This window comes from Pseudomonas sp. UBA3153 (assembly GCF_002364635.1).
GTDB classification, from domain to species: Bacteria; Pseudomonadota; Gammaproteobacteria; order Pseudomonadales; family Pseudomonadaceae; genus Pseudomonas_O; species Pseudomonas_O kuykendallii.
Genome location: NZ_DEYR01000063.1, coordinates 1 through 57,308, shown reverse-complemented (window position 1 = coordinate 57,308; position 57,308 = coordinate 1). Strand labels below are relative to the sequence as shown.

Genomic DNA, 57,308 nt, shown 5'->3' with positions numbered 1-57,308 from the left:
ACCTCGACGCCCAGACGCTGCAGTTCGATGGCGACTTCCTTGCCGAGCTCGCCGGAGCCACAGAGCAGGACGCGGGTGGCGCTCGGCGAGAGCGGGGTTCCGAGACGGGGCATGTCGATTTCCTTGCAGGCAGGCGCCAGCGGCGCGTGGAGTGAAAAAAAGGAGGCGGATTTTACGAGATCAGCAGGCCTTTGGCTCGTGCGCGTTCGACGGTGCGAGCGAGCACCTGGCGGCGCTCGTCGTTGTCCATCCGCGACCAGCGGGTGATTTCCGCCGCCGAGCGCTGGCAGCCGCTGCAGAGGTCGTCTTCGTCGAGCGCGCAGATGTTCACGCAGGGCGACTTCAGCGGGCGCTCCTGCATCAGTCGTCCTGCTCGATCAGGTCGCGCGCGTAGCGCTGGGCGTTGTGCACGTAGTGCGCGGCGCTGGCTTCGAGCATCTTCATCTGCTGCTCGCTGAGCTCGCGCACCACCTTGCCGGGCGAGCCCATGACCAGCGAACCGTCGGGGATTTCCTTGCCCTCGGGGATCAGCGCGTTGGCGCCGATGATGCAGTGACGGCCGATCCTGGCGCCGTTGAGCAGCACCGCGTTGATGCCGATCAGGCTGAAATCGCCGACCGTGCAGCCGTGCAGCATGGCGTTGTGGCCGATGGTGACGCCCTTGCCGATGTTCAGCGGCACGCCGGCGTCGGTGTGCATCACGGTGCCGTCCTGCACGTTGCTGTTCTCGCCAATGTGGATCAGCTCGTTGTCGCCGCGCAGCACGGCGCCGAACCAGACGCTGGCGCCGGCATCCAGGCGGACCTTGCCGATCAGCGTGGCGTTCGGCGCGACCCAGCTTTGCGGGTGAGCGTCGACGCGGGAATCTCCCAGGCGGTACTTCATCATTGTTCTCCAGGCTCAGCGCAAGGTGAGGAAGGTGTCCGGCGGCTCGTGAAGGTCGATACCAGCGTCGTACAGAAGGTTCATCAGCTCGACGATCATGATCGCGGTGAGCCCCCAGATGCGGAACTCGCCGAAGCGATAACTGGGCACGTACCAGCTCTGCCCGAGGTAGTCGATGCGGTGGGTGAACTCGCGCGGGTCTTCGCGGAAAAAGCTCAGCGGCACGCTGAACACCGCGGCGATCTCGCCGTCGTTGGCGACATACTCGACGTAATCCGGAACCACCGCGACGTATGGCGTGACCTTGATGCGGTGGCGCGAGACCAGCGTGCTCAGCGGGCCGACGACCTCCACCAGGCCAGGCGGCAGGCCGATTTCCTCCTCGGCCTCGCGCAGCGCGGTGGCGACCAGGTCCTGGTCCTCGGGGTCGCGACGACCGCCGGGAAAGGCGACTTCGCCGCCGTGGGTGGACAACCCGCTGGCGCGCAAGGTGAGCACCAGTTCGGGCTCGTCGCTGCGGGTGATCGGCAGCAATACCGCCGCTTCGGGGAAATTCTGCTCAGGGGGCAGAATAAGCGGGGTATAGCTCCTTACCTTCTGGAGCAGTTCGTCCTGCATGGGCGCTCTCGGTTTTTTCGTTTGACGGCATCATGGCACGAACTGTCGCATCGGCCCAAGACCCGGGCGACGCCACGCCGGGCGGGCGTTGCTTTTTCCCTCCGGGCCTGATGCCATGCATCACCACAACAACACGCCGGAGACCGGATGAAATTCTGCAACCAGTGCGGCGGTACGGTCAGCGAGCGGATTCCCGCCGGCGACAACCGCCCACGTTTCGTCTGTGACCAATGCCAGCTCGTGCATTACCAGAACCCGCGAATAGTCGCCGGCTGCCTGCCGGTGTGGGGCGAACAGGTGCTCCTCTGCCGTCGCGCGATCGAGCCGCGCCGTGGCTTCTGGACATTGCCGGCAGGCTTCATGGAGAACGGCGAAACCACTGAACAGGCGGCGTCCCGGGAAACCCTGGAGGAAGCCTGCGCGCGGGTCAGCGGCCTGCAGCTCTATACCGTGTTCGACCTGCCGCACATCAGCCAGGTGTACATGCTGTTCCGCGCGGAACTGGTCGATCTGGATTTTGCCGCCGGCGACGAAAGCCTCGAGGTCAAACTCTTCCACGAAGCGGAAATCCCCTGGTCGGAGCTGGCTTTTCCGACCATCGGGCGTACCTTAGAATGGTTCTTCGCGGACCGCCCGAACGCCCTGTTTCCGGTACGTAACGAGCCGCTGGAACCCTTGCTGGCGCGCTTCCGAAAAGCTTGAATACCCCTTTCTCTAGGTCTCGTCGTTGATGCGCTGGTTGCTCACCTTTGTCTGTCTGTCCTTCGCCACCCTCGCCCTGGGCAACGTCACCTCGACGCTGGACGGCAAGCAGGTAGACAAGGTGCTGGTGCTCAAGTCCGAACACCGGCTGCACCTGATCAGCAAGGGCGAGACCCTCAAGTCCTATCGCATCTCGCTGGGCAAGAAACCCACCGGCCCGAAGATCCAGGAAGGCGACAAGCGCACCCCGGAAGGCTTCTACTGGATCGACTGGCGCAAACCCAGCGGCCGCTACAACCTGGCGATGCACATCTCCTACCCCAACGCCCGCGACAAGGACCGCGCTTCCGAGCTCAAGGTCAAACCCGGCGGCATGATCATGCTGCACGGAACGCCGATCGACGAGGAATACCCCGAGTGGTACTTCAACAGCCTCGACTGGACCGAGGGCTGCATCGCCCTGACCAACGATGACATGCGCGAGATCTGGACGCTGGTCAAGGACGGCACGCTGATCGAAATCCGCCCCTGAGCCACGCTTCGCTCAGGCCTCCTTGCACGGGCGCTGCCTGAGCGCCCCGGCCACCTCACCCACCACCCTCACCACCATCGCCCGCTCGTTTTCGTTCAACCCCTGCAGCAGCTCTACGATCTTATGCGCCTGATCCAGCGCATCCGGCGAGCCGGGGCGGAACAGGTCCGCCAGCGTACAGCCGAGCACGTCGGCAATCTGCCGAAGGCGCGCCAGGCTCGGGGAAATCACCCCGGTTTCGATGCGACTGACCGTCTCCTTCTCCACGTTGATCGACTCGGCGACCTGCGCCTGCGTCAGGCGCTGCTGCTTGCGCAGCGCCGCGATGGCCGCGCCCACTTCCGATGCGATTCCCTTGTCTTTCAAATTTGCTACCTCGACGCATCAGTCCCTATTAACCGGACATTTTCAAGGCGCCAGGGGTTCAAGCGAATGACGTGGAAGGCATTAAGAAATGACGCATTACGTTATTAAAGATTGACTTTTCTCGATAGCGATTTAAAGAATAGCCGTATGGCGGCAGCAATTGGATGCCAACTAAATGGCACATTCAGGGAGGAATCGCATGCTGAAGAATCTGAAGGTCCGCACGGGCATGCTGCTGGTACTCGCGGCCCTGCTGACCGCACTGCTGGTTTCCACCGCCACAGCCTGGAACGATGCGCACAACAGCAGCCGGCAGATCCAGGAGCTGGAGGATGTCGGCATCCGCCAGCTCGGTCTGATCGACGCGACCTACGTTGGTTTCCTGCGCACTCGCCTGGCGATGGCGGGCGCCTTCCTGGAAATGCAGGCGGGCGAAACCGACAGGGCGAAACAGAGCCTGGAACTGACCAAAAGCCTGTCGGCCAAGGCGCGCGAAGCCTTCGGCCAATTCATCGGCATGGAAAAGAGCCCGAAAGGCGAGCAACTGGCCAGGGCCATCGAGCAGAGCTTCAGCACCTACAGCGCGGCACTGGATGAGCAGCTCGAGGCGCTCAGCGGCGGCTCGGCGACGCGCTACGTCGAGGTCAACCTCAAGGCCCGCGAGGCGAACGGCGCGTTCGACAAGGCGATCTCCACCTTCAGCGAGCACGTCGGCAAACGCACCGCGGCCATCATGCAGACCGCCAGCGGGCGCTACGAAGTCGCGCGCATCCAGGCCGTCGTGCTGATCGGCCTGGGCCTGCTGCTCGCCATCGGCTGCTGGCTGTTCATCGCCCGGCAGATTCTCCAGCCGCTGCGCGAAGCCAGCCGGCATTTCGAGCACATCGCCTACGGTGACCTGACCACCCACATCGCCACCGGCTCGAATAACGAGATCGGTGTGCTGTTCCGCTCGCTGCAACACATGCAGCACAGCCAGCGTGAAACCATCGGCCAGATCACCAGTTCGGCCAACCAGTTGGCCTCGGCGGCGGAAGAGCTCAGCGCGGTGACCGAGGAAAGCAATCGCGGCCTGCACCAGCAGCATCAGGAGCTGGAGCAGGCGGCCACCGCGGTCAACCAGATGACCACCGCGGTGGAGGAAGTCGCGCGCAACGCGGTCGCCACCTCGGAGGCGACGAATGCCTCGAACCAGTTGGCCCGGCATAGCCGCGACCAGGTGCAGTGCACCATCGACGAGATCAACGGCATGTCGCAGGACGTGCAGGCGACTTCGCAGCTGATCCGCGAGCTGTCCGAACAGACCCGACACATCGGCAAGGTGCTCGAGGTGATCCGCGCGATTTCCGAGCAGACCAACCTGCTGGCGCTCAACGCCGCCATCGAGGCCGCCCGCGCCGGCGAGGCCGGGCGCGGTTTCGCGGTGGTAGCCGACGAGGTGCGCGGCCTCGCCCACCGCACCCAGCAGTCGACCCGCGAGATCGAGGAGATGATCGGCGGCATCCAGGCGAACACCGATACCGCGGTGAATTCGATGGAGCAGAACAGCAGGCGCGCCCATTCGACCCTGCACAACACCCAGGCGACCAGGCGCACGCTGGAGGAGATCTTCGCCGCGGTGAACCAGATCACCGAGCGCAACCTGGTGATCGCCAGCGCCGCCGAGCAGCAGGCGCAGGTCGCCCGTGAAGTCGACCGCAATCTGGTGAACATCCGCGACCTCTCCACCCAGGCCTCGGCCGGCGCCAACCAGACCGCGGCGGCGAGCCACGAACTGTCGCGCCTGGCCGTAGAACTCAATGGGATGGTCCTGCACTTCAAAACCTGACCGGCAGGCCGTCGCCGTCTATCCTTGCTAATCCTGCGTGGAAGCCTGGGAAAACGCCCGCCTTAGGGGCACGCCATGACCGAGGTTCCGCCCGACGACGAGAGCCGTGATGACTGACCGGCACCTTGCGGAAATTCGCACCCAGACCCTCGAACGCGGTCCCGACGCGGTGCTCACCATCGACCCCGAAGGGTGCATCGTGATGTTCAACGCTGCCGCCGAGCAGCTCTGGGGCCGGCCGCGCGAGACGGTGCTCGGGCGGCCGGTGAGCGGCCTGCTGCCGCACCTGTTGCAACGCCGCGCGGAGGGTTCCGCGCCACTTACCCAGGACGTACTGATCGAACGCCACGACGGCAGCCGGCGCTGGGGATCGATGAACTGCGCCCGCCTCGAGATCGCCGAGAACGTGTTCTACACCGCCTTCATCAGGGACATCACCGAACAGCGCCGCGAGGTCGAGCGCACCCACCTGCTTTCGCTCGCCGCCGACCGCACCGACAGCGCGGTGATCATCACCGACGGCCAGTGGCGCATCCTTTACGTGAACAACGGCTTCAGCACCCTGTTCGGCTATTCGCAGGCGGAAAGCCTCGGCCGCACGCCGGCACCGCTGATCGCTACGCACCAGTTGCAGACGATGATCGAGGCATTGCGCGAGCGCCTTTCCAGCGGGTTGTCCTATCACGCCGAGGAGTTGGTGCACGACCGCCACGGCCAGCGCATCTGGTGCAGCGTGACCAGCAACCCGGTGTTCGATGAGAACGGCCGGCTGATCAACAGCGTGAGCCTGCTGACCGACATCACCGACTCGAAGATCCATCAGGTGCTGCAGCATCAGGTGCTCGAGGCGATGGTCCGCGAGATGCCGCTGGGCGAGCTGATGGCGCTGGTCTGCCGCGAGGTGGAGCACATCGCGCCGCAGGTGGTCGCCTCGATCCAGCAGGTCGACGAGCACGGCAAACTGCACCCGCTGGCCGCGCCGAGCCTGCCCGCCGCCTACTCGCAGGCGCTGGAAGGCGCCGCCATAGGGCCGTTCGCCGGGTCCTGCGGCACCGCAGCGTTCCGCCGCCAGCCCGTGCTGGTGAGGGACATCGGCAGCGATCCGTTGTGGGCCGACTACCGGCATATGGTGCCAGCGGGGCTGCACGCCTGCTGGTCGACGCCGATCATGTCCAGCGACGACCGGGTGATCGGCACCTTCGCCTTCTACTACCGCGAATCCCGCGAGCCGAGCGCGCTGCACCGGCGCCTGGTAGAGGTCAGCACGCACCTCTGCGCGCTGGCCCTGGAGCGCGAGGAAACCCGCTCGCGAATCCGCCAGATCACCTCCTACGACAGCCTCACCGGCCTGCCGAATCGCAGCCTGCTGCAAGCCAAGGCCGAACACGCCATCGATGGCGTTGCGCAGGCACGTGGGTCGCTGGCGGTGCTGTTCATCGACCTGGATCGCTTCAAGCAGATCAACGACAGCCTCGGCCATCCCTGCGGCGACGAGCTGCTGCGGATCATCGCCGAGCGCTTGAAGCAGGAGCGCCGCAGCGGCGACATCGTCGGTCGCCTGTCCGGCGACGAATTCGTCCTGGTCTGCCCCTTCCACGACCTCGCGCAGGCCACCGACCTGGCCGAGGACCTGCAGCAACGCCTCGCCGAGCCCTGCCTGGTCGGCGGCGGCAGCCTGACCCCCTCGGCGAGCATCGGCATCGCCCTGTATCCCGAGGACGGCCGCGACATGGAGCAGTTGCTGCAGCATGCCGACCTCGCCATGGGCCACGCGAAAGCGGCCGGGCGCGGCTGTTTCAGCTTCTTCAGCCACGAGATGAACCGCCTCGCCCAGGAACGCATGGCGCTGGAAGCGGCGCTGAAGGCCGCGCTGCTGGCCGGCGAGCTACACCTGCACTATCAGCCGCAGGTGAGCTTCGCCGATGGCAACCTGCATGGCGTCGAAGCCCTGGCACGCTGGTGCCATCCGCAGCTCGGCGAGGTATCGCCGGCGCACTTCATTCCGCTGGCCGAAGAATGCGGGCTGATCGATGCGCTGGGCGACTGGGCGCTGAACGAGGCCTGCCGCCAGCTGGCCGACTGGCGCGGCAAGGGACTGTCGATTCCGTCGATCGCAGTGAATCTGTCGCCGACCAATTTCCACAACCTGACCCTGCCGCAGACCATCGCCGATGCGCTGCGCCGGCACGGGCTGGTGCCGCGCGACCTCACCGTGGAGATCACCGAGGGCGTGCTGGTGGACGTGAACCCGGGCATTCTGCAGACCCTCGACGACATCTACAGCCTCGGCGTGCGCCTGGCGATGGACGACTTCGGCACCGGCTATTCCAGCCTGAGCTACCTGCGCCGGCTGCCGATCAGCGAATTGAAGCTGGACAAGAGCTTCGTCGACGACCTCGACAACGACGCGTCCAGTCGCGCCCTCAGCGATGCAGTGATCAACATCGGCCAGAGTCTGGAGCTTACGGTGGTCGCCGAGGGCATCGAGAGCGTCAGCCAGTTCGAGATTCTCAGGCAGCAGGGCTACCACGTCGCCCAGGGCTATCTGTTCTCCTGCCCGCTGCCCGCCGCGCAGCTGGAAATCTGGCTGGCCGAACGCCGGGCTTAGTCGTCGCCTGTGCAGGCGACGATGCACACGCGGTTGCGTCCGCCCTCCTTCGCCGCGTAGAGCGCGCGGTCGGCGGCATCGGTGAGCGTCGCCGCGGGCCACTCCCCACCTGCCGGCAGGCAGGCGCCGCCGAGGCTCACGGTGACTCGGCCGAGCGGTGCGTAGGCGTGCTCCAGCTCGGCCTGCTCGACCCGCTCACGCAAGCGCTCGGCGACCCGCCGCGCCTCCTCGGCCAAGGTGCCCGGCAGGATCACGCTGAATTCCTCGCCGCCGTACCGGCAGACCAGATCGCCCGGACGCACCACCTGACGAAACAGCTCGGCCAGCCGGCGCAGGCATTCGTCCCCGGCAGGATGGCCGTAGTGATCGTTGAACGGCTTGAACAGGTCGACATCGAGCATCAGCAGCGACAACGGCAGGCCGGCGCGGCGCGCGCGGGCGATCTCCTGCGTCAGCGCCTCGTCGAAGCGACGGCGGTTGGGCAGGCCGGTGAGGTAATCCTTCTCGGCGACCTCGCTCAGCCGCGCGTTGGCCGCCGCCAGTTGCTCGCGCATCCGGTACTGCTCGGTGACGTCGGTGAGCGCCAGGGTTAGGCCGATTACCTGCCCCGCCGGGTCGCGCACGCCCTGCAGGCCGACCTGATGATGACGCTCGCGCCAGTCCAGCTCGAGGTCCGCCAGCGTCTCGCCGGCATCCAGGCGAACGAAGCAGCGCGCGACATCCAGTTGATCCTCCGGGAGGAAATCGGCGATCGGCCGGCCCACCAGCCGATTCAGCGAATCGCCCAGCAGCGCGGCCAGCGCACGGTTGGCGATCACCACATGGGCTTGCCGGTCGATCAGGCCGAGCGCGACCGGAGCCGCGGCATACAGCGCCTCCAGCTGCACGCTGCGCTGGCCGAGCAGGCCGATGCCCTGGGTGATGTCGCGGTCGATGCCACGGTAGCCACGGAATTCACCGTGCTCGTCGAACAGCGGAATGCCGCTGGTTTCCAGCACCACCAGGCTGCCATCGGCGCACAGGTTGCGGTTCACCAGGCCGGAGAACGGCCGCCGCTCGGCAACGATTTCGAGGAACACCTGGCCGACCCGCGCCGCTTCGTCGGCCGGCATGAAATCGAAGGGCGTGCGCCCGAGCATCTGCTCCGGCGTGTAGCCGAGCAGCGTGCGGCAATGTTCGGAGCTGAACGTGTAGCGACCCTGGGCGTCGACTTCCCAGAGCCAGTCCGTGTTGTGGGCGATCATCTCGCGCAGACGGCGGATCTCGGCGCGAGCTTCGCTGGGGCTGAGCAGTTGGGGCATCGTAACTACCGACACGCGAATGCTGAGATGGCCATTATGCCACCACGGCATGCAGGTCCGACGTCAGGGCGTCTAATCCAGGGTTTCCAGGCGCCAGACATCGAACGCCGGCGTTTCGTAGGGATGCGCCCTTTTCAGCGCGTCGACCACGGCGCGGATCGAGGCATCGGTCACCACCAGTTCGACCTTCCATTCGGGGAGCCGCTGGAGCCGGTCGACCTCGCCGATGAACGGCGCGCTGCCCGGCAAGGCACGGAACTGCCCCTCGCCCAGCACCTGCCAGCAGCACTGGTCGTAATCGCCGATACGTCCACCGCCGGCCTGGAAAACCGCCTGCTTGACGCTCTCCAGGTGAGTGTCTGGAACGTAAAAGCACAGCTTGTACATGCCGGATACCGTCGTCGCCGTGGTGGAACGGAAGGAGTACGCGGTACTCCCCCTGCCAGTGTCAGTCGACCCAGACCCGCGCGTTGCGGAACAGGCGCAGCCAGCCGCCGTCTTCCTGCCAGTCGTCTGGGCGCCAGGAGTTCTGCACGGCACGGAAAACCCGCTCCGGGTGCGGCATGAGGATGGTGACGCGGCCGTCGCGGCTGGTCAGGCCGGTGATCCCGCGCGGCGAGCCGTTCGGGTTGGCCGGATAGCGCTCGGTGACCTTGCCGTGGTTGTCGACGAAACGCATCGACACGCACCCGGACAGGTCGGCCTCGAGCAGCGCTTCCTCGCTCTCGAACTCCGCATGACCTTCGCCGTGGGCGATGGCGATGGGCATCCGCGAACCGGCCATGCCGCGTAGCAGGATCGACGCCGACTCCTGGATCTGCACCATCGCCACACGCGCCTCGAACTGCTCAGAGCGGTTGCGCACGAAGTGCGGCCAGAACTCGGTTCCGGGGATCAGCTCATGCAGGTTCGACATCATCTGGCAGCCGTTGCAGACGCCCAGGGCGAAGCTGTCCTTGCGCTCGAAGAAGCCCTGGAAGGCGTCGCGCGCGCGGTTGTTGAACAGCACCGACTTGGCCCAGCCCTCGCCGGCGCCGAGGACGTCGCCGTAGGAGAAGCCGCCGCAGGCCACCAAGCCTTTGAACTCCTCGAGGTCAACGCGACCGGCGAGGATGTCGCTCATGTGCACGTCGAGGGCGGCGAAGCCGGCACGGTCGAACGCCGCGGCCATTTCCACCTGGCCGTTGACCCCCTGCTCGCGCAGCACCGCCACCTTTGGCCGCACGCCCTTCTTGATGTAGGGCGCGGCGATGTCGTCGTTGACGTCGAAGGCGAGCTTTACCGTGAGGCCGGGGTTCTCCTCCTCGAGCAGGCTGTCGAACTCCTGCTCGGCGCAGTCGGCGTTGTCGCGCAGGCGCTGGATGCGGTAGCTGGTCTCGCTCCACGCGCGCTGCAGCAGGCGACGGTCGCCGCTGTAGACCGGCTCGCCGTCGTAGGTGAAGGTCACGTCGCTGCTGCCGTTGACCGGCTGGCCGATCACCGCCACGCAGTCGCCCAGGCCAGCCGCGCTGAACTGCGCCAGCACGTCCGGAGTGGCGTCCTGGCGAACCTGGATCAGGGCTCCGAGTTCTTCGTTGAAGAGCACGGCAGCGAGGCCATCGGCGCTGTCGGCGAGGGCATCGAGGGTAAGTTGCAGGCCGCAGTGGCCGGCGAAGGCCATCTCCAGCGCGGTGGCCAGCAGGCCGCCGTCGGAGCGGTCGTGGTAGGCCAGCAGGTGGCCATCGGCGTTGAGGCCCTGGATCACCGCGAAGAACGCCTTGAGGTCCTCGGCGTCGTCGACGTCGGGCGCCTGGCGGCCGATCTTGCCGTAGACCTGGGCGAGAATGGAGGCGCCCATACGGTTCTGGCCGCGGCCGAGGTCGATCAGGATCAGGTCGGTCTCGCCCTTGTCCAGGCGCAGTTGCGGGGTCAGGGTCTGGCGAATGTCGGTGACCGGGGCGAAGCCGGTGACGATCAGCGACAGCGGCGAGGTCACGCTCTTCTCGGCGCCCTCATCCTGCCACCTGGTCTTCATCGACATGGAGTCCTTGCCCACCGGAATGGTGATACCGAGGGCCGGGCACAGCTCCATGCCCACCGCTTTCACGGTGTCGTACAGACGCGCGTCCTCGCCGGGATGACCGGCGGCGGCCATCCAGTTGGCGGACAGCTTGATGTCGGAAATCTTCTCGATGCGCGAGGCGGCGATGTTGGTCAGCGTCTCGCCGATCGCCATGCGCCCGGAGGCGGCGGCGTCGAGCAGCGCCAGCGGGGTGCGCTCGCCCATCGCCATGGCTTCGCCGGTATAGACGTCGAAACTGGTAGCGGTCACGGCGACGTCGGCCACCGGCACCTGCCACGGGCCGACCATCTGGTCGCGGGCGACGAGGCCGGTGATGCTGCGGTCGCCGATGGTGATCAGGAAGCTCTTGCTGGCCACCGCAGGGTGGTGCAGCACACGGCTGACGGCGTCCTCGAGGGCGACGCTGGCGGCGGAGAAGTCATCGCCCAGCTCGGCTTCACGGGTGACCGAACGGTGCATGCGCGGCGGCTTGCCGAGCAGCACTTCCAGCGGCATGTCCACCGGGGTGTTGCCGAAATGGCGGTCGGTGACGGTCAGGTGCGGCGCCTCGGTGGCCTCGCCGACCACCGCGAACGGGCAGCGCTCGCGCTCGCAGATGGCCTGGAAGCGTTCGAAGTTCTCGGCGCTGACGGCCAGCACGTAACGCTCCTGGGACTCGTTGCTCCAGATTTCGTGCGGCGCCATGCCCGGCTCGTCGTTGGGCACGTTGCGCAGTTCGAAACGGCCACCGCGGCCGCCATCGTTGACCAGTTCCGGGAAGGCGTTGGAGATACCGCCGGCGCCGACGTCATGGATGAAGGCGATCGGGTTGGCGTCGCCCAGTTGCCAGCAGCGGTCGATGACCTCCTGGCAGCGGCGTTCCATCTCCGGGTTCTCGCGCTGCACCGAGGCGAAATCCAGGTCCGCCGAGCTGGCGCCGGTGGCGACCGACGAGGCAGCGCCGCCGCCCAGGCCGATCAGCATGGCCGGGCCGCCGAGCACGATCAGCTTGGCGCCGACGGTGATCTCGCCCTTCTGCACGTGGTCTTCGCGGATGTTGCCCATGCCGCCGGCGAGCATGATCGGCTTGTGGTAGCCGCGAACTTCGTCGCCGTGGGGCGTAGTAATCGACTGCTCGAAGGTACGGAAGTAGCCGGTCAGCGCCGGACGGCCGAACTCGTTGTTGAACGCGGCGCCGCCCAGCGGGCCTTCGATCATGATGTCCAGCGGCGTGACGATGCGCTCGGGCTTGCCGTAGGGCACTTCCCAGGGCTGCTCGAAACCCGGGATGTTCAGGTTGGAAACGGTGAAGCCGGTCAGGCCGGCCTTCGGCTTGGCGCCGCGACCGGTGGCGCCCTCGTCGCGAATCTCGCCACCGGAACCGGTGGACGCGCCGGAGAACGGCGAAATGGCGGTCGGGTGGTTGTGGGTTTCCACCTTCATCAGGATGTGCACCGGCTCCTGCACCGCGCTGTACTGGCGGGTTTCAGGGTTCGGGAAGAAGCGCCCGGCAGTGTGGCCGACGATCACCGAGGCGTTGTCCTTGTAGGCCGACAGCACGTTCTCGCGGTGCATCTGGTAGGTGTTCTTGATCATGCCGAACAGCGACTTTTCCTGGCTCTCGCCGTCGATGTCCCAGCTGGCATTGAAGATCTTGTGGCGGCAGTGCTCGGAGTTGGCCTGGGCGAACATCATCAGTTCTATGTCGTGCGGGTTGCGCGCAAGGTTCTGGAAGGCGTTGACCAGGTAATCGATCTCGTCCTCGGCCAGGGCCAGGCCCAGCTCGACGTTGGCCTTCTCCAGCGCCGCGCGGCCGCCCCCGAGGATGTCCACGGCGGTCAGCGGCTTGGGTTCGGCGTGGCTGAACAGGTTGCTGGCGTCTTCCATGCGGCCCAGCACCAACTGGGTCATGCGGTCGTGCAGCAGCGCGGCGACCTGCTCGATCTCGGCCTCGCCAAGCTCGCCGGTGACGTAGTAGGCGATGCCGCGCTCGAGGCGCTCGATCTTCACCAGGCCGCAGTTGCGGGCGATGTCGCTGGCCTTGCTCGACCAGGGCGAAATGGTGCCGAAGCGCGGTACGCAGAGGAACAGCCGCCCGCTGGGCTCCTGCACCGGCACGCTCGGCCCGTACTTGAGCAGGCGCGCCAGAACCTGCTCCTCGTCCGCGGTCAATGCGCCGGACACTTCGGCGAAATGCGCGAATTCGGCATACAACCCGGTCACGGCGGGGACCCTGGAGGTCAGTTGCTCGAGCAATTTGCCGTGGCGAAAGGCAGAAAGGGCGGGAGCGCCGCGCAGAATCAACATCGTCGGGACAGCCTCGGAAGGGGGAGCGTTGGGAGGCGCGCATTCTACCCTATACCAGCCGCATGAGGCCAAAGCCGGCGCTCGCAAAGCCGCCGGCGACCGGCACTTGCGCCTAGCAGAGCGCCTGCTGCCTGTCCAGATATGGCGGCGCTACGCCATTGCGTATACTGCGCCGATGTTTTCATTCCTGGCGTTGCGCACACGCTGTCTCATCGGGCTCCTGGCGGCGGGTATCGTCCTGTCGCTGACGGGCTGCAGCGACGACGACACGCCGGCTCCCAGGCCGTCGACGCTCGAGCGTATAAAGGATGAAGGCGTGCTGCGGGTGGTCACCCGCAACAGCCCGGCCACCTACTTCGAAGACCGCAACGGCGAGACCGGCTTCGAGTACGAGCTGGTCAAGCGCTTCGCCGAGGACCTCGGCGTCAAGCTGCAGATCGAGACCGCCGACAACCTCGACGACCTGTTCATCCGCCTGAACAACCCCGCCGGCCCCGAGCTGGCCGCCGCCGGCCTGGTCGCCACCGAGGGCCGCCGGGGCCAGGCCAGCTTTTCCGTGCCCTACCTCGCCGTCACCCCGCAGGTCATCTACCGCAACGGCCAGCAACGCCCTACCCGCCCCGAGGACCTGATCGGCAAACGGATCCTGGTGCTCAAGGGCAGCAGCCACGCCGAGCAGCTCGGCGAGCTGAAGCTGCAGTATCCGGAGCTGAACTACGAGGTCTCCGACGCGGTGGAGGTGGTCGACCTGCTGCGGATGGTCGACGAGGGGCAGATCGACCTGACCCTGGTCGATTCCAACGAGCTGGCGATGAACCAGGTGTATTTCTCCAACGTGCGCGTGGCCTTCGACCTCGGCGATGCGCGCAGCCTGGCCTGGGCGGTGGCCGGCGGCGGCGACCGTAGCCTGCTCGACGAGGTGGACCAGTTCATCGGCCGGGTAGAGAAGAACGGCACCCTACAACGCCTGAAGGAGCGCTACTACGGCCATGTCGACGTGCTCGGCTACGTCGGCGCCTACACCTTCGCCACGCACCTGCAGCAGCGCCTGCCGCGCTACGAGCAGCATTTTCGCAAGGCGGCGCAGACGGAAAAGGTCGACTGGCGATTGCTGGCGGCGATTGGTTACCAGGAGTCGCTGTGGCAGCCCGATGCCACCTCCAAGACCGGCGTGCGTGGCCTGATGATGCTGACCCTCGGCACCGCCCAGGCGATGGGCGTCGCCAACCGCCTGGACCCGCGGCAGAGCATCATCGGCGGCAGCAAGTACTTCGCGCAGATCCACGAGGGCCTCGCCGACGACCTTACCGAACCCGACCGTACCTGGTTCGCGCTCGCCGCGTACAACGTCGGCATCGCCCACCTGTCCGACGCGCGCAAGCTCGCCGAGGCCGAGGGGCTGGACCCGAACAAGTGGCTGGACGTGAAGAAGATGCTGCCGCGCCTGGCGCAGAAGCAGTGGTACAGCAAGACCCGCTACGGCTACGCCCGCGGCGGCGAGGCGGTGCAGTTCGTCGCCAACATCCGCCGCTACTACGACATCCTCACCTGGGTGACCCAGCCGCAGATGGAATCCAACCAGATCGTCGAAAGCGGCCTGCACGTGCCGGGCATAGCCGAGGATCAGCCCGCTCAGCAGGAAAAGGCGCCGCTCTAAAGGTCCCATCCAGCCACAGTATCCGCGTGTCAGCGAACGCTCCTGATCACTTCGATAAACGCACGCAGCGCCGCAGAAACGTGGCAGTGACTGGGGTAATACAGCCGCAATCCACCCACCGGCGGTGACCAGTCCTCCAGGACCGCGACCAGCTTGCCCTCCTCCAGCCAGCGCTGCGCCGCCATGTCCGGCACATAGACGATGCCCATCCCGGCCACGGCCGCCTCGATCATCAATTGCGTATGGTTGAGGGTCATGCTGCCCGGCACATCGACGGTGACTTCCTGCCCGCGCTGCTCGAATTCCCAGCGGTAGAGTTTGCCGCTGGGCAGGCGCTGGCGGATGCAGCGATGGGCTCGCAGATCCTCCGGCATGACGGGCCGTCCAGCGTGGGCCAGGTACTCGGGCGATGCCACGGCTAGAAAACGGAAATCCCCGCTCAGAGCCACGGCGATCATGTCCTGGGGCACGGCTTCGGCCAGCCGGATGCCGGCATCGAAACCGTCGGCCACGATATCCACCAGATGGCCGTCACTGACCAGGTCCAGCGAAACCTGCGGGTGGCGCTCCAGAAAGGCCGGCACCACGCGCCTGAGCAACACACGCATGGCCTCCTCGCCACCATTGATGCGCAGGGTCCCGGTGGGATGGCCGCCCTCTTCGGTCAACGCATCGATAGCCTGATCGAGGCCCTGCAGCACCGGCGCCAGGCGCAGCAAGAAGTGCTCGCCGGCCTCGGTCGGCGCCACGCTGCGCGTGGTGCGGTGGAGCAGGCGCACACCCAGCTGGCGCTCCAGCGCGGCGATCGCGTGGCTAAGTGCGGAGCGGGACATCCCCAGCTCATCCGCAGCTTTTCTAAAGCTGCGGTGCTGCGCCACCGCCATCAGGGCACTGAGATCGCTTAACGTTGGCCTGCCCATTGTTCATCTCCATTCACCAGCTCATGCGAATTAAAGCCGATTATCACAACAAAAAATCTGATTAGAGTGAATGCCTCAAGCAATGATCGAGGAGCACAGCATGAACAAGACCTGGCTTATCACGGGGGCATCGTCCGGGCTCGGCAAGATCATGACGGCCCGATTGCTGGAGCGCGGTGATCGGGTGATCGCCACGGCACGCCGCCAGGAAACACTGCGGGAACTGGCACACCAATATGGCGACCGCCTGCAGGTGCTCGCTTTGGACGTCACCGAAACCGCGCAGATAGGCCGCGTGATCGACCATGCCTTCGAGCACTTCGGCCGCATCGACGTGATCGTCAGCAACGCCGGCTACGGCCTGGTCGGCCCTGCCGAGGAGGTAAGCGACGCGCAGATCGAGCGGGTGCTGGCCACCAACCTGACGGGCTCGATCCAGCTGATCCGCCGCAGCCTGGCCCACCTGCGTGCCCAGGGCGGCGGGCGCATCGTTCAGGTGTCTTCCGAGGGTGGGCAGATCGTCTACCCCGGCTTCAGCCTCTACCACGCCAGCAAATGGGGGATCGAAGGCTTCGTCGAAGCCGTGGCCCAGGAGGTCGCGCCCTTCGGAATCGACTTCATCCTCGCCGAGCCGGGCCCGACCCGTACCAACTTCGCCGCCGCTATCGACCTGGCGCCACCTTCCGGCGCTTACCGAGACACGCCGGCCGGCCAGGTTCACGCGATGATCGCCAGCGGCGAATTCGAGATTCGCGGCGACGCTGCCAACACGGTCGGGGCGATCATCCAGGCGGCCGACATGCCTCACCCACCGCTACGTTTGCCCCTGGGCAGCACCGCCTATGAAAACATCCACGCCGCCCTGAACCAGCGACTCGAATCGCTCGAAGCACAGCGTGATGTGGCCTTCTCGGCCGACGGGAGCTGACATGAGCCCGCCCTCGATACGCCTGGCCGCCGCGGCGCTGCTGCTGGGCGCGGCGAGCAGCCTGGCAGCCGGGGTGCCGAACAAGGTGGCCGGCACCTGGAACCTGATCGCCGCCACGGTGGAGAACGACGGCGTGACGTCCTATCCCTACGGCCCCGAACCGCAGGGCCGGTTGGTATTTACGCCGGATCTGTACTTTGTGGAGTTTCTGCACGACCCGCGCATCCCACGCTTTCAATCCAATGAGCGGGGCGGCGGTACCGACGCGGAGAACCGCGCCGTGATGGCCGGTAGCCTCGCGCTGTACGGACGCTACACCGTCGATGCCCTGGGCAACTTCAGTGGCAACACCGTGGAAGGCTCCTCCTTCCCGAACTGGACCGGCGACGTGCGCACCACCCGGGAACTGCGCATGGAGGTAGAAGGCGAGCGCATGATCGAACGCTTCCAGCGCCCTGGTGGCGCCAAAGTCAGCCTGGTTTTCCAGCGCGCTCGCTGACAAACGACTCAACGGGCGACGGTCTGGTTGCCCATGGCGCAGAAGCTCTGCACCTGTTGCTCGGCAGGTAGGGCGCGCAGTTGCGTGGAGCATTGCGCCTGGCTCGGAGAGCGGCTGACGCTCAGCACCGAATCATCATCGATGCTGATCAGATAGGGCTGGTTGTAACGCATCTTGTCGTACCAGCCACTGATCTGCAGATCGCTGTAAACGCAGCGGTAACGCATATGGCCGGTGAAGCCCTTGAACACATCGCGCCGGAAGATATGGTGATACTGCTGCCAGTCGCGCTCGCGCTGCCCCTTGCGCACGGCATCGAGACAGCCCTGCAACTCGGTGATCTGCGGCTCATGCAGGAAAATGCTCTGCGCCAGACTGGAGCCGTCCAGTTGCGCCGTGGCCACCAGGTAAATCTGGCGCTCCGCCGCCTGAGCGGACGCGCTCAGCAGTGCTCCTACCGCAAACATCCCTGTTTTTATCAATGGCATGACTGCTGAGCCTGTACTGGCTGACCTGTAAAACGCGGATTCGCTTGTCCCCTGGGGCGAGCCATCCGAAGTATCCGCCTGCTACTTGCGCCGCGCCTTGAAAAACGCCTTCAGCACCTCGCCACACTCCTCGGCCAGCACCCCGCCCTCGACCAGCACACGGTGGTTGAGGAAGGCCTGGTCGAAGAACTGGCCGCGGCTCACTACCATGCCTGCGCGGGGTTCGCTGGCGCCGAACACCACGCGCTGGATGCGGGCGTGCACGATCAAACCGGCGCACATGCTGCACGGCTCCAGCGTCACATACAGCGTGCTGCCGGGCAGCCGGTAGTTCTGCGCGGCCTCGGCGGCGGCGCGGATGGCCACCATCTCGGCGTGGGCGCTGGGGTCGTGACGGGAAATCGGGCAATTGAAACCGCTGCCGATCACCTCGCCGTCCCGCACCAGCAGCGCGCCCACCGGCACCTCGCCGAGGGCCGCGCCCTGTGCGGCGAGCGCCAGGGCCTCGCCCATGAAGCGTTGGTCCTGGCTGCGGTCGACGATGATCGGGTTCTTCATGGGCGGCTCACACCACGGCGATGGCGGCCATCAGGCCGGTTTCCATGTGATCGATGACATGGCAATGGAACATCCAGGTTCCCGGATTATCGGCCACCAGCGCCACGCGCGCCGTCTCGTTCTTGCCCAGCAGGAAGGTGTCGGTGAAGTACGGGATGATCTTGCGCCGGTTCGACGAGATCACCTTGAAGGCCATGCCGTGCAGGTGGATCGGGTGCTGGTACTGGGCCATGTTGCGCAGCTCGAAGATGTAGTGCCCGTCCTTTTTCAACGTGGCGATCGGCCGGTCGGTGCAGGTCTTGTCGCTGATGTCCCAGGCCTGGCCGTTGATCTGCCAGTACTTCGCTGGGCCCTTGTCGTTGGGCTTGGCCAGCGTCGCCGACCACTCGAAGTTGAAGCCGATGGTCTCGGCCTTTTCCAGGTCCGGCTCCGGAACCGGGTTGGCCGGCAGCGCCGCGGGCCATTCGCCGGCCGGCTGCTCGCTGGCCAGCCCCTTGAAGGTGGCGAGGCGCAGTGGGCCGTTGCGCAGCGGCAACTCGACGCCGGCCTCCGGCACCTTCAGTGCCAGGTCGATACGCATGCCAGGCCCGAGCCAGTATTCTTTGCCCAGCGGGCGCGGCTCGACCGGGTGGCCGTCCAGCGCATAGATACGCACGTCGGCCTCCGGCATGTTCAGCCGGTAGGTGACGGTATTGTCGAGGTTCAGCAGACGCAGGCGCACCACCTGGCCGGAAGGCAGCTCGAGGGTCGGCGCCGGCTTGCCGTTGATCGTCGTCAGGCGTCCGCGGGTGCCCTCGCGGGCCGCCTCGCGCGGCACGCTGAAGGCGGTGAACGCGCCCTCCTCGTCGATGTGCCAGGTTTTCAGCACCAGGGTGTGGTCGTGCTGGAAACCGCTCGGCTCGCGCTCCTCGACGATCAGCGGGCCGACGAGCCCGCGGCCGAGCTGCTCGCTGCTGCTGGTGTGCGGGTGATACCAGTAGCTGCCGGCGTCCTTGACCAGGAAGCGGTAGTCGAAGTACTCGCCCTTCTTCACCGGCAGCTGCGACAGGTAGGGCACGCCGTCCATCTCCAGCGGGATTCTCATGCCATGCCAGTGAATGGTGGTGTCCTGCTCCAGCTGGTTGATGAAGCGCACCCGCAGCCAGTCGCCCTGGCGCACGCGCAGCTCCATGCCCGGCGCCTGGCCGTTGTAGCCCCAGGCAGGTGTGGTGTGCCCGGCGACCAGCTCGAGGTCGACCGGCGCGGCGATCAGCTCGTAATCGTGGGTGTCGGCGAACATCGGCTTGCCCAGCCAGTAGCGCACGCCACCGGCGCCGAGACCGACCACACCAAGGCCGACGAGGCCGCCAAGAATCTGTCTACGGGTGAAGGACATGTTCGAAACTCCAGTCAGAAGGACGTCGCTGACACACCGGGCATGCAGCAGTCGCGGGAGCGATTGCCGTGGCCGCCACTCTGACGGAGGCGTGGATGCAGGCGACCCGCCGCGGCGTCCGGGCAGGCTTCGCAGGCCGGCGCCAAGTGGCGATCGGCGGAAAAACGGGGATCGACAGCGAACGCCGACTCAGCGCGCATCGCTGCTCCGCCCGCGATAGGCGCGGGTGGTCATCAGATAGACCGGCAGGCCCGAGCAGAGCACGATCAGCGCCGCGTAAGGCGCCGCCGCCGCGTACTCGAGGTTGCCGGTGTGCGACCAGACGGCCGTCGCCAGCGTGTCCAGCCCGGTGGGGCCGAGCACCAGCGTGGCGGTCAGCTCCTTCATGGTATCGAGGAAGACCAGCACGAAGCCGGCAGCGATGGCCGGGAAGATGATCGGCAGGGTCACCTTGAGGAAGGCCAGCAATTGCGTGTAGCCGAGCGTACGTGCGGCCTCTTCCAGCTGCGGCGAGGCTTTCTCCAGCGCCACCCGGATCGGCGACTGCGCCATCGGCATGAACAGCAGCGCGTAGGCGATCAGCAGCAGGCTAGTGGTCTGGTACAGCGCCGGCAGGTAGCGCAGCGAGAAGAACACCAGCGACAGCGCGATGACCAGGCCGGGCAGCGCGTGCAGCAGCACCGGCAGGCGCTCGCCGAGCGTCGCCAGGCGGCCGCGATAACGCACCACCAGCAGGCCGATCGGCACCGCCAGCAGCACGCTGATCAGCGCCCCACCGAAAGCCAGCGAGAGCGACGAGCCGAGCGTTTCGAGAATTTTCATGAGCGGGAAACTGGCCGAGCTGCCCTCGATGATCCAGAAACCCAGCATCACCAGCGGCGTTCCACAACCGATCACCACCAGCCCCAGCATCATCGCCTGCACCGGCAGGCCCCAACGACCCAGGCGCACCGGCGTCGAACGCCGCGCCACGCCCTGCCCGGTCCGCGCGTAGCCGCGACCGCGCAGGCGAAACTCCAGCCACAGCAGCACCATGCACAACGCCAGCAGCAACGCCGAAAGCATCGCCGCGTTGGTGTTGCTGAACTCCAGCTCGAACTGCTGATAGATCGCCGTGGTGAAGGTCTGGTAGCGCATGATTGACGGCGCGCCGAACTCCACCAGCATGTGCAGGGCCACCAGCAGGCTGGTGCCGAACAGGGTCGGCCGCAGCAGTGGCAGGGTTACTTTCCAGAACACCTGGGCGCGGCTGTAGCCGAGCATCCGCGCCGATTCTTCCAGCGCCGGATCGAGGCTGCGCAGGGTCGCCGCCACCGGCAGGTAGATCAGCGGGTACTTCGACAGGATCATCACCAGTACGGTGCCGCCCAGGCCCTCGAACATCGGGCTGATGGAAATCCAGGTGAAACCGCTGACGAAGGCGGGAATGGCGAACGGCAGGCACAGCAGCACGTTCCACTGGCGGCTGCCGCGCAGGTCGCTGCGCTCGATGCACCAGGCCAGCAGCAAACCGAGCAGCGCACAGCCGACGGTGACCAACACCATCAGTTTCAGGGTGTTGGCCAGCAGACCGAAGACGAAGGGTCGCCAGAGCAGTTGCCAGGCGGCGTGCCAGCCGGACTCCCAGCTTTTGACCGCGACGTAGAACAGCGGCAGCGCCGCCACCAGCACCAGTAGCAGCACCGGCACCTGCAGCCAGAACGGCGGCGCCCGATGGCGCGACACCGCGCGGACGCTCACGGGAGTCGCCAGGCCATCCGCCGCTTCGACCTGCATGTTCAGTTCAGCCCGACTTCGCGTTCGAGTTCGAGGGCGTCCTCGGCCAGGCCGATGTCGGACGCGGTCAGTTTCGGCGGGCGCAGTTCGCTATACGGCTTGAGCAGCGGATCGGCCGGCACGTTGCTGTTCATCGGGTACTCGGCCGACTTGCTGAGGATGGCCTTCTGGCCTTCCTCGCTGACCATGAATTCGAGGAACTGCTGGGCCTCCTTCGGATGCTTGCTGGCTTTCACCACGGCCGCGCCGGACACGCTGACCAGCCCGCCCGCATCGCCGTTGTCGAAGTAGTAGAGCTTGGTGTTGAGCTCGCCCTTTTCCTTCTTCAGCGCCGCCCAGTAATAACTGTTGATCAGCGCCGCGGAGATTTCGCCGTTCTCCACCGCCTTCATCGCCACCACGTTGTTGGTGTAGGTGGCGCCGAACGCCTTGAGGCCGGTCAACCAGTCCTCGGCGGCTTCGCGGCCGTTGAGCTTGATGATCGCCGCGACCTGACCGAGGAACTCGCCGCTGCTCGGCACGAAGCCGATCTTGCCGCTCCACTCGGGGCCGGCGACGTCCAGCAAGCTGGCGGGCAGGTCCTGCTCGCTGATTTCCTTGGGGTTGTAAGCCATGACGCGGACGCGGGCGGTGATGCCCAGCCAGTTGCCATTCTTGTCGGAGAATTGCGGGTCGATCTGCGCCAGGGTGGCGTCGTCGACTTTCGCCAGCAGCCCCTGATTGGCCAGCTTGATCAGCGGCGGCGCTTCCTCGGTGTAGATGAGGTCGGCGGGCGAGCGGGAACCCTCTTCCGCGATCTGGTTGGCCAACTGGCCACCGCCACCCTTGCGAATCTGAACCTTGATTCCGGTCTTCTTCTCGAAGGCCTCGGCGACGGCGACGCCGGTCGCTTCATGCTGGCCGTTATAGAGCGTCAGCGTGACCGGATCGTCGGCCCAGGCGCCCGTGGCGGCGGACAGGCCGATGCTCAGGACGCTTGCGCTGCAAAGCCGTGTCAGTGCCGTGGAAAACCGTACCGTCATCTAGCCGTTCCTCTCGTCGTCGAAGATTCGCGGCAGAATTATACGGGCATGCCACTGGCAACTGCACTTGATTCGCAACAAGAGTTACGGTTTTTTTGTCCATTGCGCGCGGCCGTACGCAAGACCTCATCTGCGCCAAACGCGGGGCCCGCGGCGGTCGGCAGGACGTCTGGCCGCTCGGGCTCGGGGCGCCGGTCCTATTGGCAGACGCCCTCTGCGCGCCGATGCCGCATGTCGGCCTACGCTACTGCCACCGCTCTAGGGTGCTGCAGGTGTCGGGCGTTCCGCGCCGTAGGTCTTGCTCAGGTAATCCACCATGGCGGCGGTGTCCTGCTCGGGAAAGGGGGCCCCGAAGACCTTGCTCATCTTGCCGACGGTGGCCTCCCAGTAGCTGCGTGGCAACGTTCGCGGCTGCGTCAGGACGTACTGCGCCGAATGACAGATCAGGCAGTTCTGTTGCACCAGTTGATAGCCCGGCAAATCGCTGGCCACGTACCTGGCGGTTTCCGCCGGCAGCTCGACCTGTAACGCGGTAGCGGTCAGCGGCGTGCAGGCGGATACGAATGCCAGCGCGACGAGGAATCGTGATCTCATGGCGGTACTCCTCATGCGGCCACCACCCGGGTGGTTTCCACCACGTTGCGCAGGTAGCCGGCGGGGTTCCACTGCGCTTCCAGCGGCTGCTGCTGGCCTATCCGGTTGAGCGCGCGCACTTTCAGCGCATAGTCGCCCTGCCTGGGCGGCGTGAAGCTAGCCGTCCATTCGCGGAACGAATAGCGACCGAGGTCCTTGCCCAGCCGGGCTTTCTGCCAGGACGCGCCGCCGTCGGCGGAAAACGCCACCTCGGTGATGCCATAGCCGCCGTCGAAGGCGATGCCGCGAACCTCGGTCGCGCGTCCGACCGGCACCCTCTCTCCGTCCTGAAGGCTGGTGATGAACGAGCGGATGGAGAAGCGATTGATCGGAATGGTCTTTTCCGGCGCGGTGCCGGGCGGCACGCAACCACAGTCATTGTCGGGAATACGATAGGCCTTGCTCATCCAGAACCCATCGAACACCCCGTCGATCACCTGGATATCGTCGAGGTGCTTCACCCAGTAGGTGCCGTAATAGCCGGGCACCACCAAGCGCAGCGGGTAACCGTTGAGCAGTGGCAAATCCTCCCCGTTCATCGCCCAGGCGAGCATCACCTCGCCGTCCAGCGCGTGGTCCAGGTCCAGCGCCTTGATGAAGTCCGGCCCGTTGCCCAGCGGCGGCTTGTCCATGCCGTTGAACGCCACCTGCCGCGCGCCGGCCTGTACGCCCGCCTTGTCCAGCAGCGCCTTGAGCGGCACGCCAGTCCAGCGCGCGTTGCCCATCGCGCCATTGGACAGCTGGCCGCCATTCACCCGTGGCTGGAAGTGCCCGCGGCTGTTGCCCGAGCACTGGTTCACCGCCACCACCTCGACCGGATCGGCCAGCTTCTTTATCTCGTCCAGGGACAGCTCGAGCGGCGTCTCGACCTTGCCGCCGACCTTCAGCCGGTAGGCCTGCGGGTCGATGGATGTCGGCAGCGCGGCCCAGTGGTAGCGGACGAAGAAGGCGTCGTTGGGCGTGATCAGCCCCTGATTGAACACCGAGAACGGTGTTTCCAGTTGCGGCGGCCGGCTGGTCAGCACAATCAGCGGACGCTTCTGCGGAAAGCTGAGCAGATCGCGCTCTCCGTTATCGAAGGGCAGCGTCACCTTGGCGCCGGCGGCCAGCGCAGACAATGCCGGGGCTCCGGCCAGCGCGCCGGCGCCCGCCACTCCGAGGACTTTCAGCAGGCGTCGACGCGAGGCGTCCGGGGCCGGTGCGGCCTGGTCATGTTCCATCTGTTTCTCCTTGTTCGGGTTATCGGGAAACGCCCGGCGCCGGCACGCTCGCCGACGCCGGGCGAGAATCAGGCGGGCGCCTGCTGCGGCTCCTCGGCCATCGGTCGCGGATCGATCCCCAGCGACACCATGGCGCCAATGAACAGCAGCGTGGCGGACACCGCGAACGGAATCGTCCAGCTGCTGGTGAGATCGAGCATGAAACCGAAGAGCATCGGCGAGAGGATTCCGGCGATGCCGAAGCCGGTGTTCATCAGCCCGCCGCCGACCCCGGAATGACGTGGTGCGATATCCATAGGTATGGCCCAGAGCACCGCGTTGGTCAGTTCCAGGAAGAAGAACGACAGCGACAGGCAGATCGCCGCGACCCACAGGTCGTGGATGAACAGCACCGGCATGATGAACACCAGCGAACCGAGCAGGCCGACTACCAGGTTGGTGCGGCGCGCGAGCTTGAGGTTGTTGGTGCGGCGCAGGAGGCTGTCGGAGAGCATGCCGCCGAGGGTGTCGCCGACCACTCCGGCGCACAGCACCAGGGTGGTGAACAGCGCGAAATTCTTCAGGTCCAGCCCGTAGCTCTTCTCGAAGAACGACGGAATCCAGGTGAGGAACACCCACAGCGACCAGCCGTAGCAGAAGTCGACGAAGGTCACCGGCAGAATGCGTTTGAGCAGCATCCGCCAGGGCACGCGCTTGTGTTCGTGCTTCCACTGCTCCCGCGGCAGTTCATCCAGCTCCGCCTGGGTCATCTTGGGGTGGTCCGAGGGCGAATCGCGGAATTCGCGGTTCCAGAAGAACACCCAGATCAGGCTGATGGCGCCGAACAGCCAAAAGCTCAGGCGCCAGTCGTAGAGCGCGATGCAGCCGGCGACCAGCAGCGGCGTGACGGCGTTACCCAGGCGCGACGCGGCGTGGGTGATGCCCTGGGCGAAGCCGCGACGATCCGGCGGCATCCATTTCGCCATGGCGTGGGTGGCGGTCGGGAAGGTCGCTCCCTCGCCGAAGCCCAGCGCCAGGCGCGCGGCGAACAGCGAGGCGAGGCCGATCGAGAAGCCGGTGGCGGCGGTGGCGATCGCCCAGATGATGCCGACCACCGTGAGCACCTTGCGCGGGCCGAAACGGTCGCCGAGCAGGCCGCCGAAGATCTGGAAGAACGCATAGGGGATGGCGAAGGCCGAGAGCACCATGCCCAGCTCGCTGTTGGAAAGCCCCAGGTCATGTTTGATGAACGGCGCCGCGGTGGCGATGTTCACCCGGTCGACGTAGGTAATGAAGTACATCGCGCAGAGCAGCAGCAGGACCCGCCCGCGCACGCGACCGCGGAAGCCGTCGAGGCCGGTGTGGGTAGCAGGATTCTTCACGCGCGGCCCTACGGCCGCCGAGGTAGGTGTGGTGTTCATTGTTGTTTTCACCTGTGAGTGCCGAAAGAAAAAGCCGGGAACACCCGGCGCGCGCAGGCGCCGGGTTACAACTCAAGGCTGGTGCGAGGGACTGTCCTGCAAGGGTGGCGGCAGCAGCGCATGGCTGGACGCGCCGATCAGTGCGGCCGCGAACGTCGCCCATAGCAGACGCAGGCGACGGGGCAATGGCGTTCGTTGCGGGGAAGAGGAGGCAGGACGTGGAATGACGGTGAAGCGGTTGCTTTCAGCGGGCATCGGTATTCTCCTGCGCGGGAACCGCATGCACGGTCCCGCCTGTCTTGTTATTGATCTTCAGGCCGATCGGGGCGAGGGTTTCCCCGGTTGCTGACTCCGTTCAACGATCTCCTTGCAGACGTTGGTTCATGCGCTGGCCAGCGCCTGCCGCAGCGCGTCGGCGATCTGGCCGGGGGTATCGACCACCTGCGCCCCGCCGGCTTCCAGGCGTTCGCGCTTGGAGCGGTAGCTGCCCTGGTTGCCCATCACGATGGCGCCGGCGTGCCCCATCTTCTTGCCCGGTGGCGAGGCGCGGCCGGCAATGAAGGAGACCACCGGCTTGCCGACCTCGCGCAGCGCGTCGGCAGCCTCCTCCTCCATCGCGCCGCCGATCTCGCCGACGATGACGATGGCCCGCGTGCGCTCGTCGGCCTGCAGCGCACGCAGCGCCTCGACGGTGGTCGTGCCAAGCATCGGGTCCCCGCCGATGCCGAGAAACGCGGACTGGCCGAAACCGGCATTCACCAGGTTCAGGCAAATCAGCGTGCCAAGGCTGCCGGAGCGCGAGATCACGCCGATGTCGCCGGGCATGAATACGCGCCGATTGAAGGCCGGCATGATCCCGGCGAACGCCTCGCCGGGCGTGACGATGCCCGCGGTGTTCGGCCCGACGATGCGTGTGCCGTGGTGACGCGCGGCGGCATGGATGCGCATCACGTCCTGCGAGGGAATGTGCTCGGTGAGCACCACCAGCTGGCGAACCCCGGCCTCGATGGCATCGATGGCGGCGTCCCTGGCCGACACTGGTGGAATGAACATCACCGACATGTCGATGCCGCCCAGTTCATCGGCTGCCTCTCTGGCCGACGCGAACACAGGTACGTCGCAGCAGGTCTCACCGGCCTGCTTGGGATTGACCCCGCCGACGATACGGGTGCCGTACTCCTGCATCTTGGCGCTCCAGAAACGGCCCTGACGGCCCGTGATCCCCTGGATCAGAACGCTATGCTGTTTTCTCAGAATCATCGGGCAGCCTCCACCGCGGCCTGTACCGCGTCTTCCATCCGGTCATAGGGTTCGATACCCAGGTGCTGCTGAAGGATCGCCACCGCTTCCTCCTCGCCGGTGCCGTGGATCGAGAAGAACACCGGCACCGTCGGCCGCAGCGTCGCCCAGGCGTCCACCACGCCCTGGGTCATCACGTCGGTGCGTGCGAAGGCCCCGCAGAAGTTCACCACCAGGCTCTTCACCTTCGGATTGGCCAGCACCAGTTCCAGGGCCGGCGTCGCCTTGGTGTAGGCGTCGCCGCCGATTTCCAGGAAGTTCGCCGCACGGCCTCCGCAGTGGGCGATAACGTCCATGGTGGTCATGGTCAACCCGGCACCGTTGGCCAGCAGGCCGACCTCGCCGTCCAGCTCGATGTACTTGAAGCCCAGTTCTGCGCCGCGCTGCTCCAGTGCGCTGCGCGGCTCCGGCGTGCCCTGCGCCAGCTGCTCGGTCTGGCGAAAGCCGGCCGAATCGTCGATACGGAACTTGCAGTCCAGCGCCACCAGGGAACCATCGGCCAATACCGCCAGCGGGTTGATTTCAACCAGTTCGGCATCGCGCTGCAGATAGACCTCATAGAGGCGCACCAGCAGCTCCGCGACCGCGTCGCGCTGCGCACCGAGGTCGACCGCCGCCAGCGCGGCGCCGACCTGGCGGGCATCCAGGCCCTTCTCGATATCCACGGCGATCCGGCAGATCGCCTCCGGCCGACTCTCCGCCAGTTCCTCGATGTCCATCCCGCCCTCGGCGGAGAACAGGACCAGCGGCTGGCGCGCGGCGGTGTCGTTCATCACCGCGGCATAGAACTCGCGGCTGATCGCCGCCTTCTGCTCGACCAGCACGCTGGGAACCCTGTACCCACCGATGCTCATGCCGAGTATCTGTCCGGCGGCGCTGCGCGCCTCGGTCTCATCGCCGACCAGCTTGATGCCGCCGGCCTTGCCGCGCTTGCCGATCGGCACCTGTGCCTTGATCGCGCTGGGGCCGAGGATGCGCACCGCATCAACCACGTCCTCGGCCGTCGTGCAGTGAATGCCTCGGGGTATGGCGAGCCCCGCGTCGGCCAGGATCTGCTTACCCGCGTATTCGACGAAATCCATGATTCGCTCCTATTTGCCGTACCGGGACCAATAGGAACCGAACAGTTCCTCCGCCGTCGGCTCGTCTTTGGGAATGGTCTGGACCAGGTGGGTGACGTTGATGAAGTTCCGGTAGTTGAGGTTCTCGCTGATGCTGTTTCCGGCCCAGGTGCCGCAGCCCATGCTCAGGGTGAAATTCAGCCCGTTGTCGAAACTTCCGCCATTGCCGAAGGTGTGCGCCTGGTTGACGAGCACCCGCACCACGTCGGTCTGCTCGGCGAGCTGGCGCGCCCGGTCGAGGTCCTGGGTGTGGATGCCGCAGGAATGGCCACGGCCCTGGTGGGCGAGCAGGGTTTGCACCAGGCGGCAGGCGTCATCGAAATCGCGGGCGCGATAGACGCTCAGTACCAGCGAAAGCTTTTCTCCGGAGAACGGGTAGCCGGGGCCGATGCCCTGCTGCTCGACCATGAAGAACTTCGAACCCCGTGCCGCGTCCGGCAGCCCGATGCGGGTGGCGAAGACATCTGCGTCGCGGGCGATCAGGTCGCGGTTGAGTTTGCCGTGCTGCCAGAGGTTTTCCTGGATCGCCTCGGCTTCGGAGGCGCTGGCCAGGTAGCCACCGGCCTTGTGCAGCGCCGCCATCGCCTGGTCGTAGACGGCGTCGAGGATCACCAGCGCGTTTTCCGAGGAGCAGGAGGTGGAGTTGTCGAAGGTCTTCGAGGCGCAGATCTTTTCCGCCGCCTCGTCCATTCGGGCGCTCTCGTCGATGATCACCGGCACGTTGCCAGCCCCGACGCCGATCGCCGGCGTACCGCTGCTGTAGGCCTGGCGCACGTTGTTCTGCGAACCGGTGGCGACGATCAGGTCGGCCTGGCGCATCAGCTCGGCGGTGAGTGCCTTGGACGGCGGCATGTCCGGCACCTGCACCAGATCTTCCGGCAGGCCGATCTTGCGCAACTCGGCGCGCACCAGGTCCACCGTCTCAACGGTGACATCGTCGCCGGACGGCGAAGGCGAGATGATGATCGCATTGCGCCCCTTGATGGCGAACATGGTCTTGTTCACCGGGGTCGCGGACGGGTTGGTGGAGGGGGTGATGGCGACGACCACGCCAACCGGCTTGGCGTACTTCACCAGGCCGCGTTCGGGCAGCTCCTCGATGACGCCGACGGATTTCACCCTGAGCAGATCGCGCAGGGCGCCGAAGGTCTTGCGCTGGTTCTTGATGATCTTGCTGTCGACCCGGCCGATGCCGGTGGTTTCGACGGCGCGACGGGCGAGGTGCTGGGCGTTTTCGGGCTTGTACAAGGCCCAGGCGACTGCGGTGACCGCTTCGTCGACGCGCGCCTGATCGGCATCGGCGAATACCTCCATGGCCTGTCTGGCCCTGTGCATCATCGCCGTAACGTACTCGGCGAGGTTGTCGTCTGCGGCCGCTTTGGATAGTGCGTGCATGGACATGCATCCCCCTTAATTGTTTTTATTCGGAATATGCTGCCCGGCGAACGTAGTCCTGTGATCTGGTCAGAGTTAGGACCAAACGGTCACGGATGCTGGAGCCAAACGAGGGGTGGCGAGACGTGCCTGAACCCTGCGTCGTGCCTGGCATGGCGCGGCGCAGAGCCGTTGGGCGAAGAGCAGGGAGAAGTGCCGGGCAGCGCTGCCCGGCAGAGCGGCGAAAGCCTTAGCGGACGACGTGCAGGTAGTGCCGATGACGTTCGTACTGGTCGAGGATGTCGCCGATCACGCCATCGCGACTCCAGCCCATGACGTCATAGTCCTGGCCGCCTTCGCGCAGGTGGACCTCGGCGCGGAAGTACTTGCGCTCCTCGGTGTCCCCGGTGTCGCGCATGACGAAGCTCGGCTGGGTGAACGAGCGCACCAGCACCGCATAGCGGAAATCCAGTTGCTCGCCGTGATGCACATCCAGGCTGACCTGCTGTTCCTCGCGCACCACCTCGACTTCCAGGCCCTGCTTGCGCAGTTCCTCGGCCACCGATTCGCACGCCGGGGCCACGGTCTCCTCGATGAAGCGCGTCACCTGCGACCGGCGCGGCATCAGCAGCATGCCGCGCAGCCGGCGCTGCCAGCTCTCGCCGTGTACTGCCGGTTGCGACAGGCTGACCGCCTGGAAGCGGATGCTGCGCTTGGTGGCGTCCGCGCCGAGCGCGCGGAACAGTCCCCAGATGCTCAACAGCAGGATCACCGAGAACGGCAATGCGCTGGCGATGGTCGCAGTCTGCAGCGCCTTGAGGCCGTCGGCGAGCAACAGCGCGATGGCCACGATGCCCATCAGGGTCGACCAGAAGATGCGCTGCCAGACCGGCGTGCGGTCCTGTCCGCCAGAGGCCAGCAAGTCGACCACCAGCGCGCCGGAATCCGCCGATGTCACGAAGAACACCACTACCATCGCCACCGCGATCAGCGAAACCAGGCCGCTGAACGGCAGTTGTTCGAGGAAGGCGAAGAGCGCCAGCGAACTGTCCTGGTCCACCGTCGCCGCCAGCGACTGCAGGTTATCCACCAGAATGAAGTGGATCGCAGTGTCGCCAAACACGGTCATCCACAGCAGGGTGAAGCCGGTGGGTACCAGCAGTACGCCGCCGACGAACTGGCGAATCGTCCGGCCGCGGGAGATCCGCGCGATGAAAAGCCCCACGAAGGGCGACCAGGCGATCCACCAGCCCCAATAGAACAGCGTCCAGCCACCGATCCAGTCGCTGGGCTGGTAGGCATAGAGGTTGAAGGTCTTGCTGACGATTTCGGAAAGATAGGCGCCGGTGTTCTGCACGTAGGTCTGCAGCAGGAATACCGTCGGGCCGAGGATAAGCACGAACAGCAGCAGGATCACCGCCAGCGCCAGGTTGGTTTCCGAGAGGATGCGGATGCCCTTGTCCAGGCCGCTGGCAACGGACAGCGTCGCCAGCGAGCAGGTGGCGACGATCAGCCCGACCTGCACGCCGACGCTGACCGGCAGCCCGAACAGATGGTGCAGGCCGCTGTTGATCTGCGCCACGCCAAGCCCGAGGGAAGTGGCGACGCCGAAGACCGTTCCGAGAATCGCGAACACGTCCACGGCGTGGCCGATGGGACCGTAGATGCGCTCGCCAATCAGCGGATAAAGCGCCGAACGCAGGGTAAGCGGCAGCCCGTGGCGATAGCAGAAGAACGCCAGCATCAGGCCGACGATCGCGTAGATCGCCCAGGCATGCAGGCCCCAGTGGAAGAAGGTTATCTTCATCGCCTCGCGCGCCGCGGCGACATCGCCGCCCGCTCCGAACGGCGGGGTGATGAAGTGCATCACCGGTTCGGCGACGCCGAAGAACATCAGACCGATGCCCATGCCGGCAGAGAACAGCATGGCGAACCAGGTGACGTTGCGGTAATCCGGCTCGCTGTGATCGGGGCCAAGCTTGATGTCACCGTAGCGACTGATGGCGAGGAACACCACGCTGATCAGGATGATCGCGACGGTGAGAATGTAGAACCAACTGACGTTGGCGATGATCCAGCGCTGGATTTCCTGGAACAGCGTCTGGGCCGTTTCTGGCATCGCCACGGTAAACAGCACCAACGCCAGGATGAGGACCGCAGCGCTGACGAATACAGGCGGATTGATCGTGCGGGTGGATGGTATCTCCATACAGTTTTCTCCGATTTTTCAATGCACTTCCCGCCGTGACCATTCCTGGCGGGCCGGCCACCTTAACAGCCATGGCTACTCGCTATGGACAACTCATGTGCCGGAACACTCCTCGCGCAAAGCCTTTTCCATAGCCAGGACGACCCCTTCACCTGCGCTCAGGACCCAGGGCGAATGCACGTGCTTGAGCGGCTCGACGGCTTCACCCGTGTTCGCCGATGGGGAAACCGGCAGTGTTCAACGAGACTCGCGCCATGCCTGAGCGCCCTTTCGAGCCGGCCTCGGCCCGTGCGGCCCTGTAATCGAACTTTCGCCGCCCTCGCCTGCTTCACCATCGGCATCGACGATCAACTGATGTGCAACGTCGCCGGGCGGCCTACCCGCCGAGCCGCGTAATCAGCGCCTATGACCTCGACCGGGTGGTGGCGCCCCGCTGCGCCGGTTGCTGTCGCTCATGGCCTTCCTTCCCTTAGGCCGGGCACGCGTTGCTCATCATCGGTAACGGCTGCCGGGGGCTGTTGCCTTCTGCCCTCATTCATCCGGCACCCGACGGCTGCCGAGACAGCAAAAGTTCCCCTTCACCGAACAAACTTTAGTACCGCTCGTCCGGTAACGAGGCGAGTGGGAGGGCCAGCAACCTGCCCGGAACACACCTCGCGCGCCCCCCCTTTCGGCGCAACCGCAAACGCGTCGGCCTTTAACCAAACCCCTCACGCAAGCGTGGATTGCCTCACAGTGACCTGTCGATTCTTACCACTGGTCGGTCCGGCAGTTTTTTGCCCTGTTCCCAGCAGCGGCGAGCCTATCCCGAACACTATAAAATCAAATTCACCTCGAAACTTCGCCTTGCCAACTTGAGCAAGCTAACGAATTTCCAGGTTCTCACTTGAAGGCTGAACTTGTTCTGCCTCAGGAGTGCATCCGCAGAGCCACATAAACATCGAGGCTCACCAGGTCTTTTTCCGCCATCATCTATTGCGCGTTAATTCGCTCGAATAAAAACAGTTGCAACAGGAACCTGTTTTTCCGCTGCGAAAGACTTCCTGGCGCCAGCGAAATGGCAACAGTGTTGAGGGAGAAGGCACTGCTTTCTGGTTGATCGCCGAACGGTAGTTGCATTCGCTTAGATTCATAACTGCATGAAAAATGCGACTGAACGCACAAAATGGCATTGTTCCGCCAGCGTCATTCGTCGAAAAACAGCTGGATAAACGCATGGAAAACAACGAGATGGTGGCGACGAACGGCAATCCAGCTTTTTCCGGAAGCGACGATAAGCCATCCGACTGAAGAGGCGACCGTGAACCGGTTCGGCTTCAGCCACACCCGAAGCGAACCGTGTGAGCAGACAGAGCGTGTAGATCAACCCGACCCGTGAGATGCAGTCCAGTCGACCGTCAGGTACCTGAACGTAGTAGGCATCGCCAGGCGCATTGCGCCGATTCCTGATACAGCCAGCCCCGATGTTGTGATGAAACTTTGCGAAGTGCGCGTTACTTCGTTTAGCGGGCATCCCACGTTTTAAAAAAGTTGCAGTGAGTCATTCAACTGTTTTTCGGCCGTTATTAAAGGTCGCGGGAAAAGTTTGCCCGAAGAAATCCAAACGCCTTCTTCGACTGTATCGAATCGCGCTTCCGGGCGCGGTCCGGAACGACCGGAGAAGACCGTGAGAACCAGAAAACATGCCACCAGTCGCCGTTCGCCACACAGCCAAAACCACGTCCATCGATATGGAAACAAGGGGCCTTATGTCGTACTCCGATAAACCCGCCAGAATCCTCTTCTGCGCACTCAGCCTTGCCGTGATGACCGCCAACCAGGCGGTCGCTGCGGACGCACCGGCCGCCAACGCGCCCGCCGCGGAAAGCCGCGTGATGGTGAAAAAGGTCGCCTTCACCGGCAACAAGACCTTTACCAGCGACCAGTTGAGCGCCCAGCTCGCCGCCGATCTCGGCCGCCCGCTGACGTTCAAGGACATCAACGCCCTGGCGAAGAAGATCGAGGCCTATTACCACCTCAGCGGCTATCGCCTGGCGAAGGTGGTGGTTCCACAGCAGGATTTCGCCCATCAGGACGCCCTGCAGCTGGTGGTGCTCGAAGGCTGGCTGGGCAAGATCGAAGTGAACGGCAACCAGCGCTACAGCGATCAGCGCGTGATCGACGCGCTCAAGGCCGGCGGCATCGAGACCTCCAAGCCGTTCACCCTGGAAGACGTCGAACGTGCGCTGACCCGCCTGAACCGTCAGTCCGGCATCGAAGTCAGCTCGACCCTGCAACCGGGCAAGGAGCTGGGCTCCACCGACCTGCTGGTGAACGTGGAAGAGTCGCCGCGCATCCAGGGCGCCCTCGAAGCCAACAACTACGGCAACGACAACACCGGCGAATACCGGGTGATTCCCAGCCTGCAGTTCGCCAACCTCAGCGGTCGCGGCGACGAGCTGAACCTGCTGGCGATGCAGTCCATCGGCGAAGGCGACCTGCACTTCGAGTACGTCGACTACAGCACTCCGCTCAACGCCGTCGGCACCCACGCCCATGCGTACTACTCGCAGGGCAACGTCGACATCGGCAGCCAGTTCCGCATCCTCGAGATCGAAGGCGACAACACCAGCTGGGGCCTCGGCCTGTCGCAGGACTTCGTCCGCTCGGCGCGCACGATCTACACCGCAGGTGCCTGGCTGGAATACCAGGACCTCGACCAGTCGATGCTCGGCCAGAGCACCGCCGAGGACAAGATCCGCAAGCTGCGCTTCAGCTTCGGCCTGGACAACACCGACCTCTACGGTCGCACCCTGGCCAGCCTCGACCTGCACCAGGGCCTCGGCGAAGCGCTCGGCGGCATGGACGACAGCTCGTCGATGTCCAGTCGTGCCTACGCCCACGCGGACAACGACTTCACCAAGCTGAGCTTCGACCTGACCCGCCTGCAGCAGATCAATGCCCGCCTGCTGGTCATTCCGCGCCTCTACGGCCAGTACAGCGCCGATTCGCTGGTCTCCAGCGAGCAGTGGGCGATCGGTGGCTTCGGCTCGGTGGCCGGACATCCGGCGTCGGCCTACTCCGGCGACCACGGCGTCACCGCGAGTGTCGAGGGCCGCTACTCGCTGCTCTCGGACAGCGACCGTTATCAACTGACCTCGCGCCTGGAACACGGCCGCATCTGGATCAAGGACCCACTGCCCGAGCAGAACGACAGCGAAGACCTGACCGGTTTCAGCATCGGCCTGCTGGCCCGCCCGCTGAAGAGCGTCGACCTGCGTCTCGACTGGGGTCTCCCGGTCGGCGAGAAGACCGAGGACAGCTCCTACGTCTACGCCCAGGCGCGTTACCACTTCTGATCGACGGCACCCATTCGAAGGATAAGTACTCATGTCACGCACAACCAAAAGTCATCCGTCCGTACTGACCGCGCTGTCGATCGCCCTCATCGGTGCCGGCTACGCCTCGTTCTCCCACGCCGCGCCGAGCGGTGAAACCGTGGTATCCGGCAGCGTCACCATCGACCGCAGCACGCTGAACCAGACGCTGATCAACCAGACCAGCGCCAAGGCGATCATCAACTGGCAGCAGTTCGATATCGATACCAACGAACTGGTCAAATTCGCCCAGGGCAGCCGCGACGCCGTCGTCCTCAACCGCGTGCTCGGCAACCAGGTCTCGAACCTCAAGGGCGCCCTGCAGGCCAACGGCAACGTCTTCCTGATCAACCCCAACGGCATCGTCTTCGGCGCCAACGCGCAGATCGACGTGGCCGGCCTGCTGGCCTCCACCCTCGACGTGGACAACACCGCCTTCCTCAACGGCAGCACGCTGAACTTCAGCGGCAACGCGCTGGGTTCGATCAAGAACCAGGGCGAGATCAAGCTCAACGCCACCGACGGCTTCGTCTACCTGGTGGCGCCGAAGGTCGACAACGCCGGGCAGATCATCGGTTACGGCATGGCCAACGTCGGCCAGGTCACCGTTGCCGCGGGGAACCGCTTCAACGTCGACCTGCAGGGCAACAAGCTGATCAACTTCAACGTTTCCGCCGATGCACTGGGCGCCGCCACCAGCGACGCGGACGCCCTCGGCGTCAGCAACAGCGGCAGCATCAAGGCGCAGACCGTCGTGCTCGCCGGCAACAGCGCCAGCGGCCTGATGTCCTCGGTGGTGAACAACAGCGGCGTGATCGAGGCCACCGGCCTGGACATCAGCGCCGCCAGCATCCAGCAGGCGTCCAGCGGCAACATCAACGTCAGCGGCACCGCCAGCCTCACCGCCACCGACAGCCTGACCACCGCCACCGGCAGCAGCACCCGCGCCGCCACCCTGAACCTGGCCGTCACCGCCGACGGCGCCTCCATCGGTGCCGAAGAGAACGCCCTCAGCGTCGACGCCGACGTGCTCAACGCGCACGCCGTCAACGGCCACGTGCTGGTCACCGACGTCAACGGCGGCGTCGCCCTCGGCGAAGTCAGCACCGGCGACAAGAGCAACACCGAACAGCGCCGCGTGATCATCACCGCGCAGAACGGCAGCATCACCTCCGCCGACAGCAGCAAGGTGAACATCACCGGCTGGTCGACCACCCTGCGTTCCGACGGCGCCATCGGCAGCGATGCCCAGGCGCTCAACACCCAGGTCGACGTGTTCAACGCCTCGACCCAGAACGGCGGCATCAACGTCGACAACACGCTCGGCCAGTTGCTGGTCGGCAACGTCACCGCCCGCGAAACCGTGACCGTCAACGGCCAGAGCACCTCGCTCGGCGCCATCGGCGATGCCAACGGCAAGGTCACCCTGTCCAACGGCGCCGCCGGCAGCAAGAACGTCAGCATCCGTTCGCAGGACAGCGTGTTCCTCACCGACGCCGTCTCCGCCACCAAGGACCTGACCATCACCTCCACCGACGGCGGCGTGTTCAGCGCGGCCGACGCGGTCACCCTGACCGGCAAGACGCTGACCCTGAACGCCGGCAAGAACGTCGGCGACGCCAGCCGCGCGCTGAACATCCAGAGCGAGACGCTGAACGCCAGCGCCGCCGACGGTGGCGTCTACCTCACCGAAAGCAACGGCCTGACCATCGGCAACATCCTCGCCGGCGGCGCCGGCCACGACGTCGCCGTGCGCGTCGCCCAGGGCAACGTCGCCCTCGGCAGCATCGCCGCCACCGGTAAGGTGAGCCTGTCCGCCGACAACGGCGCGATCACCGACAACAACGGTAGCGCGATGAACCTCAGCGGCAGCGAACTGACGATCAGCGCCAACAACGCCATCGGCACCGCCGCCAACGCCCTGGAAACCTCCGCCGACGCCATCACCGCCAGCACCAAGGTGGCCCAGGCCGGCATCTACCTGGCAAACGACAAGGCCCTCAATGCCCTCAGCCTGAGCACGCCGAACGGCGACGTGCAGGTCGGCATCGGCAGCGGCTCGCTGAGCCACAACCACAGCACCAACGCCCTGGCCCTGACCGACGCCAGCGGCCTCGACCTGTCCTTCACCAACAGCGCCGCCGGCATCCTGGTCAACGGCCTGGCCCTGGGTGCGGGCAACAGCCTGAACCTGGTCGCCGCCGGCAACATCACCAAGGGCAGCGGCAGCATCCTGGCGAAGAACGTCAACCTCGACGCCAGCGGTAGCATCGGTGGCGCCAGCGCCCTGCTGACCAAGGCCGAAGCGCTGAACCTGATCAGCCGCAACGGCACCATCAACGTCGACAACCAGTCCGCCAGCCTGCTGAACCTGACCGCCAGCGCCACCGGCAGCAGCGGCGCGGTGACCGTCAAGCAGACCGGCGATCTTCAGGTCAAATCGGTACGCGCGACCAACGCCGTGGCCCTGACCGCAGGCGGCGCCATCAGCTCCGCCGCGAGCAACGGCGCACCGGCGGTGACCGCCGCCTCGCTGAGCCTCTACGGCAGCGAGATCGGTTCGGCCAGCAAGGCCTTCAACAGCAGCGTCAGCGGCCCCGTCGCACTGACCAGCACCGGCGACCTGTACGTCCAGAACACCGGCGCGATCAGCCTGCTGTCGGCCAGCGCCACCGGCCGGATGGTGCTGAACAACAGCGGCGACGTGGTGCTCGGCACCCTGGAAGCCGGCGACTCCATCGCCTTCAAGGTCAGCGGCAACGTCACCGACGGCAATGGCGACGACGCCAACTTCGTCACCAGCGGTCTCACCGTCAACGCCAAGTCGTTTGGCACAAGCGGCGACAAGCTCGAACTGCACGTCGACAGCCTGGTGATCGATACCGCCAACGGCGGCATCTACGCGCGTCAGACCGGCGGCCAGCCGCTGGCCCTGATCAGCGCCACCACCGGCGGCAGCGGCAGCCACGTGGCCATCGACGCCGACGGCGACATCAACCTCGGCACCATCAATGCCGGCGGCAACAACGTCAGCCTCAGCGCTGCCGGCGCCATCGAAGATGCGCGCAACGGCAACAGCGCGGCCAACGTCAGCGCGCGTTCGCTGGACATCCGCGCACCGGGCGGCATCGGCAACAACGGCGACCTGGCACTGGACGTCAGTTTCCTCTCCGCGGCGGGCGGCAGCGGCGGCGTCAAGGCCTCCAACGCCGGCGCCATCGCGGTGGACAGCACCACGCTGACCGGCAAGGGCCTGAGCGAAATCTCGATCATCGCCACCAGCATCACCGTGCTGAACAACAACGGCGGCATCATCACCATGGACGGTGGCAAGCTGAGCATGACCGCCACCAACGGCAACATCGTGTTCATCAACCAGAAGGACACCATCTACCTGCCGGGTGGCGGCAGCATCAGCCTGACCGCGCTCTCCAAGTCGGAACTGGATGGCTACAACGGCGTCATCGTGGCCGGCAACCTGAAGACCGACAACGGCGACATCAGCCTCGTCGCCCAGTCGAACATCACCATCGGCATGCTCGACGCCGGCACCGGCGGCAACGTCAAGGTGGAGTCGCGCAAGGGCATCATCCTCGACGGCAACGGCACCGCGGCGAACATCCGTGGCAACCACGTCAGCCTCAGCGCCAGCACCCCGGCGCTGCGCGACGCCGAACTGAGCCGCGACACCGCCATCGCTGACTACTCGGCGAAGGTGGCCGAGGCCGCCGCCAAACTGCTGCAACTGGAAATCCTCCAGCAGCAGCTCAAGAGCTACGAGGCGATGGTCACCAGCGCCACGCTGCAGGACCAGCTGGCCGCACTGAACGAGTACCTCACCCAGGTCGCGGTCAACACCCAGCAGGCCACCGTGGACACCATGTCGGCGAAAGTCGACGCGCTGAACACCGCGCTCAACGCCGCCACCGTGGTGCGTAACGCCGCCGCGGTGATCGCCGGTGCCGCACAGGCCGTGCCGTTCTCCGGTGACGCCGGTGCCGACGCCGCCTTCGCCGTGGTCGACCTGGTGATGTCCGCCGCCTCCCTGGCGCTGGACAGCTACGAGCGCTACACCCTGGCGCCGGCCCAGGACACCCTCACCGAGCTGAACAACCAGCTCGATGTGGCGCAGGCCGCGGTGAACACCGCCGCGACCAACCTGGTGACCACCACCACCATCCGCGACACCACCCAGACCTCCCGGGACATGGCGGACCTGGCGGTGTTCAAGGCCAACGTGGCGCGCGATGCCAGCGAGCAGGTACGCAAGCAGGCGGTCAGCGCCTACGACCTGAACAAGGACATCGACAGCTCGGCCGACAAGCCGCTGGGGATCATCGCCAACCGCCTCGACGTCAACCAGGGCGGCACGCTGAACACCAGCCTGTACCTCAACTCCACCGGCACCCTCGGCCTGGGCGACATCAACGTAGCCAGCGGCAAGCAGATCATCGCCAGCACGCTGGGCAACCTGAACGTCGTCGGCAACGTGAAGAGCGACACCTTCATCGGGTTGAAGGCCAGCGGCGCCATCCAGGGTGCCGGCGGCACGCTGATCGCCCCGGACCTGTCGCTGCTCGCCGGCAACGGCATCGGCACCCAGCAGGGCGTCGCCACGCGGACCGAGCGTCTCGCAGCGGCCGGCGGCCACGACGGCGTCTCGATCAGCAACGCCAACGGCGGCAAGCTGCTCACCGTTTCCACCCAGGGCGCGGTAAGCGGCGTCTCCGGCGACGGCGACATCAGCCTCGACACGGACGGCTCGCTGGTGCTGGCCAATGCGATCAGCGACACCGGCCTGAGCCACACCGTCAGCCTGACCGCCGGCGGCAGCATCCGCGGCACCCAGGCGGCCGGTCTGCTGGACGTTTCCGCCCAGGGCCTGCAGGCCATCGCCGGCAGCGGCATCGGCCAGTCCGGCGATGCGCTGCAGGTGAAGCTGGAAAGCCTCTACGCCAACGGCGGCACGGGTGGCATCTACGTCAACAACCAGGGCACCCAGACCCTGGAACTGACGCCCACCTACGCCTCGCTGTTCCGCAGCATGAACCTGGTGTCCTACCCGGCGCTCAAGGCCACCGGCGGCGCCATCCAGGTGACCACCGCGGGCGATCTGCAGGTGAACGGCGGCGTCAGCCACACCGGCACCGGCGATGTGACCCTGAACGCGGCGGGCGACATCCAGCAGAGCGCGGCGATCAGCACCAACAATGGCGCGATCACGCTGAATGCCAACGGTGACGTGCAGCAGGATGCGGCGATCAACACCACCAAGGGCAACATCGTCATCAAGTCCGGCGGCGACGTACACCAGGCCGCGGCGATCGCCAGCGGTGCCGGTAGCGTGGCGATCAACGCCGGCGGCGACATCGATCAGGACAGCACCATCAGCACCAAGGGCCGCGGCGCCATCGCCCTCGTCAGCGGCGGCTCCATCGACATGGGCAACCTGGCGAAAACCACCTCGGACAGCGGCAACATCAGCTACTCCGCGAAGGACCGCCTGAGCATCGGCCAGATCGAAACCAGCTCCGCACGCAGCGGTGGCACGGTGACCTTCATCGCGCCGCAGATCCTCGATGCCATGCCCGGCGTGGGCAACGTCAAGGGCTGGGTGGTGGACGTCAAATCGCCGAGCACCAGCTCGGGTCTGATCAAGGACCTGGTGGGTGATCTCGGAGGTGCGGCGCAGGTCAACCAGGACGATCGACTGATCGGCGGCAACCTCACCGAGGACACCCGTCGGGCGATGGACAACCTGGTGCACACCGCGCTGCAGCCACGCAACCCGATGAGCACCCTGCTCGTCGCCGGCCCGCTGAATGCAGGCGAAATCCAGCCCGCCACCGGCTTCGAAGAGGACGGTAACGGCAACCTGGTGTTCGAAGCGAAGTAACCAGTACTGCAGGACCAGAGGCCGCCGGGGCAACCCGGCGGCCTTTTTCATGGGCGAAGGAATCTCGCCGCAAACGCCCACGCGCATCAGCCGCGCGCCCTTCTCGTGCAGAAGGCTCGGCGCCGGATCGCTGGATACGCGCCGCCGTGCGCCTCGCCCCCAGCTTCTGCACCGCTCAAAAAGCGCCCTGTTTCGCGTACCCTGTCCGCTGCGCCCAGGCATGCAGAGCACGGGCGTGCGGCCGCTGGGCGTGCCCCGCCGGCACTTATCCGATTGGAAAGGAGTCCGATGATGACCACACTCGCCTGGCTGTCCTGGCATGCGCTGACCGCGACGTTCTGGCTATGGATTCTCTGCTGGGGCGGTGCTCGCGTCGTCGAAGGCTGGACATCGTTCTGGCTGATCCACTGGATGGCGCCGAGCTGGAACGCCGAGCAGATCAGGCTCTATGCGCTGTGCATCCTGGTGTTCCAGGCCATATGGTTTCTCATCGGTCTGTTCAAGCCGGAACTGCGCCTATTCATCTAGGCCCCGGCGCCAGGCGACAGGCGCGACGAATACGCCACCGGCGGCCACAACGCCGCCCTCACCGATCAGGAGAATCGCATGGAGTACCACAAGCTCGGCCGCACCGGCCTCGACGTATCGCGGCTGTGCCTCGGCTGCATGACCTACGGCGTGCCCGACCGCGGCAGCCACCCCTGGACGCTCGACGAGGCGCAGAGCCGGCCGCTGATCCGCCAGGCCGTGGAGGCCGGGATCAACTTCTTCGACACCGCCAACATCTACTCGGACGGCACCTCGGAGGAGATCGTCGGCCGCGCGCTGAAGGAATTCACCCGCCGCGAAGAAGTGGTGATCGCCACCAAGGTCAACGGCCGCATGCACGCCGGCCCGAATGGCGCCGGGTTGAGCCGCAAGGCGATCATGCAGGAGATCGATAACTCGCTGCGCCGCCTGGGCACCGACTACGTCGACCTCTACCAAATCCACCGCTTCGACTATCAGGTGCCGATCGAGGAAACCCTGGAGGCGCTGCATGACGTGGTGAAGGCCGGCAAGGCCCGCTACATCGGGGCCTCGTCGATGTACGCCTGGCAGTTCGCCTCGATGCTGCACGTCGCCCGCGCCAATGGCTGGACCCGTTTCGCCACCATGCAGAATTACCTCAACCTGCTCTACCGCGAGGAAGAGCGCGAGATGCTGCCGCTGTGCCGGGCCGAGGGCATCGGTGTGATTCCGTGGAGCCCGATGGCGCGTGGCCGCCTCACGCGGCCATGGAACGAGACCAGCGAGCGCGCGGAAAGCGACCAGTTCGGCAAGTCGCTCTACGCCCATACCGCCGAGGCCGACCGCAAGGTGATCGAGGCGGTGGCGGCGGTCGCCGCGGCGCGCGGCGTACCCCCTGCGCAGGTGGCGCTGGCCTGGGTACTGGCAAAGCCCGGCGTCAGCGCCCCGATCATCGGCGCCTCGAAACCTCACCACCTCCCCGATGCGCTGGCCGCCCTGCAGCTGACGCTGAGCGAAGAAGAAATCGCCCAGCTCGAGGCGCCCTACGTGCCGCACGCCGTGGTCGGTTTCTCCTAATCGGCGAATCGGTCCGCTGCCGGGACCGTGCAACACCCGGCAGCGTCGACGAATAACCCTCACCGCTGAAGCCTTCGCCTGGTCGGGCGCCTTGAATCAGGGCGCCACGCCCGCGGGTCGCGAGGCTTCGCCCGCCAGCCAGTCGACGAAACCCGCGTACAGCTGAGCCGGATCGGCCTGGCGCGGGTAGATCGCCACGTAGCCTGTGCGCGGAACACGGATGTCCGGCAGCGGCATCATCAGGTTGCCGCGGGCGATGTCGATCTCCAGCATCGGCATCGGGCCGATGCCGATCCCCAGCCCATCCTCCAGCGCCTGGCGGGTCACGAAGAAGTGATCGAAGGTCTGCCGTGGCAACCCCGCCAGGTGCTGGAGCCCGGCCGCCTCCAGCCAGTTGTCCCAGTCGCCGGCCCTGGTCTCGCTGGCGAGCAGGTTGTGCCCCTCGATGTCGCCCGGCGCGTGGATCGGTCGCCGGGCAAAGAGCGCAGGGCTCATGATCAGCGTGTCGACGTCATCCAGCAGCGGCACGACGTGGTGTTGCGGCCAGAGGTCGTTCCGAGCGACGCCCCGCCGAATCGCCACGTCGACACCGCCGCGCATGTCCTCGACCACGCATGAAACGGTGGTGACGACGACTTCGACGTCTGGATGCTCGGCGTGGTAACGCTGCAGCCGGGGGATCAGCCAACGCATTGCCAGGCTGGTCGGAGCGCTGACCCGGAGTATCCGGCGCACCCCCGGCCGGCCGCAGGCACCCGCGGCGACCGCCAGGCGATCGAACGACAGGCCGACCTCCGCAGCGAAGGCGCGGGCCATCGGCGTGGCGACCATGCGGCGGCCTTCCTTGGTGAAGAGCTTTTCGCCCAACCAGCTTTCCAGCGTGGCGATCTGCTGGCTCACCGCGCCATGGGTGACACCGAGTTGCAGGGCCGCGTCGGCGTAGCTGCCCGTGCGAACGGCGGCTTCGAATGCGCGCAGCGCATTGAGGGGTGGGAGGCGGCGCATCTTTATTCCTTTAGAAAATCTAAAACTTATAGGTAAGAAGATATCGATTTTCAATTTTTTCTATCATATTTACCCTGATTGCATGAAGACGTCACTCAATCTCCGTGCAGCATCGACTTCATCCGCCGCCACGACGTCCAGGTCCCGCAGCCTGCTGGCCGCGTGCCTGACCCATGCGCTGCATGACGGTTACACGGACGGCCTCTATGCCTTCCTGCCGGTGTGGCAGGCACAGTTAGGCCTCTCCTACGCGGCGCTGGCCATGGTTCGCGCGCTCTACTACGGGACGATGGGCGGATTGCAGATTCCGGCCGACCGCGTGCTGCGCAACTGGTCGTCGCGGGCGACGCTGATTCTCTCGACCCTGCTGGCGTCGGCCGGCCTGCTTCTGATGGCGCTGCCGCTCGGCTTCGCCGGCCTGTGCGTCGGGCTGGTCGTGGCCGGTGTCGGGTCGAGCATCCAGCACCCGAGGGGCTCCATGCTGGTCACCGATACCTATGGCGCCGATTCACGATGGCCGCTGGGCATCTACAACTTCTCGGGCGATCTCGGAAAGGCGGTGCTGCCGGCGGTGGTCGCGCTGCTGCTGCCGCTTCTGGCATGGCGGCCGGTGCTGGCGTTGATGGCGGTGCTGGGCGTCGCGCTGGTGATCGCCCTGCTGGCCCTGGCACCCAATACGCGCGCGGCCCGCCATGCGCCCGCGCAGGCCAGGGCCGGGCGCAGCCGTGGTGGCTTCGGCATCCTGACGACGATAGGCGCGCTCGATACCGCCACACGCATGGGCTACCTGCTGTTCCTGCCCTTCCTGATCCATGCCCGCGGCGGCGACTCGCCGACGGTGGGCCTGGCGCTGGCGTTGCTGTTCCTCGGCGGCGCCTTCGGCAAATTCACCTTCAGCTGGCTCGGTGAGCAGGTAGGTGTCACCAGGTGCGTGGCGCTGGCCGAGACGGTCACGGCGCTGCTGATCATCGGGACGCTGTTCACCCCGCTGATCCCGACGCTCCTCCTGCTGCCGCTGCTGGGGATCGTGCTGAACGGCACCTCGTCGGTCCTCTACGGCACCGTCCCCGAGCTGTCCGATGGGGACACCGGGCGTGCCTTCGCCGTCTTCTACACCAGCGTGATCGGCTCCGGCGGCGTTGCACCGATCCTCTACGGCGCCATCGCCGATCACAGCAGCCAGACGGTCGGCCTGCTGGCCACCGCGGCAACCGCCGCCGCTGTCGTACCGCTGGTGCTTATCCTGAGCCGTTTCATTCCACAGCCCTCACGCGAAGGTGAATAAATGGAAAAGACCTCGGACACTCCTGTCATCCTGATTACCGGCGGAAGCCGTGGCGTAGGCGCGGCGACGGCCCGCCTCGCCGCCGAAAAGGGCTACGACGTCGCCATCAGTTACGCGTCCAACGAGGCCGCCGCCCTGGCCGTGGTGGCCGCTGTCGAAGCGGCGGGCCGCCAGGCGCTGGCGGTGCGCGCGGACAGCGCCGACCCCGCGCAGGTGACCGAACTGTTCGAGCGCATCGACCGGCGCTTCGGGCGCCTCGACGTGCTGGTGAACAACGCCGGCATCATCGCCAGGCAGTCCCGCCTGGAAGACCTCGGATTCGAGCGGATGCAGCGCATCTTCGCGGTCAATGCGATCGGCCCGATGCTCTGTGCGCAGCAGGCCGCCAGGCGCATGTCCCATCGCCACGGCGGACCGGGCGGCGTGGTGATCAACGTTTCATCGGCAGCGGCCAGGCTCGGCAGCCCGAACGAGTATGTCGACTACGCGGCCTCGAAGGGCGCGCTGGAGACCTTCACGATCGGCTTCGCCAAGGAGGTCGCACGGGAGGGAATCCGGGTCAACTGCGTCCGGCCGGGACACATCTACACCGAGATGCATGCCAGCGGCGGCGAACCCGGAAGGGTTGATCGCATCAAGGACAGCATCCCGATGGGACGCGGTGGCCAACCCGAAGAAGTGGCCCGCGCGATCCTCTGGCTGGCAAGCGCCGAAGCCTCCTTCGTGACGGGGACCTTCCTCGACGCCACCGGGGGCAAGTAGGCAGCGGCGTCGAGCCTTCGTCCCGCCCGCCAGGGCAAGCCGGCCAGCGCGCCAGCCCGGGTCAAGCGCCGTTTCGCATCACGCCTTCGACGAACTCGGCGAACGATCGGGCCTTGGCCGTGGCCAGGCGCCCGGTCGGGAAGACCGCCCACAGGTCGATGTCGGGAAGCGACCAGTTCTCCAGCAGCCGCAGTACCCGGCCATCGGCCAGTTCCGGCGCGAACATCCAGTCCGACGCGATGGCGAGGCCCAGGTCGGCAAGCACCGCCGCGCGGATGCCTTCGGCGGCGCTGAAACGCGCCCGGCCGCGCACCAGCACCGAGACTTCCGCGCCCTCGCGGGTGAAGTTCCACACATTGCCCGACTGACTGAACAGCACCGTTTCGTGATCGGCGAGGTCGGCGGGAACCCGCGGCACACCGGCTCGCGCGAGGTATCCGGTGGTGGCGAACACCGAGCGCGGCGAGGACGCCAGCTTGCGCGCAACGACGGCCGAGTCGGCCAATGCGCCCATCCGCAACGAGACGTCGATGCCTTCGGCGATCAGGTCGATCGTGCGGTCGTCCAGCACCACGTCCACCTCGAGATCAGGGTGCGCAGCGAGGAAGCGCGGCAAATGCGGGATGACGTGCAGGCGCGCGAAGGTGGGCGCCGCCGAAATGCGCAGCCGCCCGGAGAGACCGGTGCCCGCGCCGCGTGCGGCCAGTTCGGCCTCGTCCGCCTCCTGGATGGCGACCCGCGCGCGCTCGTAGAAGCGCACGCCGGCTTCCGTCGGCGTCAGCCCGTGGGTGGAGCGCAGAAGCAGCTTCACGCCCAGCCGCTGTTCCAGTTGCGCGACGGTCTTCGATACCGCCGGCTGCCCGACCTCCAGCACGCGGGCAGCGGCGGAGAAGGAGCCGGCCTCTACGACCCGCACGAACGCGGTCATCGCCAGCAAACGGTCCATTTCATTCCTTAAGGGAATAGGCGTTATCGCCTCATCATATCTGCCATTCCAGTCAGCGGACATCCAGAATCTCGATCACGGTATCTGGCGCTCCTGCCGAAACACCCTCACCTTGATAAAGGATTCCAGCATGCCCCGCTTCGACACTTACCAGAACGCCTATCCCAACGCCCGCCTGACCCGCTCCGCCGAAGGCGTGCTCGAAATCGCCCTGCACACCGAAGGCGGCAAGCTGGTCTTCGACGGCCACACCCATGAGCAGTTCGTCGACCTCTTCCACGACGTCGGCAGCGATCCCGACAACCGCGTGGTGATCCTCACCGGCAGCGGCGATGCCTTCATGGATGCGATCAGCCCCGAAGGCTTCGACTTCTTCACCCCGCGCGGCTACGACAAGATCTTCCGCGAGGGCAAGAAGGTGCTGATGAACCTCCTCGACATCGAGGTGCCGCTGATCGCCGCGCTCAACGGCCCGGTGCTGCTGCATTCGGAGTACGCACTGCTGGCCGACATCGTGCTGGCCACGCCGCAAACGGTGTTCCAGGACAAGCCGCATTTCGACTTCGGCATCGTCCCCGGCGACGGCGTCAACCTGCTGTGGCCGGAGGTCATCGGCAGCGTGCGCGGCCGCTACTTCATCCTGACCCGCCAGCAGCTCGATGCGCAGACCGCCAAGGACTGGGGCGCGGTGAACGAGATCGTGCCCGCCGACCGCCTGCTGGCGCGCGCCCATGAGATCGCCGGCGAACTGGCGAAGCTGCCGCCGCTGACCAGCCGCTACACCCGTATCGCCCTGACCCAGAAGCTGCGCCGGATCGTCGACGAAGGCGCCGGCTACGGCCTGGCGCTGGAGGGCATCAGCGCCGCCGAAGTGGCGCAGTCGATGAATCCGTCCGCCTGATCGTCACGGCAGGCGGACCTCGCCGCGGACCGCCTGCCGCTCCCCGTCCTTTTCCCGGAGAACGCCCCATGTCACTGCAAGACAGACTCGATGCCTTCAAGGCCGACTTCCATGCCGGCAAGCCGCCGTACAACGTGCCGCCCTCGGTCATCGACACCATGCAGCGCGCCACCGCCGAACTGATCGCCTCGGGCGCGGCGCAGAAGGCCCTGAAGGCGGGCAACCCGGCGCCCTCCTTCACCCTCGACGACCCGGACGGCCATCCCGTGTCGTCCGCCGACCTGCTGCGCGAAGGCCCGCTGGTGGTCACCTTCTACCGCGGCGTCTGGTGCCCCTACTGCAATCTGGAACTGCAGGCGCTGCAAGCCGCGCTGCCGGACATCCGCGCCGCAGGCGCCCGCGTGCTGGCCATCTCGCCGCAGGTGGCCGCCAACAGCCGCAAGTCGGTGCGCCAGAACGCCCTGGAATTCCCGATCCTGTCGGACCCGCACAACGACGTGGCCGCCGCGTTCGGTCTGCGCTTCGAGCTGCAGGATTATCTGGTCGAACTCTACAAGTCGTTGAAGAATGACCTGCCTGCGTTCAACGGGGATCCGAGCTGGACGCTGCCGATGCCGGCGCGCTACGTGATCGCACCGGACGGCACCATCGTCTATGCCGAGGTAAACCCCGACTACACGCGCCGCCCCGATCCGGCGGAAATGCTGCCGGCCATCCGCAAGGCCGCGCTCTGAATCACCCAATGCCGCTCGCCACGGGCGAGCGCGAAGGAGCACTCATGTCCCGTACCTTTCTCGTCACCGGTGCCAGCAAGGGCATCGGCCTTGCACTCTCGACGCGGCTCGCCGCCGCCGGCCACCACGTCGTCGGCCTCGCGCGCAACACGCCGGCGAGTTTTCCCGGCACCTTCGTCGCCGTCGACCTCGGCGATGACGATGCCACCCGCGCCGCGCTGAACGACATCGCCCAGCGCTTCTCGCTCGACGGCGTGGTGAACAACGTCGGCCTGGTCAATCCCGCGGCGCTGGCGGAGGTGGCCCTGCCCGCGCTGGACGACGTCATGCGCGTCAACCTGCACTCCGCGTTGCTGGCTACCCAGGCCGCATTGCCCGGCATGCAGGCGCGCGGCTGGGGCCGCATCGTCAACATCTCCAGCCTGACCGTGCTCGGCATGCCCCAGCGCACGGCTTACGCGGCGGCGAAGGCCGCATTGGTGAGCTTCACCCGCAGTTGGGGACTGGAGCTGGCCGGTAGCGGCATCACGGTCAACGCCGTGGCACCCGGCCCGACCGAAACCGAACTGTTCCGCGCCAACAACCCGCCGGGCAGCGAAGGTGAGCGGCGCTACCTGTCGGGCGTACCGATGGGACGCTTCGGCAAGCCGGACGAGATCGCCGCGACCATCGCCTTCCTGCTGTCGGACGACGCGGCCTTCATGACCGGGCAGACGCTGCACGTCGATGGCGGCGCGTCTCTCGGACGCGCCGCGTTCTGATGCAAAGCGACACGGCGTGTCCGTGAAGCGTCGCGCAGAAGCACGGTGCCCTGCCGCGATGGTCGGGCGCCGCGAAAGCCCACTCGATCGGCGACAGGCCTCACAACCCCATGGTCGGTCAGCGAGCCGACTCGATCGCTGAAAGCCTTCAGAGCCTGTTGGATCAACGTCCTTGCATCGATTGCGGTGAACCTGGCCGGCACTGAAAGCGCCAGCCGTACGTATCAGGCAGCTCGATAATCACAGCGGCCCTCGCCCGAAAGATCCGGACGAAGGATTCGCCCTCGTCAGCCTGTGGCGGCTGTTGCTACAGCGTGGGAACGGTGCCGCCGTCGATCCGGTACTCGGCCCCTGCGATCGAAGCGGATCGTGGGGACGCCAGGAAGGCGATTAAATCGGCAACCTCGTCGGGTTTGGTGGGTCGGCCCACGGGAATTCCGCCCAGCCAATCCATCACGATTTTCTTGCCACCCTCGTAGTCCGTTCCCGCCTCCGCGCCCATCCGCTCCGCGAACGCGACGGACGCTTCGGTCTCGATCCAGCCCGGTGCAACGCTCAACACGCGAATGCCTTTGGGCGTAACTTCGCGTGCCAGCGCCTTGCTGTAGGTGGTGAGGGCGCCCTTGGCCGCGGCGTAGGCGGTGGTGGACTCGGGCAGAGGCAACACGCGCTGGATCGAACTGACGTGGATGATGACGCCGGAGCCTTGCGCCAGCATCGAGGGCAGCAGCGCACGATCCAGGCGTACGGCGGGCATCAAATTCAGATTCAGCTCGGCGAACCAGTGTTCATCACTGATCGCAGCGAAACCGCCCCCTGGAGTGTTCGAACCGCCCAGCACGTTGATCAGGATGTCGACGCCGCCCCACGCCTGCAGGACGGCCTGGGCAAGGTGTTGGGTTCCCTCCGCCGTCGACAGGTCGGCAGCCACGTAGGTAACCCCCTCCACCGGTTGCGCTGGCACAGTGCGCGCGGAGGTCATCACCCGAGCGCCGGCCTCCGCAAGGGTCTTCACGACTGCAGCGCCAAGGCCCAGCGTGCCGCCGGTAACCACTGCACGCAGGCCGGTCAGACGAAGGTCGAAGCTCATACCGTGACCTCCAGCGAGGCGATCAGGCCGCGTTCCAGGCGAAAACGGTAAGACAGCACGATCGGGCTGCCAGGGAAGTTGCCGCTACAGTTGGCGCGGACGAGCTGGACTCCATCCTCCCTCTCGATGGCGAACGGCACGCTGGTCGCGCTGTACTTGGCCGATGCCTCGGCCATGAAGACCTTGATCGCGTCGATGCCCGTGTAGGTGTGGCCGTCATCCTTCATAACGGCCTGGGCCGTGAAGCACTGCCCCAGGGCTTCAGCGTCGTGTTCGGCCGCGAAGTACGCGGCAATCGGCTCGGGAAGGGTCAGGGCATTCATGTTTTGGCTCCATGGGGTCAGTGAGGGCCTCAGGATGCGCGCCGACGTGAAGTCAGTGAATGCCCTAGAATCTGGATAGGTTGTTTAGGAAAAAATACATAATGCGTGGATCCGACTTCGCCGAGCTGAAGGCCTTCGTCGCCATCGTGGAGCGCCAGAGCTTTGCCCGAGCTGCCGAGCATCTGGGCCTGTCGCCTTCGGCACTCAGCCAGACCATCCGTCAGCTCGAAGGCCGCATCGGGGCTCGCCTGCTGAATCGCACGACGCGAAGCGTGGCCCCCTCGGCCAGTGGCGAACTGCTGTACAAGCGCATCGCTCCGCTGTTTCGGGAGATGGCTGCAGCAGTCGCCGAGGCCAGCGAAGCGACGGGACAGATGAGCGGCACGCTGCGCATCAACACGCTGGGGATCGCAGCGAGAACCCTCATTGCGCCGCGGCTTTCACGCTTCCACCACGAACACCCCGATGTGGTTCTCGACATCGTGGTCGACGACGCGCTTTCCGATATCGTCGCGGGCCGCTTCGACGCGGGCATCCGCGTCGGTGGCCAGCTCGAGAAGGACATGGTTGCCGTCCGCCTCACGCCGGACCTGAACATGGTCGCCGTGGCGTCGCCGGACTACCTCGCGCGTCGAGGAACACCCAAGTCGCCTGCCGATCTGCATGGCCATGCCTGCATCAACTGGCGGCTGCAAATGGATGGCAGGCACTACCGCTGGGAGTTCGAGAAACGAGGGCAACGACTCGAAGTGGCGGTGGACGGCCCCGTCGTCACCAATCACGCCGACATCGGCATCGCGGCCGCGCTGAACGGGCTCGGCATCGCCTATCACTTCGAGCGGGATGGCGTGGGCGAACTCCTGGCCCAGGGACGGCTGGTACAGGTCCTGGCGGACTGGTCGATTTCACGCCCGGGGCTGTTCCTCTACTACCCGAGCAGGCAGCATCGACCCGCCCTGCTCGGCGCGTTCATCGACTGCCTGCTGGATCTCTAGGCCCTGAGAAGAACCGGGGATTGAGCGTGGCATGGCATCGGATGCAGTAGTCCCCCGTGCCACGCCATAAAAAACCATGCTTGGCGATGCAGAACGCTACCTGAACTTGCCAGACCCAAAACGCCAAAAGCCCGCGATTTACGCGGGCTTCAGGGCTTTTTACCAGATCGTGCCGGGCAGTGCCGGACGCGGGATCATTCCCACTCGATGGTCGCTGGCGGCTTGCTCGAGACGTCGTAGGTGACCCGCGAGATGCCGTCGATCTCGTTGATGATGCGGCCGCTGACGGTTTCCAGCAGTTCGTAGGGCAGGTGCGCCCAGCGGGCGGTCATGAAGTCGATGGTTTCCACCGCGCGCAACGCGACGACCCAGGCGTAGCGGCGACCGTCGCCGACCACGCCGACCGATTTCACGGGCTGGAACACCACGAAGGCCTGGCTGACCTTGTGATACCAGTCGGCCTTGCGCAGCTCTTCGATGAAGATGTGGTCGGCGCGGCGCAGCAGGTCGGCGTATTCCTTCTTCACTTCGCCGAGGATGCGCACGCCCAGGCCCGGACCGGGGAACGGGTGCCGGTAGACCATGTCGTAGGGCAGGCCGAGTTCCAGGCCGAGGCGACGCACTTCGTCCTTGAACAGTTCGCGCAGCGGCTCGACCAGCTTGAGGTTCATCTCTTCCGGCAGGCCACCCACGTTGTGGTGCGACTTGATCACGTGGGCCTTGCCGCTCTTGGCGCCCGCCGACTCGATCACGTCGGGGTAGATGGTGCCCTGGGCCAGGTACTTGATGTTGTGCAGCTTGCTCGACTCGGCATCGAACACGTCGATGAAGGTGCGGCCGATGATCTTGCGCTTCTTCTCCGGGTCGGCTTCACCGGCGAGGTTGGCGAGGAACTGGTCCTCGGCGTTGGCGCGGATCACCTTGACGCCCATGTTCTCGGCGAACATGGCCATCACCTGCTCGCCTTCGTGCAGGCGCAGCAGGCCGTTGTCGACGAACACGCAGGTCAGCTGGTCGCCGATGGCCTTGTGCAGCAGCGCGGCGACCACCGAGGAGTCGACCCCGCCGGACAGGCCGAGCAGCACGTTGTCGGTGCCGACCTGGGCGCGCACCTGGGCGATGGCGTCCTCGGCGATCTTCGACGGCGTCCACAGCGCCTCGCACTCGCAGATGTCGAGGATGAAGCGCGACAGGATGCGACCGCCCTGCTTGGTGTGGGTCACTTCCGGGTGGAACTGCACGCCGTAGTAACGGCGCTCGTCGCTGAACATGCCGGCGATAGGGCAACTCGGGGTACTGGCCAGGATGTGGAAGTCTTCCGGCATCCGGGTGACCTTGTCACCGTGGCTCATCCACACATCGAGACCGAGCACGCCATCGGCGTCGACGTGGTCTTCGATGCCGTCCAGCAGGCGGCTCTTGCCGACCACGTCGACGCGCGCATAGCCGAATTCACGCAGGTCGGAACCCTCGACCTTGCCGCCCATCTGCTCGGCCATGGTCTGCATGCCGTAGCAGATACCGAATACCGGCACGCCGAGGTCGAACACCGCCTGCGGGCAGCGCGGGCTGTCGGCCTCGTGCACCGACTCCGGCCCGCCGGCGAGGATCACGCCCCTGGGCGCGAATTCACGGATCGCCTCATCGTCCATGTCGAACGGATGAAGTTCGCAGTACACGCCGATTTCGCGCACGCGACGGGCGATCAGCTGGGTGTACTGCGAGCCGAAGTCGAGGATCAGGATGCGGTGAGCGTGAATGTCGAGGGACATGATTCGGTCTCGCTTGAAAGGGTTCGGAAACAGTCTTGATTCAGAAACAACACGGGGCTGAATGGAACAGCCCCGTGCTTTCAGCCTTTTCTCGAAGCGATTGCCGCGCCGCGAAGCCGAAAGAGGACGCGCGGCGGCGGCAAATCGATTTCAACCTACCCGGTAGTTCGGCGCTTCCTTGGTGATCTGCACGTCGTGCACGTGCGACTCGGCCATGCCGGCGCCGGTGATGCGCACGAACTCCGGCTTGGTGCGCATCTCTTCGATGTCGGCGCTGCCGGTGTAACCCATGGACGCACGCAGGCCGCCCATCAGCTGGTGGATGATCGCGCTCAGCGGGCCCTTATACGGCACCCGGCCTTCGATGCCTTCAGGGACCAGCTTCTCGGCGCCGGCGGAGGAATCCTGGAAGTAGCGGTCCGAGGAACCCTGGGCCTGGGACATGGCGCCCAGCGAGCCCATGCCGCGGTAGGCCTTGTAAGAGCGGCCCTGGAACAGCTCGACTTCGCCCGGCGCTTCTTCGGTGCCGGCGAACATCGAGCCCATCATCACGCAGTTGGCACCGGCGACGATGGCCTTGGACAGGTCGCCGGAGAAGCGGATGCCACCGTCGGCGATCAGCGGAACGCCGGTGCCTTCGAGGGCCGCAGCGACGTTGGAGACGGCGCTGATCTGCGGTACGCCGATGCCGGTGACGATCCGCGTGGTGCAGATCGAGCCCGGGCCGATGCCGACCTTGACGGCATCCGCGCCGGCTTCAGCGAGGGCCTTGGCGGCGGCGCCGGTGGCGATGTTGCCGCCGATCACCTGGACCTGCGGGTAGGTCTGCTTGACCCAGCGCACGCGCTCGATCACGCCCTTGGAATGGCCGTGGGCGGTGTCCACCACCACCACGTCGACGCCGGCGGCGACCAGTGCGGCGACGCGCTCGGCGGTATCGGCACCGGTGCCGACCGCGGCGCCGACGCGCAGGCTGCCGGCGTCGTCCTTGCTGGCGAACGGGTAGGCCTTGGCTTTCTCGATGTCCTTGACGGTCATCATGCCCTTGAGGGCGAAGGCTTCATCGACGATCAGCACCTTCTCGATGCGATGCTTGTGCAGCAGCTCGCGCACAGTGTTCTTGTCGGCGCCTTCGCGCACCGTGACCAGGCGTTCCTTGGGCGTCATCACTTCACGGACGCGGGCGTCCATGCGGTTCTCGAAACGCACGTCACGCGAGGTGACGATGCCGACCAGATCGCCATCGGACAGCACCGGCACGCCGGAGATGTTGTGCATGCGGGTCAGCTCGAACAGGTCGCGCACGCTGGCGTCGGCCTCGATGGTGATCGGGTCCTTCACCACGCCGGCCTCGAAGCGCTTGACCTTGCGGACTTCGCCGGCCTGCTGCTCGATGCTCATGTTCTTGTGGATGATGCCGATGCCGCCTTCCTGGGCCATGGCGATGGCCAGGCGCGATTCGGTGACGGTGTCCATGGCCGCGGAGATCAGCGGGATGTTCAGCTCGATACCACGGGTCAGACGGGTCTTGAGGCTGACATCTTTCGGCAAAACCTCGGAATAACCGGGGATCAGGAGGACATCGTCGAAAGTCAGGGCTTCTTGGCTGATGCGCAGCATGGCGGGGGCTCCCAGGCGGGAAAAAGGAAGCGCGGCATTATACCTAGCCGCACGCGGCGTCTCAATGCGATTTCGCGGGCGGTTGCGGCGATGCGGAACGTCCCCCGACCCTTGGCGGCGATCGATCAACCCCGCACGCACACCCCGAAGGCGGATTACCGCGAAAAGACCTCCAGCCTGGGCCGAGCGCCGGCTTCCGTCAGGCCAGGCCGAGCCGCTGCAGGATCGCCCCGGCGAATGCCTGCGGTTGTTCCTGGGGAATGTTGTGGCCGCAGTCGGCGATCGCCTCGTAGTGGTAGGCGGCGCCGAAATGCGCGGCCTCCAGCGCGCCGCCGCGCAAGCTGGAAACACCGTCGTCGCCACCGGCCAGCACCGTGGTCGGCACCTCGATGCGCGGCTGCGCCTGCAAGGCCCGCTCGCTGTCCTCGTAGGCCGGGTCGCCCTCCGCCAGACCGTAGCGGTGGCGGTAGGAATGGATCACCACCTCGACGAAATCCGGGTTGTCGAAGGCCGCCGCGCTGCGCTCGAAGGTGGCCGCATCGAAGCGCCAGGTCGGCGACCACAGCTCCCAGAGCAGTCGGCACAGCGCCTGGCGATTGGCCGCAAGGCCGGCGCGGCCGCGTTCGCTGTGGAAGTAGTACTGGTACCAGTAGCGCCACTCGGCCTGTGGATCGGCAGGTTGCGACGCGGCGGCGATGTCCTGGATCGGATAGCCGTCGGCGATCACCAGCGCGGCCACCCGTTGCGGCCAGAGCGCGGCGACGATCCCCGCGGCGCGCCCACCCCAGTCGTAGCCGGCGAGCAGCGCGCGGGAAATGCCCAGCGCATCGAGGAACGCCAGCAGGTCGTGGCCGAGCGCCGCCTGCTGCCCGGAGCGCGGGGTGTGTCGGGAGACGAAACGCGTCGGTCCGTAGCCACGCAGGTAGGGCACCAGCACCCGGCAGCCATGCCCGGCGAGGACCGGCGCGACCTCGTCGTAGGCGTGGATGTCGTAGGGGAAGCCGTGCAGCAGCACCACGGGCGTGCCCTGCTCCGGGCCGTGCGCCTCGTAGGCGACGTCCAGAACCCCGGCGCGGACGGTAGCGGTCATGCGGCGCTCCTGCTGTTCGAGTGACTTCTCAGTAGAAGCGCCCGGCAGGATTCGGTTCCCCTCAGCCGTCGACCCGCACCAGCGCCACCGGAAAGCCGAGCCGCTCGCCGAACTGCTCGAGGAAACCGGGACGAAATTGCGCCTCGGCCCAGCCGTTGAAGATGAAGCCCAGGTTGGAAAACGCGCACGGCTGGAGGAACAGGAAGTTGTTGATCTCGTCCTCGTAATGGCATTCCGGACAGGTGAAATGGTCGGTCTCGCCGGGCATCCACTCGTCCAGCGAGTCGAACAGCGCCTCGCCGATTTCCTGGCGGCATTCCGGGCAGCCGGCCTCCTCCCTGAAGCCACGGGTCGGCGTATAGATGCAGCGCCGGGTGACGACTTCCAGGCCGTTTGCCGGCAGGCCGAACGGCAGCCGCTCGGGATGCTCGACCACCCGCCGCGCGCCCTCGCCGATGGCATAGGCCATGCGCGCGCCACCCAGCCCGCAGGTGGTCGGCAGCTCGGCCACCACGTCCAGGCGGACCAGCCAGCGCAAAATCGCCCAGGCCTTCGTCTCGTGACCGGGAAAGGTGGAAATACGCGGGACGATGATCGCCTGGTTGTCGCTCATGAACGGGCTCGGCTGGGCACGACGGGGCGAAACTATATCACCCGGGCCCTCCGCATCCGTCCGCCGGGAGTTTCTGCGCGGCGGCCGTGGCGCTTATCATGCCGGCATGCGCAAAGACTCCTTCGAACGACTCGGCCTCGACCGCGACATCCTCACCGTCACCCAACTCAACGGCCGCGCGCGGCTGCTGCTGGAGGACGTGTTCGCCCAGGTCTGGGTCGAGGGCGAGATTTCCAACCTCGCCAAACCGGCCTCCGGGCACCTCTATTTCACCCTCAAGGACAGCACCGCCCAGGTGCGTTGCGCGCTGTTCCGGCAGAACGCCCTGCGCGTGCGCCAGGCCCTGCGCGACGGCCTGGCGGTACGCGTGCGCGGCAAGGTCTCGCTGTTCGAGGGGCGCGGCGACTATCAGTTGATCCTCGACTCCGTCGAGCCCGCCGGCGACGGCGCGCTGCGCCTGGCCTTCGAGGCGCTGAAAGGCAAGCTCGGCGACGAGGGCTTGTTCGCCGCCGAACGCAAGGTCGCCCTGCCCGCCCACCCGCAACGCATCGGCATCGTCAGTTCGCCGACCGGCGCGGTGATCCGCGACATCATCAGCGTGTTCCGCCGCCGCGCGCCGCAGGTCGCCTTGACCCTGGTGCCCACCGCCGTGCAGGGGCGAGAGGCCACGGCGCAGATCGTGCGTGCGCTGCAACTGGCCGACGCCCAGGGTTTCGACGCGCTGATCCTGGCCCGCGGCGGCGGCTCGCTGGAGGACCTCTGGTGCTTCAACGAGGAAGCCGTGGCGCGCGCCATCGACGCCTGCGTGACGCCGATCGTCAGCGCCGTCGGTCACGAGACCGACGTGTCGATCGCCGACTTCGTCGCCGACGTGCGCGCGCCGACGCCTTCAGCCGCCGCCGAAC

Annotated in this window: 48 protein-coding genes and 1 pseudogene (1 of these 49 running past the window's edge); 20 read left to right on the top strand and 29 right to left on the bottom strand. The window is 66.1% G+C overall.

Translation table 11 applies throughout. The features are described 5' to 3' along the window. The 4 genes in view from purT to B2X67_RS14710 are tightly spaced (at most 59 nt apart) and all read right to left on the bottom strand, a layout consistent with a single transcriptional unit that may run on beyond the window. Positions 1-113, bottom strand: the 5' portion of a protein-coding gene (gene purT, locus B2X67_RS14725) for a formate-dependent phosphoribosylglycinamide formyltransferase (protein ID WP_286785955.1). Its footprint begins 1,069 nt before the window's first position; 113 of the gene's 1,182 nt are visible here — the first part of the coding sequence; the start codon lies at positions 111-113; its stop codon lies off the left edge, out of view. 59 nt (positions 114-172) lie between these two features. Beyond that, a complete protein-coding gene (locus B2X67_RS14720) occupies positions 173-361 on the bottom strand; it encodes a DUF1289 domain-containing protein (RefSeq protein WP_282341300.1) in 189 nt (62 codons plus the stop codon). Beyond that, positions 361-885 carry a gamma carbonic anhydrase family protein gene (locus tag B2X67_RS14715; RefSeq protein ID WP_286785954.1) on the bottom strand — a complete coding sequence of 175 codons (525 nt, stop codon included), beginning with the start codon at positions 883-885 and terminating at the stop codon, positions 361-363. Before B2X67_RS14715 ends, B2X67_RS14720 begins: the two co-directional genes overlap by 1 nt. 15 nt (positions 886-900) lie before the next feature. Beyond that, positions 901-1,503, bottom strand: a complete 603-nt coding sequence (locus tag B2X67_RS14710) for a CoA pyrophosphatase (protein ID WP_090227255.1) — start codon at positions 1,501-1,503, stop codon at positions 901-903. Positions 1,504-1,650: 147 nt separating this feature from the next. Here B2X67_RS14710 and B2X67_RS14705 point away from each other — a divergent pair, with 147 nt between their 5' ends. Beyond that, positions 1,651-2,205 carry an NUDIX hydrolase gene (locus B2X67_RS14705; RefSeq protein ID WP_090227252.1) on the top strand — a complete coding sequence of 185 codons (555 nt, stop codon included), beginning with the start codon at positions 1,651-1,653 and terminating at the stop codon, positions 2,203-2,205. Between the two features lie 28 nt (positions 2,206-2,233). Beyond that, positions 2,234-2,737, top strand: a complete 504-nt coding sequence (locus tag B2X67_RS14700) for a L,D-transpeptidase family protein (RefSeq protein WP_282341290.1) — start codon at positions 2,234-2,236, stop codon at positions 2,735-2,737. A gap of 12 nt (positions 2,738-2,749) precedes the next feature. Here B2X67_RS14700 and B2X67_RS14695 read toward each other — a convergent pair whose 3' ends face one another. Beyond that, a complete protein-coding gene (locus B2X67_RS14695; RefSeq protein ID WP_286785953.1) occupies positions 2,750-3,103 on the bottom strand; it encodes a helix-turn-helix domain-containing protein in 354 nt (117 codons plus the stop codon). 175 nt (positions 3,104-3,278) lie between these two features. Here B2X67_RS14695 and B2X67_RS20890 point away from each other — a divergent pair. From B2X67_RS20890 to B2X67_RS14685, 3 genes and pseudogenes are all read left to right on the top strand, one after another. Next, positions 3,279-3,746: pseudogene (locus B2X67_RS20890) on the top strand (Tar ligand binding domain-containing protein); the annotation flags it as partial. A gap of 90 nt (positions 3,747-3,836) precedes the next feature. After that, positions 3,837-4,931: a methyl-accepting chemotaxis protein gene (locus tag B2X67_RS14690; RefSeq protein ID WP_414704009.1), complete on the top strand. Its 1,095-nt coding sequence runs from the start codon at positions 3,837-3,839 to the stop codon at positions 4,929-4,931. A 109-nt stretch (positions 4,932-5,040) separates the two neighbouring features. Next, complete coding sequence (locus B2X67_RS14685; RefSeq protein ID WP_286785951.1) at positions 5,041-7,539, top strand: EAL domain-containing protein; 2,499 nt, start codon at positions 5,041-5,043, stop codon at positions 7,537-7,539. On the opposite strand, the gene B2X67_RS14680 is transcribed toward B2X67_RS14685, so the two are convergent. The 3 genes from B2X67_RS14680 to purL form a co-directional block, all read right to left on the bottom strand. After that, positions 7,536-8,840 (bottom strand): sensor domain-containing diguanylate cyclase, encoded by a 1,305-nt coding sequence (locus B2X67_RS14680; protein ID WP_286785950.1) that lies wholly within the window; start codon positions 8,838-8,840, stop codon positions 7,536-7,538. The two genes, B2X67_RS14685 and B2X67_RS14680, sit on opposite strands and share 4 nt — an antisense overlap. A gap of 72 nt (positions 8,841-8,912) precedes the next feature. Further along, positions 8,913-9,227, bottom strand: a complete 315-nt coding sequence (locus B2X67_RS14675; RefSeq protein ID WP_286785949.1) for a YqfO family protein — start codon at positions 9,225-9,227, stop codon at positions 8,913-8,915. 61 nt (positions 9,228-9,288) lie between these two features. Beyond that, positions 9,289-13,188 (bottom strand): phosphoribosylformylglycinamidine synthase, encoded by a 3,900-nt coding sequence (purL, locus tag B2X67_RS14670; protein WP_286785948.1) that lies wholly within the window; start codon positions 13,186-13,188, stop codon positions 9,289-9,291. Positions 13,189-13,363: 175 nt separating this feature from the next. Between purL and mltF the strand changes: the two genes are divergently transcribed. Next, the gene (gene mltF, locus B2X67_RS14665; protein ID WP_282341277.1) at positions 13,364-14,845 is read left to right on the top strand and encodes a membrane-bound lytic murein transglycosylase MltF; all 1,482 of its coding nucleotides are present in this window, start codon (positions 13,364-13,366) and stop codon (positions 14,843-14,845) included. Positions 14,846-14,874: 29 nt separating this feature from the next. On the opposite strand, the gene B2X67_RS14660 is transcribed toward mltF, so the two are convergent. Beyond that, positions 14,875-15,765, bottom strand: coding sequence for a LysR family transcriptional regulator (locus B2X67_RS14660; RefSeq protein ID WP_282341275.1), 891 nt, complete (start codon positions 15,763-15,765; stop codon positions 14,875-14,877). 82 nt (positions 15,766-15,847) lie between these two features. Here B2X67_RS14660 and B2X67_RS14655 point away from each other — a divergent pair, with 82 nt between their 5' ends. Beyond that, positions 15,848-16,693, top strand: a complete 846-nt coding sequence (locus tag B2X67_RS14655; RefSeq protein WP_286785947.1) for an SDR family oxidoreductase — start codon at positions 15,848-15,850, stop codon at positions 16,691-16,693. Between the two features lies 1 nt (position 16,694). After that, positions 16,695-17,192 carry a lipocalin-like domain-containing protein gene (locus tag B2X67_RS14650; protein ID WP_282341270.1) on the top strand — a complete coding sequence of 166 codons (498 nt, stop codon included), beginning with the start codon at positions 16,695-16,697 and terminating at the stop codon, positions 17,190-17,192. Between the two features lie 8 nt (positions 17,193-17,200). On the opposite strand, the gene B2X67_RS14645 is transcribed toward B2X67_RS14650, so the two are convergent. From B2X67_RS14645 to B2X67_RS14590, 12 genes are all read right to left on the bottom strand, one after another. Further along, positions 17,201-17,659, bottom strand: a complete 459-nt coding sequence (locus B2X67_RS14645) for a hypothetical protein (protein WP_282341268.1) — start codon at positions 17,657-17,659, stop codon at positions 17,201-17,203. A gap of 102 nt (positions 17,660-17,761) precedes the next feature. Further along, positions 17,762-18,238: a tRNA adenosine(34) deaminase TadA gene (gene tadA, locus B2X67_RS14640; protein WP_282341266.1), complete on the bottom strand. Its 477-nt coding sequence runs from the start codon at positions 18,236-18,238 to the stop codon at positions 17,762-17,764. 7 nt (positions 18,239-18,245) lie between these two features. Then, on the bottom strand, positions 18,246-19,613 hold the full coding sequence (locus B2X67_RS14635) for a multicopper oxidase family protein (RefSeq protein ID WP_286785946.1): 1,368 nt from the start codon (positions 19,611-19,613) through the stop codon (positions 18,246-18,248). A 189-nt stretch (positions 19,614-19,802) separates the two neighbouring features. Then, positions 19,803-21,389: an ABC transporter permease gene (locus tag B2X67_RS14630; protein ID WP_286785945.1), complete on the bottom strand. Its 1,587-nt coding sequence runs from the start codon at positions 21,387-21,389 to the stop codon at positions 19,803-19,805. Between the two features lie 2 nt (positions 21,390-21,391). Further along, positions 21,392-22,411 carry an iron ABC transporter substrate-binding protein gene (locus B2X67_RS14625; protein WP_286785944.1) on the bottom strand — a complete coding sequence of 340 codons (1,020 nt, stop codon included), beginning with the start codon at positions 22,409-22,411 and terminating at the stop codon, positions 21,392-21,394. 258 nt (positions 22,412-22,669) lie between these two features. Next, a complete protein-coding gene (locus B2X67_RS14620) occupies positions 22,670-23,005 on the bottom strand; it encodes a c-type cytochrome (protein WP_286785943.1) in 336 nt (111 codons plus the stop codon). Positions 23,006-23,016: 11 nt separating this feature from the next. Then, positions 23,017-24,264 (bottom strand): molybdopterin-dependent oxidoreductase, encoded by a 1,248-nt coding sequence (locus tag B2X67_RS14615; RefSeq protein WP_286785942.1) that lies wholly within the window; start codon positions 24,262-24,264, stop codon positions 23,017-23,019. 68 nt (positions 24,265-24,332) lie between these two features. Then, a complete protein-coding gene (locus tag B2X67_RS14610; protein WP_282341257.1) occupies positions 24,333-25,664 on the bottom strand; it encodes an MFS transporter in 1,332 nt (443 codons plus the stop codon). A 381-nt stretch (positions 25,665-26,045) separates the two neighbouring features. Continuing rightward, positions 26,046-26,924, bottom strand: a complete 879-nt coding sequence (locus tag B2X67_RS14605) for a succinate--CoA ligase subunit alpha (RefSeq protein ID WP_286785941.1) — start codon at positions 26,922-26,924, stop codon at positions 26,046-26,048. Beyond that, complete coding sequence (locus B2X67_RS14600; protein WP_286785940.1) at positions 26,921-28,045, bottom strand: succinate--CoA ligase subunit beta; 1,125 nt, start codon at positions 28,043-28,045, stop codon at positions 26,921-26,923. Before B2X67_RS14600 ends, B2X67_RS14605 begins: the two co-directional genes overlap by 4 nt. 9 nt (positions 28,046-28,054) lie before the next feature. Continuing rightward, positions 28,055-29,479: an acylating sulfoacetaldehyde dehydrogenase gene (gene sauS, locus B2X67_RS14595; RefSeq protein ID WP_286785939.1), complete on the bottom strand. Its 1,425-nt coding sequence runs from the start codon at positions 29,477-29,479 to the stop codon at positions 28,055-28,057. A gap of 229 nt (positions 29,480-29,708) precedes the next feature. After that, positions 29,709-31,667, bottom strand: a complete 1,959-nt coding sequence (locus B2X67_RS14590) for a BCCT family transporter (protein ID WP_282344597.1) — start codon at positions 31,665-31,667, stop codon at positions 29,709-29,711. Positions 31,668-32,813: 1,146 nt separating this feature from the next. On the opposite strand from B2X67_RS14590, the gene B2X67_RS14585 reads away from it, so the two are divergent. From B2X67_RS14585 to B2X67_RS14565, 5 genes are all read left to right on the top strand, one after another. After that, entirely contained in the window at positions 32,814-32,957 is a 144-nt protein-coding gene (locus B2X67_RS14585; protein ID WP_286785938.1) for a hypothetical protein, read from the top strand. 458 nt (positions 32,958-33,415) lie between these two features. After that, complete coding sequence (locus B2X67_RS14580) at positions 33,416-35,005, top strand: ShlB/FhaC/HecB family hemolysin secretion/activation protein (protein WP_286785937.1); 1,590 nt, start codon at positions 33,416-33,418, stop codon at positions 35,003-35,005. A gap of 31 nt (positions 35,006-35,036) precedes the next feature. Further along, positions 35,037-40,919 carry a filamentous hemagglutinin N-terminal domain-containing protein gene (locus tag B2X67_RS14575; RefSeq protein ID WP_286785936.1) on the top strand — a complete coding sequence of 1,961 codons (5,883 nt, stop codon included), beginning with the start codon at positions 35,037-35,039 and terminating at the stop codon, positions 40,917-40,919. Between the two features lie 291 nt (positions 40,920-41,210). Beyond that, complete coding sequence (locus B2X67_RS14570; RefSeq protein ID WP_090227195.1) at positions 41,211-41,447, top strand: hypothetical protein; 237 nt, start codon at positions 41,211-41,213, stop codon at positions 41,445-41,447. Positions 41,448-41,525: 78 nt separating this feature from the next. Further along, positions 41,526-42,506 carry an aldo/keto reductase gene (locus tag B2X67_RS14565; protein ID WP_286785935.1) on the top strand — a complete coding sequence of 327 codons (981 nt, stop codon included), beginning with the start codon at positions 41,526-41,528 and terminating at the stop codon, positions 42,504-42,506. 96 nt (positions 42,507-42,602) lie between these two features. Here the strand turns inward: B2X67_RS14565 and B2X67_RS14560 are convergent, their stop codons facing one another. Beyond that, positions 42,603-43,511, bottom strand: a complete 909-nt coding sequence (locus B2X67_RS14560) for a LysR substrate-binding domain-containing protein (RefSeq protein ID WP_286785934.1) — start codon at positions 43,509-43,511, stop codon at positions 42,603-42,605. 82 nt (positions 43,512-43,593) lie between these two features. Here B2X67_RS14560 and B2X67_RS14555 point away from each other — a divergent pair, with 82 nt between their 5' ends. Continuing rightward, positions 43,594-44,796 carry an MFS transporter gene (locus B2X67_RS14555; protein WP_286785933.1) on the top strand — a complete coding sequence of 401 codons (1,203 nt, stop codon included), beginning with the start codon at positions 43,594-43,596 and terminating at the stop codon, positions 44,794-44,796. Further along, positions 44,797-45,558 (top strand): SDR family oxidoreductase, encoded by a 762-nt coding sequence (locus B2X67_RS14550; RefSeq protein ID WP_286785932.1) that lies wholly within the window; start codon positions 44,797-44,799, stop codon positions 45,556-45,558. 61 nt (positions 45,559-45,619) lie between these two features. Here B2X67_RS14550 and B2X67_RS14545 read toward each other — a convergent pair whose 3' ends face one another. After that, positions 45,620-46,504: a LysR family transcriptional regulator gene (locus B2X67_RS14545; RefSeq protein ID WP_286785931.1), complete on the bottom strand. Its 885-nt coding sequence runs from the start codon at positions 46,502-46,504 to the stop codon at positions 45,620-45,622. A gap of 130 nt (positions 46,505-46,634) precedes the next feature. Between B2X67_RS14545 and B2X67_RS14540 the strand changes: the two genes are divergently transcribed. The 3 genes from B2X67_RS14540 to B2X67_RS14530 all read left to right on the top strand — a co-directional run bounded on the left by B2X67_RS14540 (position 46,635) and on the right by B2X67_RS14530 (position 48,900). Continuing rightward, entirely contained in the window at positions 46,635-47,405 is a 771-nt protein-coding gene (locus B2X67_RS14540; RefSeq protein ID WP_286785930.1) for an enoyl-CoA hydratase/isomerase family protein, read from the top strand. 68 nt (positions 47,406-47,473) lie between these two features. Then, a complete protein-coding gene (locus tag B2X67_RS14535; protein WP_286785929.1) occupies positions 47,474-48,139 on the top strand; it encodes a peroxiredoxin-like family protein in 666 nt (221 codons plus the stop codon). Positions 48,140-48,183: 44 nt separating this feature from the next. Next, positions 48,184-48,900, top strand: coding sequence for an SDR family oxidoreductase (locus tag B2X67_RS14530; protein ID WP_286785928.1), 717 nt, complete (start codon positions 48,184-48,186; stop codon positions 48,898-48,900). Between the two features lie 307 nt (positions 48,901-49,207). Here B2X67_RS14530 and B2X67_RS14525 read toward each other — a convergent pair whose 3' ends face one another. Both B2X67_RS14525 and B2X67_RS14520 read right to left on the bottom strand, forming a co-directional pair. After that, positions 49,208-49,990, bottom strand: coding sequence for an SDR family oxidoreductase (locus B2X67_RS14525; protein WP_286785927.1), 783 nt, complete (start codon positions 49,988-49,990; stop codon positions 49,208-49,210). Then, entirely contained in the window at positions 49,987-50,313 is a 327-nt protein-coding gene (locus B2X67_RS14520; protein ID WP_282342930.1) for a nuclear transport factor 2 family protein, read from the bottom strand. Before B2X67_RS14520 ends, B2X67_RS14525 begins: the two co-directional genes overlap by 4 nt. Before the next feature lie 101 nt (positions 50,314-50,414). Between B2X67_RS14520 and B2X67_RS14515 the strand changes: the two genes are divergently transcribed. Beyond that, a complete protein-coding gene (locus B2X67_RS14515) occupies positions 50,415-51,308 on the top strand; it encodes a LysR family transcriptional regulator (protein WP_286785926.1) in 894 nt (297 codons plus the stop codon). A gap of 194 nt (positions 51,309-51,502) precedes the next feature. Here B2X67_RS14515 and guaA read toward each other — a convergent pair whose 3' ends face one another. The 4 genes from guaA to B2X67_RS14495 all read right to left on the bottom strand — a co-directional run bounded on the left by guaA (position 51,503) and on the right by B2X67_RS14495 (position 56,403). Next, a complete protein-coding gene (gene guaA, locus B2X67_RS14510; RefSeq protein ID WP_282343625.1) occupies positions 51,503-53,080 on the bottom strand; it encodes a glutamine-hydrolyzing GMP synthase in 1,578 nt (525 codons plus the stop codon). Between the two features lie 150 nt (positions 53,081-53,230). After that, a complete protein-coding gene (guaB, locus tag B2X67_RS14505) occupies positions 53,231-54,700 on the bottom strand; it encodes an IMP dehydrogenase (RefSeq protein WP_090227159.1) in 1,470 nt (489 codons plus the stop codon). Between the two features lie 199 nt (positions 54,701-54,899). Continuing rightward, complete coding sequence (locus B2X67_RS14500) at positions 54,900-55,790, bottom strand: alpha/beta fold hydrolase (RefSeq protein WP_286785925.1); 891 nt, start codon at positions 55,788-55,790, stop codon at positions 54,900-54,902. A 61-nt stretch (positions 55,791-55,851) separates the two neighbouring features. Next, positions 55,852-56,403 carry a sugar ABC transporter ATPase gene (locus tag B2X67_RS14495; protein WP_282343630.1) on the bottom strand — a complete coding sequence of 184 codons (552 nt, stop codon included), beginning with the start codon at positions 56,401-56,403 and terminating at the stop codon, positions 55,852-55,854. A 106-nt stretch (positions 56,404-56,509) separates the two neighbouring features. Here B2X67_RS14495 and xseA point away from each other — a divergent pair. Further along, on the top strand, positions 56,510-57,308 hold a 799-nt coding region (gene xseA, locus B2X67_RS14490; protein ID WP_286785924.1), incomplete at its 3' end, for an exodeoxyribonuclease VII large subunit.

What these genes read in the sequence shown, in the direction of transcription:
- B2X67_RS14570 (WP_090227195.1), top strand. Translation starts at nt 41,211, where the DNA reads ATGACCACACTCGCCTGGCTGTCCTGGCATGCGCTGACCGCGACGTTC.
- B2X67_RS14645 (WP_282341268.1), bottom strand. Translation starts at nt 17,659, where the DNA reads ATGTTTGCGGTAGGAGCACTGCTGAGCGCGTCCGCTCAGGCGGCGGAG.
- purL (WP_286785948.1), bottom strand. Translation starts at nt 13,188, where the DNA reads ATGTTGATTCTGCGCGGCGCTCCCGCCCTTTCTGCCTTTCGCCACGGC.
- B2X67_RS14680 (WP_286785950.1), bottom strand. Translation starts at nt 8,840, where the DNA reads ATGCCCCAACTGCTCAGCCCCAGCGAAGCTCGCGCCGAGATCCGCCGT.
- B2X67_RS14540 (WP_286785930.1), top strand. Translation starts at nt 46,635, where the DNA reads ATGCCCCGCTTCGACACTTACCAGAACGCCTATCCCAACGCCCGCCTG.
- B2X67_RS14610 (WP_282341257.1), bottom strand. Translation starts at nt 25,664, where the DNA reads ATGAACACCACACCTACCTCGGCGGCCGTAGGGCCGCGCGTGAAGAAT.
- B2X67_RS14535 (WP_286785929.1), top strand. Translation starts at nt 47,474, where the DNA reads ATGTCACTGCAAGACAGACTCGATGCCTTCAAGGCCGACTTCCATGCC.
- B2X67_RS14620 (WP_286785943.1), bottom strand. Translation starts at nt 23,005, where the DNA reads ATGAGATCACGATTCCTCGTCGCGCTGGCATTCGTATCCGCCTGCACG.
- B2X67_RS14495 (WP_282343630.1), bottom strand. Translation starts at nt 56,403, where the DNA reads ATGAGCGACAACCAGGCGATCATCGTCCCGCGTATTTCCACCTTTCCC.
- B2X67_RS14550 (WP_286785932.1), top strand. Translation starts at nt 44,797, where the DNA reads ATGGAAAAGACCTCGGACACTCCTGTCATCCTGATTACCGGCGGAAGC.
- B2X67_RS14710 (WP_090227255.1), bottom strand. Translation starts at nt 1,503, where the DNA reads ATGCAGGACGAACTGCTCCAGAAGGTAAGGAGCTATACCCCGCTTATT.
- B2X67_RS14515 (WP_286785926.1), top strand. Translation starts at nt 50,415, where the DNA reads ATGCGTGGATCCGACTTCGCCGAGCTGAAGGCCTTCGTCGCCATCGTG.
- B2X67_RS14525 (WP_286785927.1), bottom strand. Translation starts at nt 49,990, where the DNA reads ATGAGCTTCGACCTTCGTCTGACCGGCCTGCGTGCAGTGGTTACCGGC.
- B2X67_RS14545 (WP_286785931.1), bottom strand. Translation starts at nt 46,504, where the DNA reads ATGGACCGTTTGCTGGCGATGACCGCGTTCGTGCGGGTCGTAGAGGCC.
- guaB (WP_090227159.1), bottom strand. Translation starts at nt 54,700, where the DNA reads ATGCTGCGCATCAGCCAAGAAGCCCTGACTTTCGACGATGTCCTCCTG.
- sauS (WP_286785939.1), bottom strand. Translation starts at nt 29,479, where the DNA reads ATGCACGCACTATCCAAAGCGGCCGCAGACGACAACCTCGCCGAGTAC.
- B2X67_RS14655 (WP_286785947.1), top strand. Translation starts at nt 15,848, where the DNA reads ATGATCGAGGAGCACAGCATGAACAAGACCTGGCTTATCACGGGGGCA.
- B2X67_RS14605 (WP_286785941.1), bottom strand. Translation starts at nt 26,924, where the DNA reads ATGATTCTGAGAAAACAGCATAGCGTTCTGATCCAGGGGATCACGGGC.
- B2X67_RS14625 (WP_286785944.1), bottom strand. Translation starts at nt 22,411, where the DNA reads ATGACGGTACGGTTTTCCACGGCACTGACACGGCTTTGCAGCGCAAGC.
- B2X67_RS14650 (WP_282341270.1), top strand. Translation starts at nt 16,695, where the DNA reads ATGAGCCCGCCCTCGATACGCCTGGCCGCCGCGGCGCTGCTGCTGGGC.
- B2X67_RS14555 (WP_286785933.1), top strand. Translation starts at nt 43,594, where the DNA reads ATGAAGACGTCACTCAATCTCCGTGCAGCATCGACTTCATCCGCCGCC.
- B2X67_RS14675 (WP_286785949.1), bottom strand. Translation starts at nt 9,227, where the DNA reads ATGTACAAGCTGTGCTTTTACGTTCCAGACACTCACCTGGAGAGCGTC.
- B2X67_RS14700 (WP_282341290.1), top strand. Translation starts at nt 2,234, where the DNA reads ATGCGCTGGTTGCTCACCTTTGTCTGTCTGTCCTTCGCCACCCTCGCC.
- B2X67_RS14720 (WP_282341300.1), bottom strand. Translation starts at nt 361, where the DNA reads ATGCAGGAGCGCCCGCTGAAGTCGCCCTGCGTGAACATCTGCGCGCTC.
- B2X67_RS14630 (WP_286785945.1), bottom strand. Translation starts at nt 21,389, where the DNA reads ATGCAGGTCGAAGCGGCGGATGGCCTGGCGACTCCCGTGAGCGTCCGC.
- mltF (WP_282341277.1), top strand. Translation starts at nt 13,364, where the DNA reads ATGTTTTCATTCCTGGCGTTGCGCACACGCTGTCTCATCGGGCTCCTG.
- B2X67_RS14560 (WP_286785934.1), bottom strand. Translation starts at nt 43,511, where the DNA reads ATGCGCCGCCTCCCACCCCTCAATGCGCTGCGCGCATTCGAAGCCGCC.
- B2X67_RS14500 (WP_286785925.1), bottom strand. Translation starts at nt 55,790, where the DNA reads ATGACCGCTACCGTCCGCGCCGGGGTTCTGGACGTCGCCTACGAGGCG.
- B2X67_RS14590 (WP_282344597.1), bottom strand. Translation starts at nt 31,667, where the DNA reads ATGGAGATACCATCCACCCGCACGATCAATCCGCCTGTATTCGTCAGC.
- B2X67_RS14705 (WP_090227252.1), top strand. Translation starts at nt 1,651, where the DNA reads ATGAAATTCTGCAACCAGTGCGGCGGTACGGTCAGCGAGCGGATTCCC.
- B2X67_RS14565 (WP_286785935.1), top strand. Translation starts at nt 41,526, where the DNA reads ATGGAGTACCACAAGCTCGGCCGCACCGGCCTCGACGTATCGCGGCTG.
- tadA (WP_282341266.1), bottom strand. Translation starts at nt 18,238, where the DNA reads ATGAAGAACCCGATCATCGTCGACCGCAGCCAGGACCAACGCTTCATG.
- B2X67_RS14520 (WP_282342930.1), bottom strand. Translation starts at nt 50,313, where the DNA reads ATGAATGCCCTGACCCTTCCCGAGCCGATTGCCGCGTACTTCGCGGCC.
- B2X67_RS14690 (WP_414704009.1), top strand. Translation starts at nt 3,837, where the DNA reads ATGCAGACCGCCAGCGGGCGCTACGAAGTCGCGCGCATCCAGGCCGTC.
- B2X67_RS14685 (WP_286785951.1), top strand. Translation starts at nt 5,041, where the DNA reads ATGACTGACCGGCACCTTGCGGAAATTCGCACCCAGACCCTCGAACGC.
- B2X67_RS14715 (WP_286785954.1), bottom strand. Translation starts at nt 885, where the DNA reads ATGAAGTACCGCCTGGGAGATTCCCGCGTCGACGCTCACCCGCAAAGC.
- B2X67_RS14615 (WP_286785942.1), bottom strand. Translation starts at nt 24,264, where the DNA reads ATGGAACATGACCAGGCCGCACCGGCCCCGGACGCCTCGCGTCGACGC.
- B2X67_RS14635 (WP_286785946.1), bottom strand. Translation starts at nt 19,613, where the DNA reads ATGTCCTTCACCCGTAGACAGATTCTTGGCGGCCTCGTCGGCCTTGGT.
- B2X67_RS14600 (WP_286785940.1), bottom strand. Translation starts at nt 28,045, where the DNA reads ATGGATTTCGTCGAATACGCGGGTAAGCAGATCCTGGCCGACGCGGGG.
- B2X67_RS14660 (WP_282341275.1), bottom strand. Translation starts at nt 15,765, where the DNA reads ATGGGCAGGCCAACGTTAAGCGATCTCAGTGCCCTGATGGCGGTGGCG.
- guaA (WP_282343625.1), bottom strand. Translation starts at nt 53,080, where the DNA reads ATGTCCCTCGACATTCACGCTCACCGCATCCTGATCCTCGACTTCGGC.
- B2X67_RS14575 (WP_286785936.1), top strand. Translation starts at nt 35,037, where the DNA reads ATGTCACGCACAACCAAAAGTCATCCGTCCGTACTGACCGCGCTGTCG.
- B2X67_RS14580 (WP_286785937.1), top strand. Translation starts at nt 33,416, where the DNA reads ATGTCGTACTCCGATAAACCCGCCAGAATCCTCTTCTGCGCACTCAGC.
- B2X67_RS14585 (WP_286785938.1), top strand. Translation starts at nt 32,814, where the DNA reads ATGCGACTGAACGCACAAAATGGCATTGTTCCGCCAGCGTCATTCGTC.
- B2X67_RS14530 (WP_286785928.1), top strand. Translation starts at nt 48,184, where the DNA reads ATGTCCCGTACCTTTCTCGTCACCGGTGCCAGCAAGGGCATCGGCCTT.